Annotated in this window: 46 protein-coding genes, 2 tRNA genes and 2 pseudogenes; 15 read left to right on the top strand and 35 right to left on the bottom strand. The window is 67.8% G+C overall.

What is annotated here, in order from left to right:
* Both AWC14_RS28105 and AWC14_RS08890 read left to right on the top strand, forming a co-directional pair.
* A pseudogene (locus AWC14_RS28105) lies at positions 1 to 111 on the top strand (IS982 family transposase); the annotation flags it as partial.
* Between the two features lie 90 nt (positions 112 to 201).
* Complete coding sequence (locus AWC14_RS08890) at positions 202 to 702, top strand: pyridoxamine 5'-phosphate oxidase family protein (protein WP_045384451.1); 501 nt, start codon at positions 202 to 204, stop codon at positions 700 to 702.
* 15 nt (positions 703 to 717) lie between these two features.
* Here AWC14_RS08890 and AWC14_RS08885 read toward each other — a convergent pair.
* From AWC14_RS08885 to AWC14_RS08865, 5 genes are all read right to left on the bottom strand, one after another.
* Positions 718 to 790: transfer RNA gene (locus tag AWC14_RS08885), tRNA-Glu, on the bottom strand.
* Positions 791 to 862: 72 nt separating this feature from the next.
* Positions 863 to 934: transfer RNA gene (locus AWC14_RS08880), tRNA-Gln, on the bottom strand.
* A gap of 90 nt (positions 935 to 1024) precedes the next feature.
* Positions 1025 to 2473 (bottom strand): glutamate--tRNA ligase, encoded by a 1449-nt coding sequence (gene gltX / locus AWC14_RS08875; RefSeq protein ID WP_045384453.1) that lies wholly within the window; start codon positions 2471 to 2473, stop codon positions 1025 to 1027.
* Complete coding sequence (locus AWC14_RS08870; protein ID WP_045384456.1) at positions 2470 to 3264, bottom strand: fumarylacetoacetate hydrolase family protein; 795 nt, start codon at positions 3262 to 3264, stop codon at positions 2470 to 2472. The genes gltX and AWC14_RS08870 overlap by 4 nt, the downstream gene beginning before the upstream one ends.
* A gap of 65 nt (positions 3265 to 3329) precedes the next feature.
* Positions 3330 to 3953 (bottom strand): TetR/AcrR family transcriptional regulator, encoded by a 624-nt coding sequence (locus AWC14_RS08865; protein ID WP_057003398.1) that lies wholly within the window; start codon positions 3951 to 3953, stop codon positions 3330 to 3332.
* 88 nt (positions 3954 to 4041) lie between these two features.
* Here AWC14_RS08865 and AWC14_RS08860 point away from each other — a divergent pair, with 88 nt between their 5' ends.
* Positions 4042 to 4581, top strand: coding sequence for a flavin reductase family protein (locus AWC14_RS08860; RefSeq protein ID WP_428838958.1), 540 nt, complete (start codon positions 4042 to 4044; stop codon positions 4579 to 4581).
* 1 nt (position 4582) lies between these two features.
* Here AWC14_RS08860 and AWC14_RS08855 read toward each other — a convergent pair whose 3' ends face one another.
* Positions 4583 to 5704, bottom strand: coding sequence for a PQQ-dependent sugar dehydrogenase (locus AWC14_RS08855; RefSeq protein WP_045384459.1), 1122 nt, complete (start codon positions 5702 to 5704; stop codon positions 4583 to 4585).
* A gap of 127 nt (positions 5705 to 5831) precedes the next feature.
* Here AWC14_RS08855 and AWC14_RS29505 point away from each other — a divergent pair, with 127 nt between their 5' ends.
* The gene (locus AWC14_RS29505; protein ID WP_052425687.1) at positions 5832 to 6683 is read left to right on the top strand and encodes a DoxX family protein; all 852 of its coding nucleotides are present in this window, start codon (positions 5832 to 5834) and stop codon (positions 6681 to 6683) included.
* A gap of 80 nt (positions 6684 to 6763) precedes the next feature.
* The gene (locus AWC14_RS08845; protein WP_045384462.1) at positions 6764 to 7606 is read left to right on the top strand and encodes a DoxX family protein; all 843 of its coding nucleotides are present in this window, start codon (positions 6764 to 6766) and stop codon (positions 7604 to 7606) included.
* Here AWC14_RS08845 and AWC14_RS08840 read toward each other — a convergent pair.
* Complete coding sequence (locus AWC14_RS08840; protein ID WP_045384482.1) at positions 7603 to 7941, bottom strand: PH domain-containing protein; 339 nt, start codon at positions 7939 to 7941, stop codon at positions 7603 to 7605. The two genes, AWC14_RS08845 and AWC14_RS08840, sit on opposite strands and share 4 nt — an antisense overlap.
* A gap of 370 nt (positions 7942 to 8311) precedes the next feature.
* Here AWC14_RS08840 and AWC14_RS08835 point away from each other — a divergent pair, with 370 nt between their 5' ends.
* Genes AWC14_RS08835 through ilvC form a run of 3 tightly spaced genes read left to right on the top strand, consistent with a single transcriptional unit; the run spans position 8312 to position 11662 of the window.
* On the top strand, positions 8312 to 10114 hold the full coding sequence (locus AWC14_RS08835) for an acetolactate synthase large subunit (protein ID WP_235216035.1): 1803 nt from the start codon (positions 8312 to 8314) through the stop codon (positions 10112 to 10114).
* The gene (gene ilvN / locus AWC14_RS08830) at positions 10114 to 10620 is read left to right on the top strand and encodes an acetolactate synthase small subunit (protein WP_045384464.1); all 507 of its coding nucleotides are present in this window, start codon (positions 10114 to 10116) and stop codon (positions 10618 to 10620) included. Before AWC14_RS08835 ends, ilvN begins: the two co-directional genes overlap by 1 nt.
* A 28-nt stretch (positions 10621 to 10648) precedes the next feature.
* Positions 10649 to 11662 carry a ketol-acid reductoisomerase gene (ilvC, locus tag AWC14_RS08825; RefSeq protein WP_045384466.1) on the top strand — a complete coding sequence of 338 codons (1014 nt, stop codon included), beginning with the start codon at positions 10649 to 10651 and terminating at the stop codon, positions 11660 to 11662.
* A gap of 45 nt (positions 11663 to 11707) precedes the next feature.
* On the opposite strand, the gene AWC14_RS08820 is transcribed toward ilvC, so the two are convergent.
* On the bottom strand, positions 11708 to 13147 hold the full coding sequence (locus AWC14_RS08820) for a phytoene desaturase family protein (RefSeq protein WP_045384468.1): 1440 nt from the start codon (positions 13145 to 13147) through the stop codon (positions 11708 to 11710).
* A gap of 169 nt (positions 13148 to 13316) precedes the next feature.
* Here AWC14_RS08820 and serA point away from each other — a divergent pair, with 169 nt between their 5' ends.
* Both serA and AWC14_RS08810 read left to right on the top strand, forming a co-directional pair.
* Positions 13317 to 14903, top strand: a complete 1587-nt coding sequence (gene serA / locus AWC14_RS08815) for a phosphoglycerate dehydrogenase (protein ID WP_045384469.1) — start codon at positions 13317 to 13319, stop codon at positions 14901 to 14903.
* Positions 14900 to 15910 (top strand): 3-isopropylmalate dehydrogenase, encoded by a 1011-nt coding sequence (locus AWC14_RS08810; RefSeq protein WP_045384471.1) that lies wholly within the window; start codon positions 14900 to 14902, stop codon positions 15908 to 15910. The genes serA and AWC14_RS08810 overlap by 4 nt, the downstream gene beginning before the upstream one ends.
* Before the next feature lie 133 nt (positions 15911 to 16043).
* On the opposite strand, the pseudogene AWC14_RS08805 reads toward AWC14_RS08810, so the two are convergent.
* The 6 genes and pseudogenes from AWC14_RS08805 to AWC14_RS08780 form a co-directional block, all read right to left on the bottom strand.
* Positions 16044 to 17063, bottom strand: a pseudogene (locus AWC14_RS08805) (MFS transporter); the annotation flags it as partial.
* An 83-nt stretch (positions 17064 to 17146) separates the two neighbouring features.
* Positions 17147 to 18334, bottom strand: coding sequence for an MFS transporter (locus tag AWC14_RS08800; RefSeq protein WP_193393854.1), 1188 nt, complete (start codon positions 18332 to 18334; stop codon positions 17147 to 17149).
* 18 nt (positions 18335 to 18352) lie between these two features.
* Positions 18353 to 19513: an oxygenase MpaB family protein gene (locus AWC14_RS08795; RefSeq protein ID WP_045383738.1), complete on the bottom strand. Its 1161-nt coding sequence runs from the start codon at positions 19511 to 19513 to the stop codon at positions 18353 to 18355.
* 14 nt (positions 19514 to 19527) lie between these two features.
* The gene (locus AWC14_RS08790) at positions 19528 to 20454 is read right to left on the bottom strand and encodes a S1C family serine protease (protein WP_045383736.1); all 927 of its coding nucleotides are present in this window, start codon (positions 20452 to 20454) and stop codon (positions 19528 to 19530) included.
* A 94-nt stretch (positions 20455 to 20548) separates the two neighbouring features.
* The gene (locus AWC14_RS08785; protein ID WP_045383733.1) at positions 20549 to 21253 is read right to left on the bottom strand and encodes a TetR/AcrR family transcriptional regulator; all 705 of its coding nucleotides are present in this window, start codon (positions 21251 to 21253) and stop codon (positions 20549 to 20551) included.
* A 12-nt stretch (positions 21254 to 21265) separates the two neighbouring features.
* Positions 21266 to 21703 carry a hypothetical protein gene (locus AWC14_RS08780; protein WP_045383730.1) on the bottom strand — a complete coding sequence of 146 codons (438 nt, stop codon included), beginning with the start codon at positions 21701 to 21703 and terminating at the stop codon, positions 21266 to 21268.
* A gap of 181 nt (positions 21704 to 21884) precedes the next feature.
* Between AWC14_RS08780 and AWC14_RS08775 the strand changes: the two genes are divergently transcribed.
* The gene (locus AWC14_RS08775; RefSeq protein ID WP_045383726.1) at positions 21885 to 23045 is read left to right on the top strand and encodes an NAD(P)/FAD-dependent oxidoreductase; all 1161 of its coding nucleotides are present in this window, start codon (positions 21885 to 21887) and stop codon (positions 23043 to 23045) included.
* Positions 23042 to 23935, top strand: coding sequence for an RNA polymerase sigma-70 factor (locus AWC14_RS08770; RefSeq protein WP_045383755.1), 894 nt, complete (start codon positions 23042 to 23044; stop codon positions 23933 to 23935). Before AWC14_RS08775 ends, AWC14_RS08770 begins: the two co-directional genes overlap by 4 nt.
* 4 nt (positions 23936 to 23939) lie before the next feature.
* Here the strand turns inward: AWC14_RS08770 and gatB are convergent, their stop codons facing one another.
* The 6 genes from gatB to gatC form a co-directional block, all read right to left on the bottom strand.
* Entirely contained in the window at positions 23940 to 25451 is a 1512-nt protein-coding gene (gene gatB, locus AWC14_RS08765; RefSeq protein ID WP_045383724.1) for an Asp-tRNA(Asn)/Glu-tRNA(Gln) amidotransferase subunit GatB, read from the bottom strand.
* 10 nt (positions 25452 to 25461) lie between these two features.
* A complete protein-coding gene (locus AWC14_RS08760; RefSeq protein WP_045383722.1) occupies positions 25462 to 26166 on the bottom strand; it encodes a PAS and ANTAR domain-containing protein in 705 nt (234 codons plus the stop codon).
* A gap of 151 nt (positions 26167 to 26317) precedes the next feature.
* Entirely contained in the window at positions 26318 to 27322 is a 1005-nt protein-coding gene (locus tag AWC14_RS08755; RefSeq protein ID WP_081968300.1) for a MinD/ParA family ATP-binding protein, read from the bottom strand.
* Between the two features lie 153 nt (positions 27323 to 27475).
* The gene (locus AWC14_RS08750; RefSeq protein ID WP_045383720.1) at positions 27476 to 28507 is read right to left on the bottom strand and encodes an ATP-dependent 6-phosphofructokinase; all 1032 of its coding nucleotides are present in this window, start codon (positions 28505 to 28507) and stop codon (positions 27476 to 27478) included.
* A gap of 93 nt (positions 28508 to 28600) precedes the next feature.
* Positions 28601 to 30073, bottom strand: a complete 1473-nt coding sequence (gene gatA / locus AWC14_RS08745; protein WP_045383717.1) for an Asp-tRNA(Asn)/Glu-tRNA(Gln) amidotransferase subunit GatA — start codon at positions 30071 to 30073, stop codon at positions 28601 to 28603.
* Positions 30070 to 30369 carry an Asp-tRNA(Asn)/Glu-tRNA(Gln) amidotransferase subunit GatC gene (gene gatC, locus AWC14_RS08740; RefSeq protein WP_045383715.1) on the bottom strand — a complete coding sequence of 100 codons (300 nt, stop codon included), beginning with the start codon at positions 30367 to 30369 and terminating at the stop codon, positions 30070 to 30072. Before gatC ends, gatA begins: the two co-directional genes overlap by 4 nt.
* Positions 30370 to 30442: 73 nt before the next feature.
* On the opposite strand from gatC, the gene AWC14_RS08735 reads away from it, so the two are divergent.
* Positions 30443 to 31102, top strand: a complete 660-nt coding sequence (locus AWC14_RS08735) for an ACT domain-containing protein (RefSeq protein ID WP_142281627.1) — start codon at positions 30443 to 30445, stop codon at positions 31100 to 31102.
* Position 31103: 1 nt separating this feature from the next.
* Here the strand turns inward: AWC14_RS08735 and AWC14_RS08730 are convergent, their stop codons facing one another.
* The 11 genes from AWC14_RS08730 to AWC14_RS08680 all read right to left on the bottom strand — a co-directional run bounded on the left by AWC14_RS08730 (position 31104) and on the right by AWC14_RS08680 (position 41952).
* Positions 31104 to 32153 carry a hypothetical protein gene (locus AWC14_RS08730; RefSeq protein WP_052425676.1) on the bottom strand — a complete coding sequence of 350 codons (1050 nt, stop codon included), beginning with the start codon at positions 32151 to 32153 and terminating at the stop codon, positions 31104 to 31106.
* The gene (locus tag AWC14_RS08725; protein WP_045383711.1) at positions 32150 to 33214 is read right to left on the bottom strand and encodes a vWA domain-containing protein; all 1065 of its coding nucleotides are present in this window, start codon (positions 33212 to 33214) and stop codon (positions 32150 to 32152) included. Before AWC14_RS08725 ends, AWC14_RS08730 begins: the two co-directional genes overlap by 4 nt.
* A complete protein-coding gene (locus AWC14_RS08720) occupies positions 33211 to 34302 on the bottom strand; it encodes a vWA domain-containing protein (protein ID WP_045383708.1) in 1092 nt (363 codons plus the stop codon). Before AWC14_RS08720 ends, AWC14_RS08725 begins: the two co-directional genes overlap by 4 nt.
* Positions 34293 to 34652, bottom strand: coding sequence for a hypothetical protein (locus tag AWC14_RS08715; RefSeq protein ID WP_337590227.1), 360 nt, complete (start codon positions 34650 to 34652; stop codon positions 34293 to 34295). Before AWC14_RS08715 ends, AWC14_RS08720 begins: the two co-directional genes overlap by 10 nt.
* 106 nt (positions 34653 to 34758) lie before the next feature.
* On the bottom strand, positions 34759 to 35631 hold the full coding sequence (locus tag AWC14_RS08710; RefSeq protein WP_045383703.1) for a DUF58 domain-containing protein: 873 nt from the start codon (positions 35629 to 35631) through the stop codon (positions 34759 to 34761).
* A 5-nt stretch (positions 35632 to 35636) separates the two neighbouring features.
* A complete protein-coding gene (locus AWC14_RS08705) occupies positions 35637 to 36644 on the bottom strand; it encodes an AAA family ATPase (RefSeq protein ID WP_045383702.1) in 1008 nt (335 codons plus the stop codon).
* A gap of 2 nt (positions 36645 to 36646) precedes the next feature.
* Positions 36647 to 37561 (bottom strand): DUF4878 domain-containing protein, encoded by a 915-nt coding sequence (locus tag AWC14_RS08700; RefSeq protein ID WP_158089877.1) that lies wholly within the window; start codon positions 37559 to 37561, stop codon positions 36647 to 36649.
* Positions 37562 to 37966: 405 nt separating this feature from the next.
* Positions 37967 to 40054, bottom strand: a complete 2088-nt coding sequence (gene ligA, locus AWC14_RS08695; RefSeq protein ID WP_045383700.1) for an NAD-dependent DNA ligase LigA — start codon at positions 40052 to 40054, stop codon at positions 37967 to 37969.
* Between the two features lie 26 nt (positions 40055 to 40080).
* Positions 40081 to 40386 carry an ArsR/SmtB family transcription factor gene (locus AWC14_RS08690; RefSeq protein ID WP_142281626.1) on the bottom strand — a complete coding sequence of 102 codons (306 nt, stop codon included), beginning with the start codon at positions 40384 to 40386 and terminating at the stop codon, positions 40081 to 40083.
* Positions 40383 to 40871 carry an SRPBCC family protein gene (locus tag AWC14_RS08685; protein WP_045383699.1) on the bottom strand — a complete coding sequence of 163 codons (489 nt, stop codon included), beginning with the start codon at positions 40869 to 40871 and terminating at the stop codon, positions 40383 to 40385. Before AWC14_RS08685 ends, AWC14_RS08690 begins: the two co-directional genes overlap by 4 nt.
* A 67-nt stretch (positions 40872 to 40938) precedes the next feature.
* Complete coding sequence (locus AWC14_RS08680; protein ID WP_045383697.1) at positions 40939 to 41952, bottom strand: uroporphyrinogen decarboxylase/cobalamine-independent methonine synthase family protein; 1014 nt, start codon at positions 41950 to 41952, stop codon at positions 40939 to 40941.
* A gap of 35 nt (positions 41953 to 41987) precedes the next feature.
* On the opposite strand from AWC14_RS08680, the gene AWC14_RS08675 reads away from it, so the two are divergent.
* On the top strand, positions 41988 to 42620 hold the full coding sequence (locus AWC14_RS08675) for a sensor domain-containing protein (RefSeq protein ID WP_045383694.1): 633 nt from the start codon (positions 41988 to 41990) through the stop codon (positions 42618 to 42620).
* A gap of 3 nt (positions 42621 to 42623) precedes the next feature.
* Here the strand turns inward: AWC14_RS08675 and mnmA are convergent, their stop codons facing one another.
* The 3 genes from mnmA to AWC14_RS08660 are packed head-to-tail and all read right to left on the bottom strand — an operon-like array spanning position 42624 to position 45532.
* Positions 42624 to 43697, bottom strand: coding sequence for a tRNA 2-thiouridine(34) synthase MnmA (gene mnmA / locus AWC14_RS08670; RefSeq protein ID WP_045383691.1), 1074 nt, complete (start codon positions 43695 to 43697; stop codon positions 42624 to 42626).
* A complete protein-coding gene (locus tag AWC14_RS08665) occupies positions 43694 to 44872 on the bottom strand; it encodes a cysteine desulfurase family protein (RefSeq protein ID WP_045383688.1) in 1179 nt (392 codons plus the stop codon). The genes mnmA and AWC14_RS08665 overlap by 4 nt, the downstream gene beginning before the upstream one ends.
* A gap of 21 nt (positions 44873 to 44893) precedes the next feature.
* Entirely contained in the window at positions 44894 to 45532 is a 639-nt protein-coding gene (locus AWC14_RS08660; protein WP_193393853.1) for a TetR/AcrR family transcriptional regulator, read from the bottom strand.
* Between the two features lie 69 nt (positions 45533 to 45601).
* Here AWC14_RS08660 and AWC14_RS08655 point away from each other — a divergent pair, with 69 nt between their 5' ends.
* A complete protein-coding gene (locus tag AWC14_RS08655; RefSeq protein ID WP_045383685.1) occupies positions 45602 to 46441 on the top strand; it encodes a metal-dependent hydrolase in 840 nt (279 codons plus the stop codon).
* Here the strand turns inward: AWC14_RS08655 and AWC14_RS08650 are convergent.
* Positions 46391 to 47261 (bottom strand): lysophospholipid acyltransferase family protein (locus tag AWC14_RS08650; protein WP_142281625.1); only part of this gene is annotated, 871 nt, incomplete at its 5' end. The genes AWC14_RS08655 and AWC14_RS08650 overlap by 51 nt on opposite strands.

Below are 47261 nucleotides of genomic sequence, written 5' to 3'. Positions count from 1 at the left end.
GGTGTCTTCGCCCGCATCGCTCAACGCTTACTCGCACTGGCCGCCGTGATCTGGCACAACTGGAAAATCAACACCCCCACCAAACGATCACTGATCGCCTACGACCACTGACCGGGATAGGAATCACTCATCTAGTTCTTGTGCCGAGACTGCGCCAGCGCGTCGCAGAGCCGAATTGGCGACCTGACACACTTTCAAGCCATGGGAACCAACCAGCGCGCACAGATTGTCATGACCGAGGCGGAGATCGCGGAATTTGTCGCCACCAGCCGCACCGGAACTTTGGCCACCATCGGGCCCGACGGCCAGCCGCACTTGACCGCGATGTGGTACGGCGTTGTCGACGGCGAAATCTGGCTCGAGACCAAAGCCAAATCACAGAAGGCGGTCAACCTCCGGCGCGACCCGCGGGTGAGTTTTCTGCTGGAGGGCGGCGACACCTATGACACGCTGCGCGGGGTGTCCTTCGAAGGTGTGGCAGAGATCGTCGAGGATCCCGACGCGATTTTCCGCGTCGGAGTCAGCGTGTGGGAGCGCTACACCGGCCCCTACACCGACGACGTGAAGCCCATGGTGGACCAGATGATGAACAAACGGGTCGCGGTGCGCATCGTGGCCCGCCGCACTCGGTCGTGGGACCACCGCAAGCTCGGCCTGCCCACGATGCCGGTGGGCGGTTCGACCGCGCCCGCCGCGGTCTAGCCGCCAGCGAAAAAGTAGCCCCGATGGGATTCGAACCCACGCTACCGCCGTGAGAGGGCGGCGTCCTAGGCCGCTAGACGACGGGGCCAGAACTGATCCGAGCTGTCAGCATAGCTCACAGCCGTATGCCCACCTAATTGCTTGCGGTGGACAAACTTTGCTGGGGTACCAGGACTCGAACCTAGAATGGCTGAACCAGAATCAGCTGTGTTGCCAATTACACCATACCCCATCGGCGCCCTGAAACCGCTGGTCAGAGTTCTGCACTGCCGCTTCTGCCAACCGCCAAGGGCCGACGTGCAGACTACCAAAGAATCCGGTCTCAATGCTCACGCGCTGCCCGCAGCCGCTGCAGGCTTCGGTCGCGCCCAAGCAGCTCCAGCGATTCGAACAGCGGCGGGCTGATGGACGCCCCGGTGGCCGCCACCCGGATCGGGCCGAAGGCCTTGCGCGGTTTGAGGCCGAGACCCTCCAGCAGCGCGCTCTTGAGCGCGGCCTCGATACCCGCCGTCGTCCAGTCCGTCACCGCGTCCAGGGCCGTTGCGGCGGCGTCGAGCACCGGGGCGGCATCGGGGCCGAGCTCCTTGGCTGCGGCCTTCGGGTCGATCGCGTACTCGTCGTCGTTGAGGAATTTCAGCAGCGCCCACGCGTCTCCGAGCACCACAATGCGGGTCTGCACCAGGCCCGCGGCCACCGCGAACCCCGCCTCGTCGAGCCCGGTGTCGTGGCCGTGCACGTCGAAGTAAGCCCGCAGTCTGGCGGTGAAGTCGTCGGGGTCGAGCAGCCGGATGTGCTCGGCGTTGATCGCGTCGGCCTTCTTCTGGTCGAACCTGGCCGGGTTGGCGTTGACGTCGGCCACGTCGAAGGCGGCCACCATCTCCTCGATGCTGAACACGTCGCGGTCGCCGGCGATCGACCAGCCAAGCAGCGCCAGGTAATTCAGCAGCCCTTCGGGAATGAACCCGCGGTCGCGGTGAGCGAACAAGTTCGACTGCGGGTCACGCTTGGACAGCTTGCGGGTCCCTTCGCCCAATACCGTTGGCAGATGGGCGAATTCAGGAATACGCTCGGCCACACCGATGCGGATCAGCGCCTGATACAACGCGATTTGGCGTGGGGTCGACGGCAGCAGGTCTTCACCGCGCAGCACGTGGGTGATCTTCATCAGCGCGTCGTCGACCGGGTTGACCAAGGTGTACAACGGATCCCCGGTCGCGCGGGTCAACGCGAAATCCGGCACCACACCCGCGGCGAAGTTGGTGGGCCCGCGCACCAGGTCGTCCCAGCTGAGGTCCTGGTCGGGCATCCGTAGCCGCACCACGGGTTTGCGCCCCTCGGCCAGATAGGCCGCCCGCTGTTCATCGGTCAGATCGCGGTCGAAGTTGTCGTAACCCAACTTGGGGCTGCGTCCGGCCACGAGATGGCGCGCCTCCACCTCCTCGGCCGTCGAAAAGGCCTGGTATGCCTCGCCCGCGGCGAGCAGGCGATCCACCACATCGCGGTAGATGTCGCCGCGTTGCGACTGCCGGTACGGGCCGTACGGTCCGCCCACCTCGGGGCCCTCGTCCCAATTGAGTCCGAGCCAGCGCAGCGCGTCCAGCAATGCCAGATAGCTTTCTTCGGTATCGCGTTGCGGATCGGTGTCTTCGACCCGGAACACGAACGTGCCGCCGGTGTGCCGCGCGTAGGCCCAGTTGAACAACGCGGTGCGGATCAGCCCGACATGGGGAACGCCGGTGGGCGACGGGCAGAACCGGACCCGAACGTTCACGATTTTCCTTTGCGGACAACGGGATTGGTCAATGTGCCGATTCCGCTGACGGTGACGCTGACGGTGTCCCCGTCCTCGATCGGCCCGACGCCTTCGGGGGTGCCGGTGAGAATGAGGTCACCTGGCAGCAGGGTCATCACGGCCGAGACCCATTCCACTATCGCGCCGATGTCGTGAATCATCAGCGAGGTGCGGCTGCGTTGTTTGACTTCTCCGTTGACCTCGGTGCACAACTCGAGATCGGACGGGTCGACGTCGGTGTCGATCCACGGCCCGACCGGACAGAACGTGTCGTGGCCCTTCGCCCGTGTCCACTGACCATCGGATCGTTGTTGATCTCGGGCGGTCACGTCATTGGCGATGGTGTAGCCCAGGATGCTGTCGGTCGCCCGGTCGGCGCTCACGTCCTTGCAGGGCCTGCTGATGACGGCGGCGAGCTCGCCTTCGAAATGCACCGGTGATGCATTGGCGGGCAACCGAATCGGCACGTTGGGACCGATGATCGCGGTGTTGGGCTTCAGAAAGATCACCGGGTCGGCCGCGTCCTTTCCCGACCCGCCCATTTCGGCGACGTGCGCGGCGTAGTTCTTGCCGACGCAGATCACCTTGCTGGCCAGCATCGGTGCCAGCAGCCGTACGTCGGCCAACGGCCAGGAGCGGCCGGTGAACGTCGGTGTGCCGAACGGATGTTCGGCGATTTCGCGGACAGTCATCCCGCTGGGGTCATTCGGGTCGCCGTCGATGCTGACGAAGGCGACGCCGTCGGGACTGGCGATTCGGCCAAGGCGCATTCGTTGGATGCTAGTGGCGGTCGCCAGCGCGGCGAAGCCGGGCGCCGCGGGCCGACACCATAGAGCTAGTGCCGGTCGCGACGGCGCCCGCCGGTGACCATCGCTACCAAGAAGTCCTCCAGGTGCTCGCGGCTGACGTCGAGTTCGTCGCGCAACCACAGCGTCACCAGATCGAACCCGCCGGCGACAAGCGTGAACGCCGCCAGGTCGATGTCAGGATCCAGCGACTCCTGCCCGTCGAGCAGTGCCCGGCCCTGGTCGGCCATCACTTTGGCCAGCATCTTCACCAGCTCCAGGCGGCGCCCCCGCAATCCGTCGGTGGTCTGCGACTCGATCAGCAGCCGCCCGCGGCGCGGATCGTCGGCCAGGAAATCCAGACCGCTGCCGATGGCCGCGCGGGCACGAAGCACCGGATCGGGCGCGGTGGCCTCGATCGCGGGCAGCAGTGCGCTGAATGCCCGGCTGATCTGGTCGTCGAGCATCGCCAGCACCAGCTCGTCGACATTGCGGTAGCTCTCGTAGAAGTAGCGGTCGTTGAGCCGAGCCCGGGCGCAGACGCCGCGCACCGTGAGGCTGCCGACACCGTGGGCAGCGACCAGGTCCAGTGCGGTGTCGATCAGCACGGCCTGCCGCCGCGAGCGCCGCTCGCTGTGGGTGGCACCACCGTAGGTGCGCGCCGTGCCCGCCATGGGCTCGATTGTCGCATCCTTGACCCACCCAGCTATCTGGTGAAGACTGTCACCAGATAGCCGATATACCGCTCCGGAAAGGCTCGCGATGACGTCTCGCGACGAAAGATTGCCGAATCCGCCGTTCCTGTCCGGGTTTCCGATGAACGACTCGTTCGACCGGCTGGTTGGCATGCTGGACTACACAATGTTCGTGGTGACCACCCAGGCCGATGGCCACCGGTCGGGCTGTCTCGTCGGGTTCGCCACCCAAACCAGTTTGAACCCACCACGGTTTCTGGTCGGCATGTCCAGGCGCAACCACACCTTCGGCGTCGCAAGCAAATCCGGGCATTTGGCCGTACATGTCTTGGGCCGCAACAACATTGAGCTGGCACGGCTGTTCGGCGGCCAAACCGGCGACCAGATCGACAAATTCGCGCAATGCGCGTGGCACAGCGGTCCGGAGGGCATGCCGATTCTCGACGATGCGGCGGGATGGTTTGTGGGCATGACACTGGACCGAATCGACCTCGGCGACCACGTGGGTTACCTGCTGGAACCGGTTGCCGGCTCCGCGCCCGAGCGTGACGACGATCTCGTCAGCTTCTCCGACGTCACCGACCTCGAGCCGGGCCACCAGGCCTGAGTTACGTCTTGTCCTCGTTGGCCCGCGGGAATCCGCCGCCCTGCGGGAACAGCGGGAACACCACGTCGTCGAGCTTCTCCGCGTCGCCGGCGGTCTTGTTCACCGTTGCGCCCCAGACGTTTCCGTCCGGCGACATCCGCAACGCCCACGCATGGGCGTGCGTGTCCTGACGCACCACGTCGGGCTCGCCCGTAACCGCGCCCGTGGCCGGCGCGAGATGGACGGCCACGGTCTGTTTGGTGTTGATCAGGTTCACCAGCACCGTGCCGTCCAGGGCCGCGCAACCGGCGACACCGGGCCGGTCCGGCCAGGTCCACACGGTAGACACCTTGGAGTCCTTGGTGATGCGCTGCAGTCGGTCGGCAGTGGGCGCGCGGTCCACCACGTACAAAGACCCGTCGACCGGGTCGGTGCACAACCCGCCGCCCGAGCCGATGCCGGAAAGCGCGGTGGTCGGCGGGGCCTGGTTGAGCGTGGTCGGCTGCTCGATGCGCAGCACCTTGCCCGCCGGCGAACCCGGGTCGGCGGCCATCGCCGCGTTGCCCGCGTCGCCGGTGAGCACCACCAGCGTGGTCGGACTGGTGAACAGCAGCGCGCCGGTGTTGCCGGTGGCGCCCTTGGGAATTCCGGTCAGGATGTCTTTGGGGATATCGCCGTCGGCGATCCGGATCACCCGGTTGTCGCTGGGCGTGCTGACGTAGGCGTACATCAGCCGGTCCTGCTTGTAGGTCGGGGACAGCACGATGTCCATCAGCCCGCCGTCACCGGAGGGGTCGACCGGGATCACCGTCTTCACCTTGGGCTCGGCGCTGACCGAGACCTCTTTGACCGCACCGGTGGTGCGCTCGGCGACCAACGCCGACTTGCTGTCGGGCAGCATGATCAACCCGCTGGTGCTCTCGAGGCAGCCCTGCATGACGCCGGGGGCCGGACACTGCTTGGGGAACGGCTTGGCGGGCAACGGTGGCGGCGGGGGAGGAGTGGACGTCGGCGGCGGGCGCCGATTCGGTTCGGTGGTGAACGGCTCGGACTGGGCGTCGTTGAACCGGGCGCAACCGCTCACAACCAGCAGCGACGCACACAGCGCGGCGAACCCGCACCGAACCGACCGCCGTAACCGCATGTCCGCAAGGGTACGGACACCGCGGCGGTCCCCGCCACGCCGACCCGCCCACGCGCCAGGTCACGGGGAGATCAAGGCGCCCGGCAAAGTGTCCCGGGCGTCAGTTGCTTGGCTTTAGGCTGGCACGGTGACCGGTTCCTTTGACTTCACCCGCTGGCACCGACTCGAGGAGGCCGGCTCGTCGCCCAAGCGGGAAACCCCTCCGCCACAGCAGGAGCCGCGTCCACCGCAGCAGCGGGAGTCAGCGCCGCACAAGCTGCTCGAGCCGGAGGAAACCGCCGAAAAAGAGGTCGAGGCGCCCAGCGACGAGGCCAAGTCGGAGCCCACGGCCATCGAAGCCGACGAGGCCGCCGACGACGTCTCCGACGACACCGCGCAGCCGGCGGTCGCCGAGCGTGATCCGCTGCCGTCGGTGCAGCCGCGGCTGGTCGACGATCCCCGGCTGAAAATCGCCAAACAACGCGGCACCCAGCATCTGGGCTTGATGGTGCTGCGAGCCGGCGTCGGCGCGGTGCTGGGCGCCCACGGCCTGCAAAACGCATTCGGCTGGTGGGACGGCCAGGGCCACGACGGCTTCACACGTTCACTGACGGGCCTGGGCTTCCAGCACGCCGACATCCTGGCTTGGGTGGCCGCCGGCGGCCAGATCGTGGCAGGCGCGCTGTTGATTCTCGGCTTGTTCACCCCGGTGGTCGCCGCCGGCGCATTGGCCTACCTGGTCAACGGCCTGCTGGCCAACATCGCGGCCCAGCATCAGCACGGCCACCCCAGATTCCTGCTCGACGGCAGCGAATACCACGTCGTAGCCATCGTCGCGGTGGTTGCGATCCTGCTGGCCGGCCCGGGACTGTACGGACTTGACGCGGGTCAGGGCTGGGCCCGCCGGCCGTTCATCGGCTCGTCGGTGGCGCTGCTGGTGGGTATCGGCGCCGGCATCGGCATCTGGGTATTGCTCAACGGCGCCAATCCGCTGGCGTGAAACACCGACGAGTGCATCAGTCTGGTAAAAGCGCCGCTCAAATCCCCAATCTCGGCCGAACTGCCCTTACCCTGACACGCGTGACCAGTCAATCGCATGACGCACCTTGGCGGCGGCCGGAGGACTCCGAGGCGCCAACCCCGGGCCGACCGGCAACCGCAAGCCTGGTCGACCCGGAAGACGACCTGCCGTCAGCCACCTATGCAGGCGATTTCGAGACCACCACAATCCCGCACTACGACTCCACCAGCGCGCGTGTGTCCAGCAGCGGATACGGCCTGGTCGGTGCGTCGCAGCCGTTGCCCTACGTCCAGCCGCCGGACACCGGCCGCCACTCGGTGTTCGGTCCGCCGGACACCGACACCGCCGAGCAGGACGAGCGGGTCCGCGCGGCCGGCCGCCGCGGCACCCAGGACTTTGGCCTGCTGATCCTGCGGGTCGGGCTCGGTTCGGTGCTGATCGCGCACGGGCTGCAGAAGCTCTTCGGCTGGTGGGGCGGGCACGGGCTGACCGCATTCAAGAACTCGTTATCCGATGTCGGCTACCAGCACGCCGACATCCTCACTTATGTCGCCGCGGGCGGTGAGATCGTCGCCGGGGTGCTGCTGGTGCTGGGACTGTTCACCCCGCTAGCCGCCGGGGGCGCGCTGGCTTACCTGATCAACGGCCTGATCGCTTCGGTATCCGGGCAGTCCGACTCGCGGTCGTTTCCCTACTTCTTGCCCGACGGTCACGAGTACGAGATCACGCTGATCCTGGTGGCGGCCGCCGTCATCCTGATCGGCCCCGGCCGCTACGGGTTCGACGCCGGTCGCGGGTGGGCGCGGCGGCCGTTCATCGGTTCGTTCGCGGCGCTGCTGCTGGGCATCGGCGGCGGCATCGCCGTGTGGGTTTTGCTCAACGGCGCCAATCCCCTGAGCTAGGCATACGGATTGGGCACTCGGCCCGCGCTGGCCTCGGCCAGCAAGGGCAGCGTGGCAAAGGTGACCGCGGGTAGCCGCAACTCGCCGCCCGCCTTGAGCCGGGCACGAGCCCAGGAGCTCTTGCTGAACCGCAGCCCGTCGATCTCCTCCCAGCGCAGCGACCGGCTACCCAGCAGCGTCCGGACCGTCACGCCGTCTTCGTCGGCCACGGTGCGCAGCCGAACGATCAACGCCGACAACACAATTGGGATCACCAGCAATGGTGCGGTCGGTGGCCAGGTCAACACCGGCACCAGCAGGCCGAGCGTCAGGAAGCCCACCGCGAAATGCGCCATCGGCGAAATCCTGATCACCGCCGGCGGTGAGTGAAAAGCCACGCTGGCATCATGTCATTGCCCGTTGAAATCGCGCCCAGGGCTGCGCCGCGACGCAAATCACGACCCTGAGTGCAATCTCAACACGGGAGGTGCCAGTGCACCCGGATTTGACGGCTGACCTGTGCGGAGGCTACCGTCGAACGTTATGGACAGCCGCGAAATGCTCGTAGTACTCGGTCGGCGCGTTGGTGGCTGACTAGTTTCGAGCTCCAACGCGCAACCCTCGTGCAGCAGCTGAGCTGGCGGGGGTTTTTTGTTGTCATCGAGAGACCACGAAGAGGACCCAGTGAGCGCACCCACCACGCGACCAACCGAGCGATCGGCCGCAATGCCGGTCGCAAACGGCGCGTCTGCTGCACCTAAACCGAAACACGTTGCGCCGCAACAGATGACCGGCGCGCAGTCGGTCATCCGGTCGTTGGAGGAACTCGACGTCGAAGTCATCTTCGGCATACCGGGCGGTGCGGTGCTGCCGGTGTATGACCCGCTGTTCGACTCCAAGAAGCTGCGCCACGTGCTGGTTCGCCACGAGCAGGGCGCCGGGCACGCCGCCAGCGGCTACGCGCACGCGACGGGCAAAGTCGGCGTCTGCATGGCCACCTCGGGCCCCGGCGCCACCAACCTGGTCACTCCGATCGCCGACGCGCAAATGGATTCGGTGCCGGTGGTGGCGATCACCGGGCAGGTCGGGCGGTCGCTGATCGGCACCGACGCGTTCCAGGAGGCCGACATCTCCGGCATCACGATGCCGATCACCAAGCACAACTTTCTGGTTCGCAGCGGCGACGAGATTCCCCGCGTGATCGCAGAGGCGTTCCACATCGCGGCCACCGGGCGGCCGGGTGCGGTGCTGGTCGACATCCCTAAAGACGTCCTGCAGGCCCAGTGCACGTTCGCCTGGCCGCCGCGGATGGACCTGCCCGGCTACAAGCCGAACACCAAGCCGCACAACCGCCAGGTCCGCGAGGCCGCCAAGCTGATTGCGGCCGCTCGCAAGCCGGTGCTCTACGTCGGCGGCGGCGTCATCCGTGGTGACGCGACCGAGCAGCTGCGCGAGCTGGCCGAGCTGACCGGAATCCCGGTGGTCACCACGCTGATGGCGCGGGGCGCCTTCCCCGACAGTCACCCGCAGCACCTGGGCATGCCGGGCATGCACGGCACGGTCGCGGCGGTGGCCGGCCTGCAGCGCAGCGACCTGCTGATCGCACTGGGCACTCGCTTCGACGACCGGGTGACCGGAAAGCTCGACTCGTTCGCGCCGGAGGCCAAGGTCATCCACGCCGACATCGACCCGGCCGAGATCGGCAAGAACCGCCACGCCGATGTGCCGATCGTTGGCGACGTCAAGGCCGTCATCACCGACCTGATCGCCGCGCTGCGCCACGACGGGGCCAGCATCGAGATCGACGACTGGTGGGAGTACCTGCGCGGCGTCAAGGCCACGTACCCGCTGAGCTACGGGCCGCAGAGCGACGGCAGCCTGAGCCCCGAGTACGTGATCGAAACCTTGGGCAAGATCGCCGGGCCCGACGCGGTGTACGTCGCCGGGGTCGGCCAGCATCAGATGTGGGCCGCGCAGTTCATTTCGTACGAAAAGCCGCGCACCTGGCTCAATTCCGGCGGCCTGGGCACCATGGGCTTCGCCATTCCGGCGGCGATGGGCGCCAAGATCGCCCGCCCGGACGCCGAGGTGTGGGCGATCGACGGCGACGGCTGTTTTCAGATGACCAACCAGGAGCTGGCCACGTGCGCCATCGAAGGCGCACCGATCAAGGTCGCGCTGATCAACAACGGCAACCTGGGCATGGTGCGGCAATGGCAGTCGCTGTTCTATGCCGAGCGCTACTCGCAGACCGACCTGGCCACCCACTCGCATCGCATCCCCGACTTCGTCAAGCTGGCCGAGGCGCTGGGTTGCGTCGGATTGCGTTGCGAGCGTGAGGAAGATGTAGCAGACGTCATTTCCCAGGCGCGCGCGATCAACGACCGGCCGGTGGTCATCGACTTCATCGTGGGCGCCGATGCGCAGGTGTGGCCGATGGTGGCTGCGGGCACCAGCAACGACGAGATCCAGGCCGCGCGTGGCATTCGCCCGCTCTTCGACGACGAGGGCAACGAGGGGCACGCCTGATGAGCGCTACCAGCCATACACTTTCGGTTCTGGTCGAGGACAAACCCGGTGTGCTCGCGCGGGTCGCGGCGCTGTTCTCCCGGCGCGGCTTCAACATCGAGTCGCTGGCCGTCGGCGCCACCGAGCAGAAAGACATGTCCCGGATGACGATCGTCGTCTCGGCCGAGGACACGCCGCTCGAACAGGTCACCAAGCAGCTCAACAAGCTGATCAACGTCATCAAGATCGTCGAGCAGGACGACGACAATTCGGTGTCGCGCGAGTTGGCGCTGATCAAGGTGCGGGCCGACGCGAGTACTCGCGGCCAGATCATCGAAGCGGCGAACCTGTTTAGGGCCAGGGTAATTGACGTGTCCCCGGAGTCGCTGATCATCGAGGCCACCGGTACCCCGGCGAAGTTCGAGGCGCTGCTGCGCGTGCTGGAACCGTACGGTGTGCGCGAAATCGTCCAATCCGGATTGGTGTCGCTGTCGCGCGGTCCGCGCGGCATCGGCAATGCGAAATAACTCATCGAAGGAAGTAAGGAAACATACAGTGGCAGTGGAGATGTTCTACGACGACGACGCGGACCTGTCGATCATCCAGGGCCGCAAGGTCGGCGTCATCGGATACGGCAGCCAAGGACATGCGCACTCGCTGAGCCTGCGCGACTCCGGCGTCCAGGTGAAGGTGGGCCTGAAGGAAGGCTCGAAGTCGCGTGCGAAGGTCGCCGAGCAGGGGCTCGAGGTCGACACTCCCGCCGAGGTGGCGAAATGGGCCGACGTGATCATGCTGCTGGCGCCCGACACCGCGCAGGCCGACATCTTCAAAAACGAGATCGAGCCGAATCTTCAGCCCGGCAACGCGCTGTTCTTCGGTCACGGGCTCAACATCCACTTCGAGTTGATCAAGCCGGCGCCTGAGATCACGGTGGGAATGGTCGCGCCAAAAGGCCCGGGGCACTTGGTGCGTCGCCAGTTCGTCGACGGCAAGGGTGTGCCGTGTCTGATTGCGGTGGCGCAGGACCCCAACGGCGAAGGGGAGGCGCTGGCGCTGTCCTACGCCAAAGGCATCGGCGGCACCCGGGCCGGCGTCATCAAGACCACGTTCAAAGAGGAGACCGAGACCGATCTGTTCGGTGAGCAGGCCGTGTTGTGCGGCGGCACCGAGGAATTGGTCAAGGCCGGATTCGACGTGATGGTCGAGGCCGGCTACGCGCCGGAGATGGCCTACTTCGAGGTGCTGCACGAACTCAAGCTGATCGTCGACCTGATGTACGAGGGCGGCATCGCGCGGATGAACTACTCGGTGTCCGACACCGCGGAGTTCGGCGGCTACCTGTCGGGCCCGCGGGTCATCGACGCCGACACCAAGGAGCGGATGCGCGAGATCCTGCGCGACATCCAGGACGGCACCTTCGTCAAGAAGCTGGTCGCCGACGTCGAGGGCGGCGGCAAAGAACTCGCGCGGCTGCGCAAGGAGAACGCCGAGCACCCCATCGAGGTGACCGGCAAGAAGCTGCGCGACTTGATGAGCTGGGTCGACCGCCCGATCACAGAGACGGCATAGCCGTCGCCGTGCGATTTCGGCGCGATAACTATCGCTGCGCGACGATTATCGCGCCGAAATCGACAATTTCGGCAACTCGCGAACGCCGAACTCGCGCTTGAGTACCGTCCGCGCGGCGTAATACCCGCACATGCCGTGCACGCCGCCGCCTGGTGGCGTCGCGGCTGAGCACAGGTACGCCTTGGGAATTGGTGTCGCCCAGGGATTAAGTCGGGGCGTTGGGCCGAGAAGGGCACGCACCACGGAGTTTCCGCCCACGCCGATGTCGCCGCCGACGTAGTTCGCGTTGTGGTCGGCCAGCCGCGCGGCGGGCACGCTGCGAGCCGCCACCACGACGTCGCGAAAGCCCGGCGCGAATCGCTCGAAAATCGTTGTGACAGCCTCGGTTTGGTCCACCGTCGAGCCCGACGGCACGTGGGCGTAGGTCCACAACGGTCGACGACCGTCGGCATCGACACGGCCCGGGTCGCAGACATGGGGTGTGGCGGCCAGCACCATCGGCCATTCCGCGTGCCGTCCGGCGGCCACCTCTGCTTCGGCGTGGGCCATCTGGGCACGGGTGCCGCCGAGGTGGAACGTCGGGACTTGCGCCAGACGGGCGTCGGACCATGGAATGTCGTCGCTGATCACAAAGTCGACCTTCGCCACGCCTGGTCCAAACCGATAGCTGCGCAACGCTTTCGCATATCGGGCTGGTAATGCGTCACCGTAAATGCGCAGCAACGCGGTGGGGGCGGTGTCATACAGCACGACACCACTCGGCGGTTCGGTGACTTCCACGTCGGAGGTCAGCTCGCCACCGTGTGCCCGCAAATCGGCGATCAGCGCATCGGCGATCGCCTGACTCCCGCCCACCGGGATGGGCCAGCCGGCCGAATGGGCCAGGGTCGCGAGCATCAGCCCGGCGGCTGCCGAGACCAGGGACGGCATGCGTGAAATAGTGTGGGCGGCAACGCCGCTGAACAGCGCACGGGCATCTTCGCCCGCCAGTGACCGCCACGCCGGAGTGGCCTGCGCGAGCATCCGTGGCCCCAAGCGCAGCGCCGGCAACACAGCGGTGGGCACCGAGCGTTTGTCGCCGAGTAGTAATCCGACCACCGCGTCAGCGTTTTCGACCAACGGGCCCAGCAGCCGTCGCCATGATGCGCCGTGCTCTAGGCCATCGCAGGTCCGCTCGAGATCGTGGTAGGCGATCGCGGCCGGACGGTCCGGCAGCGGATTGGCGTAGGCGAGCTCCGGCACCATCAGCTTCACGCCGCGGGCGGCCAAGTCGAATTGCGCCATGAAGGGCGATGCCAGCGCCAGTGGGTGCACCGCCGAACAGATGTCGTGCGACACCCCCGGAAACTCCGGATCGGCAAGCGTGCGCGAGCCGCCGCCGAACGTCGGCTGGGCCTCGACCACCTGCACCGACAGCCCCGCACGGGCACAGATGACAGCGGCGGTCAGTCCGTTCGGTCCACTACCGACGACGGTGACGTCCATCCCGTGATGGTAAGGACCACCGCGGTCGCACAGCGACACAGTCGTTGACTCTGCGGCTACCAGGCAAAACTGCGAGTAGCTCGCCTGGTCAGCGCAGAGTCATCGGTGCTGCCGGCAACCCGCTGCGCCCGGCTCCGCCGCGCTTGCGATCGCCGCTTAGGCTGGCCGGGTGAGCCTTCCCGTTGTCTTGATCGCTGACAAACTTGCCGAATCGACCGTCGAAGCTCTGGGCGACCAGGTAGAGGTGCGCTGGGTGGACGGCCCGGACCGGCAGAAGCTGCTGGCCGCGGTACCGGATGCCGACGCGCTGCTGGTGCGCTCGGCCACCACCGTCGACGCCGAGGTGCTATCCGCCGCACCCAAGCTCAAGATCGTCGCGCGCGCCGGCGTCGGGCTGGACAACGTCGACGTCGACGCCGCCACCGCCCGCGGCGTGCTCGTGGTCAACGCGCCGACATCGAACATCCACAGCGCAGCCGAACACGCGATCGCGCTGCTGCTGGCCGCCGCCCGCCAGATCACCGCGGCCGACGCGTCGCTGCGCGCCCACGAGTGGAAGCGCTCGTCGTTCTCCGGCACCGAGATCTTCGGCAAGACCGTCGGCGTCGTCGGCCTGGGCCGCATCGGCCAGCTGGTGGCCCAGCGGTTGGCCGCCTTCGGCGCCTACCTGGTGGCCTACGACCCGTATGTGTCGCCGGCCCGCGCCGCGCAGCTGGGCATCGAGCTGCTCACCCTCGACGAGCTGCTGGCCCGCGCCGACTTCATCTCCGTGCATCTGCCCAAGACACCGGAGACCGCCGGGTTGATCGACAAGGAGGCTCTGGCCAAAACCAAGCCGGGGGTCATCATCGTCAACGCCGCACGCGGCGGGCTGGTCGACGAGTCCGCGCTGGCCGAAGCAGTGTCCAGCGGCCACGTGCGGGCCGCCGGCATCGACGTGTTCGCCAGCGAGCCCTGCACGGACAGCCCGCTATTCGAATTGCCGCAAGTAGTCGTCACCCCGCATCTCGGGGCTTCCACCGCCGAAGCCCAGGACCGCGCCGGCACCGATGTGGCGGCCAGCGTAAAGCTGGCGCTGGCCGGCGAATTCGTGCCCGACGCAGTCAACGTCGGCGCCGGCGTGGTCAGCGAGGAGGTGGCGCCCTGGCTGGATCTGGTGCGCAAGCTCGGCGTGTTGGCCGGTGCGCTGTCCGACGAGCTGCCCGCCTCGCTGTCGGTGCAGGTGCGCGGTGAGCTGGCGTCGGAAGACGTTGAGGTGCTGCGACTTTCGGCCCTTCGCGGCTTGTTCTCCGCAGTCATCGAGGACCCGGTCACGTTCGTCAACGCTCCGGCGATCGCCGAAGAACGCGGGGTCGTCGCCGACATCAGCACCGCCACCGAAAGCCCCAACCACCGCAGCGTCGTCGACGTGCGGGCGGTGGCCTCCGACGGCTCGGTCGTCAACGTCGCCGGCACGTTGACCGGGCCGCAGCTGGTGGAGAAGATCGTCCAAATCAACGGGCGCAACTTCGATTTGCGCGCCCAGGGCACCAACCTGGTGATCAACTACATCGACCAGCCCGGCGCGCTGGGCAAGATCGGCACCCTGCTCGGCGCGGCCGGTGTGAACATCCACGCCGCGCAGCTGTCCGAGGACACCGAGGGCCCCGGCGCGACAATCCTGCTGCGGCTGGACCGCGATGTCCCCGACGACGTGCGGTCGGCCATCGCGGTGGCCGTCGATGCCAACAAGCTTGAGGTGGTTGATCTTTCGTGAAGCTAGCGGTGATTCCCGGCGACGGGATCGGCCCCGAGGTGGTAGCCGAAGCCGTCAAGGTTCTCGACACCGTGCTGCCCGGGGTGGAGAAGACGAGCTACGACCTGGGTGCCCGGCGCTTCCACGCCACAGGGGAGGTGCTGCCCGATTCGGCGATCGCCGAGCTGCGCGCACACGACGCGATCCTGCTCGGCGCCATCGGCGACCCGTCGGTGCCCAGCGGCGTGCTCGAACGTGGCCTGCTGCTGCGACTGCGCTTCGAGCTGGACCACCACATCAACTTGCGACCCGCGCGGCTCTACCCGGGCGTGGACAGCCCGTTACGCGGCAACCCGGAAATCGACTTCGTCGTGGTCCGCGAGGGCACCGAAGGCCCCTACACCGGCACCGGCGGCGCGATCCGCGTCGGCACCGCCCACGAGGTAGCCACCGAAGTCAGCATCAACACCGCCTTCGGTGTGCGCCGCGTCGTGCAGGACGCCTTCGAGCGCGCCCAGCAGCGCCGCAAAAAGCTCACACTGGTGCACAAGACCAACGTGCTCACGTTTGCCGGCTCGCTGTGGTCGCGGACCGTGCAGGAGGTCGGCGAGAAGTACCCGGAGGTCGACGTTTCCTACCAGCACGTCGACGCCGCGACCATCCATCTGGTCACCGACCCCGGCCGCTTCGACGTGATCGTCACCGACAACCTGTTCGGCGACATCATCACCGACCTGGCCGCCGCGGTGTGCGGCGGAATCGGCTTGGCCGCCAGTGGCAACATCGACGCCACCCGGACCAACCCGTCGATGTTCGAGCCGGTCCACGGCAGCGCGCCCGACATCGCCGGTCAGGGGATCGCCGACCCGACGGCGGCGATCATGTCGGTGGCGCTGCTGCTGTCCCACCTCGGCGAAGACGCTGCCGCCGCGCGAGTGGACCGGGCCGTGGCGACCCATCTGGCCAGTCGCCCGACCGAAAAGTTATCCACCGCCGAAGTCGGCGAACGGATCGCGTCCGCGCTCTAGTCTCCAGGCCCGGCGGCAACACGCGGGTCGGGACGAACGGAATCGCAGCGAGCGGGAACAGTCCGCATACCAGCCACGCCGTGGGATAACCGGCCGCCGTGATCAGCGCCCCGAACACCGGCGGTCCGGCCGCGGCGGTGAGTCGCTGAGTGGTGTTTTGGATGCCGAGCGCCCGTCCGCTCCAGTACGGCCCGGCGTACTCGGTGATCGCGGTGGACTCCAACCCGTTGTCGAGCACGGCGATCACCGCTGCGGCGACCATGACCACCACCTCGAGTCGCCAGCCCACCCGGTCGATCAGGCCCAACAGGAACATGCTCAGCGCGGCCGCGATGGCGACCGTCCGTAGCGGCCGCATTCGCGAGCCCACCCGGTCCGACCATCGGCCGGCCAGGATCCGCCCGACGGCGCCGAGCAACTGCGAGATGGTGACCAGCGCGCCGGCCGACGCGATCGACCAATTGTGGTCGTTGATCAACCAGACGAGCATGAACGTGACCGTCACCGTCTGCGGCATCATCAGCAGCGACGACGTGATGTGGATGCGCCGCAAGACCTTCGGGCGGCCGCGATACGGGTTGGCCAACTCCTGCTCGGTCGCAGCAGCCCGCGGCTTGCGCGGCGGGTCGATCACCCCGATCGCGCTGGCCACCGCCGACACCGTGCACATAAACGCCGGAAACATCAGCCCGGCCACTGGGCCGCGTTCGGCCAGCTCCGGAATCACCAAGGCGCCCAAGGCAATTCCCACTGGCTGCGCTGTTTGGCGGATTCCCATCGCCAGCCCGCGGTGATGCGGCGGGAACCAGCCGGACACCAGCCGACCGCCGGCCGTGTTGCAACTGGCTGCGGCCATGCCACCGACGAACAGAAACGCCCCGATGGCAATCAGCGAGTGGACTGTCGTCGCGGCGTAGGCGGCGGCCGCCGTCAGTGCCGACCCCGTCGTGAGCACGATTCGCTCGCCCACCCGATCGAGCAGGGCGCCCCAGGCGATCAGCGTGACCACCATTCCGAAGCTCGGCATGGCTGCCAACAGACCGGCCTCAGCCAGCGCGGTACCGCGTTCGGCTTCCAGCGCGGGGATCAGGAAGGCGACGCCGTTGATGAAGATGAACGCACTCGCCGTCACAGCCAGCGAGATCGCCACCATCGACCAGCGAGTTCCGGCACCGATCGACTCCGTCGCCATTCAAGACATCGTTCCACACGCATGTGGCGGCGATGTCGGCAAACTCACGTGCCGCGCGGCCGGGCGCCTACCGGCACTATCGGCAGCGCCAGGATCGGGAACAGCGCGCACACCGCGAATGCCAGCGGATAACCGCCCGCATCGATCAATTCACCGAAGACCGGCGGGCCGGCGCCGGCGGTCAACCGCTGGGTGGTGTTCTGGGCGCCCATCGCGCGTCCGCTCCAAAACGGCCCGGCGAATTCGGGGATCGCGGTGAACGCCAACCCGTTGTCGAGCACGGTGATCACCGACGCGACGACCATGATCGGCACGGCAAGCGGCGAACCCAAGCGATCGGTCAGCGCCAGCACCGCCATGACGACGGTGGCACCCACGGCGATCGTGCGGATCGGCCGCATCCGCGAGCCGACCCGATCCGACCACCTGCCGGCGGCGATCCGGCCCAGCGCCCCGAGCAGTTGCGAGACGCTGACCAGCGCGCCGGCCGCCGCGGTCGACCAGCCGTGTGCGCGGATCAGCCACACCAGCATGAACGTCAACACGACGGTCTGCGGCACCATCAGCAGCGCCGACGCCAGGTGCAGGCGCCAGAGCACCGCGGCGCCGCGGTAGGGGTTGGCAAGTTCGTCGGCGCTGGCCGCTGCCCGTGTCTTTCGCGCTGGGTCGAGCACGCCGATGGCGCTGGCGACCGCCGCAGCTGCGCAAACCGATCCCGGAAACAGCAGCGCCACCGAGAAATCGCGTTGGCCGAGCTCGGGAAGAACCAAGGCCGCCAACGCAATTCCCAGCGGCTGAGCGGTCTGGCGGATGCCCATCGCCAGCCCGCGCTGGTCCTTGGGAAACCAGCCGGTCACCAGTCGGCCGCTGGCCGTGTTGGCGCTGGCCGCGGCCATACCACCCGCGAACAGGCACGCTCCGATGGTCAGCATGGAGTGCACCGACGCCGCGCCGAAGGCGGCCGCCGCGGTCAGCGCCAGGCCCACGGTGAGCACGACCCGCTCGCCGACCAGGTCCAGTAGGTAGCCCCAGGCGATCAGCGTCAGCACCATGCCGAGGCTGGGCATCGACGACAGCAGACCGGCTTCGGCGAGGCTGATGCCGCGTTCAGCATCCAGCGCCGGGATCAGGAACGCGATGCCGTTGATGAAGACGGTGGCGCACAGTGTCGCCGCCAGTGAAATGCCCAGCAGGGACCAGCGCCGCGTCGCGCTGATCGTTGCTGCCGGCACCCTTCCATGGTGCAGACGTCAGCCGGTGGCGGCCAGGACGTCGTGACGCCGGTAGCTGCGGTCGCCGCCCGTCTCACGGAGGCCACGGCCGACGAAGCGCCGCCGCGACCATTGCCCGAATTCTTCGCTGAGCCGCGTCGCGCCCGGCAGCAGCCGGCGGAACTCGAAAACCCGGTTGATCGCCGAGGTGGCCAGCACCGCCGCCTGCAGCGGCTTGTTGTCCGGCAGACCGAGCTGGTCGGCGTTCGACCGGCCCAGCATCAGCCGGCTGTAGGAGGACAAAAAGCCCCGGGCCAGCGCGGTCAGCGGATCCTCATCCGGCGGACCGGTGTGCAGCGCCTGCGCCAGCCGATAGGAGTCCTCGTCGGGCCGGAACTCGGTGTCGGCCTCGAGCCAGAAGAGCCGCCACGTGTCGTCTTCGGTCGCCGGGACCAGTTCCGGGTACACGCCCATCAGCAGACCCACGTAGCGCCACAGGTGAAAGACCGCGTCGCGCTCGCGCGCCGAGAACTTCACGCCCATCGCCTGGCACCCGGCCAGGTTCGCCAGCGAGAACAGCATCAGCGTGCCGGCCAGCTGCACCTGGTTGAGCGGGTGATCCCAGGCGGCGAAGTCCCAGTCGTCGCGGCGGCTCATGGCCGCGCGCACCATCGCATGCATCAGCCGGACCCGCAGCGTGCCGGTGAAACCCGGCGCGAAACGCTGCAGGCCGCCAGGGGAGGTGACGTCGATGAACCAGGTCGCGGTCTCGTTGAGCCGCCGCGGCGCCATCCGGCGCAGATCGCCGGTCCCCACCAGCGGCTTGTCGGCCTTGGACGCCAGGTAGCCGCCGGTGAGCGCCAGGCCCGGCAGGGCCAGCCCGATGCCGACCAGGCCCGTCCGCATCGTCACTCGCGCTGCCAGGTCGAGCTTGGCGTGGTCCAGCCAGTACGGCCGGTCGTCGACCTGGGCGAAAAACGCCACCAGCTCCTCGGGCGGGTCGGTGACTGCGTCGATGCCCTGCTCGACGGCGACATCGAACATGCGCCGGCCTTCTCCGGTCGGCAATCGCTGCATCATCGCCACGATGTCGTCGGCCAGCGGGTCACCGATGGTGGCGAAGCGACGAAACGATTCCCGCTGCGCGACGGTGGCCCGCACGTCGCCGGGCGCCAACAGGCGCATGAAGACGTCGCTCACCTAGCCATGATGGCTCAGCGTTCGGCGAGCTCGCGCGGTACCACGAACACGTCGACGAGCGCGCCGTTACGCCACACCGTCATCTCGATGCGGCGCGCGATCGCATCTTCGACCATGAGCTGCTGAATCGCGGTGGCGGTCACCACGTTCTTGCCGTCGACACTGACGACGATGTCGCCACGGCGCAGGCCGGCTTCGGCGGCCGGGCTGCCCGCGACCACACTGGCGATCTGCAGCCCGTGCGTGGTGCCTAGTTTGGCGGCGACGACGGGCGGCACCGGAATATGTGCGCCGGCGATGCCGAGCCATGCGCGGCGCACCCGGCCGGCATGCATCAAGGCGGCGATGATCTTGTGGGTCGACGCGTTGATCGGTACAGCCAGGCCCAGGCCGACTCCCGCGACTGCGGTGTTCACCCCGACCATCTGTCCGCGGCCATCGGACAACACGCCGCCGCTGTTTCCCGGATTCAGCGCGGCATCGGTTTGGATCACCTCGTCGACGACCCGGCCGGCACGGGTGGGCAGTGAGCGCCCGAGACCGGAGACAATGCCAGCCGTGACGCTGCCGGCCAGCCCGAGCGGATTGCCCACCGCCACAACCAATTGGCCGACGCGGAGATCCTCCGCGCGTCCCATCGTGACCGGGGCGGGAACGGCACCACGGGCTTTGAGCACGGCGAGGTCGGAGAGTTCGTCGCGCCCGGCGATATCGACGCCCACCGTCGTGCCGTCGGTGAATGTCGCCTGCGCAGTACGTGCTCCGGCGACGACGTGCGCACTGGTCAGAAGGTAGCCGTCGGGCGTGATGACGCTTGCGCTGCCCGCGCCGTTGCCGCGGCGGCTGCGTACCGCGAGGCTGGCGACGCTGGGCAGCACCGCCTGGGCGACGGCGGTAACCACCGCCGAGTACGCGTCCAGCGCGTCGGCGTCGTCAGGCATACCCGCGTCAGCGTTGCAGCGGTGCGAGGTATGCCCCTGTTCGCCGTGGGCTTACGCCGCGCCCGTCAGGCGCAGCGGCACGCGAGTGGGAGCTCTAACCGGCGGGCTTGAGGAGCGCCACCATCGCCTCGACCTGCTCGCGGTCGAGCACTGCCGTCGACCCGTCGGGCAGACCGAGGATCCGGTCGGTCGTAATGCCGTGCAGCTTGATGCGCTTCACGCAGTCATCGATGGCCTTGCGTCGGGATTTCGCGTCGCGTGCATTGAGTACCTGAACCAGGTTGGTCTGCAGGCTGGCCGCGAACCCCTGAATGATGTCACCGACGCCCTCGGGATCGAAGGTGTCGAACACGCCCTCGCGTACTCCCTGGGTGATGACTTCGGTGAGTACCGGCCGGAAGAGGTCCTCCCAGATCGTCACGATCTTGGCGAACAGCGCGTGGTTGTTCGGCTCGAACAGTGGCGTCATAGCCGCGATCTGTTCGGGGGCCCCCATGGCGATCTTGACCTGATAACTCGCCGCAAGTCCCGCGTTGAGGCGTTCCAGCGCGTTCTTGCCGGGCTGCTCGAAGACCGGGCGCAAAGCTTCGAAGGCCTCCGCGGCGCTGCGTTGCGCCAGCGCGGTGATTAGTGCCTCCTTGGATGGGAAGTAGTGGTAGAAAGCGCCTTTCGACGTGCCTGTCGCAGCGAGAAGGTCGTTGAGACTGACATTTTCATAACCACGTTCGAGGAAGAGCGCGAGTGCCTGGTCGAGCACTTCGCCCCTCCGGACGTCCTTGGGTTTCACGACACGCGGCATGGCGGTATCGAATCAGTCGGACTTCTTCAGCCACCCCACATATGTCAGGTACAGGCCGCACAGCGCGAGCAACCCGAAACCGGCCCGCACGGCGCCGATGGCAGGGCTCGATGCTTCGGTGGCGTTTTCGGCCCCTTGGACGATCAGCTGTGGCGTGGCAAGCAATGCGAAGCCTCGCAGCAGCAAAAACCAGCCGAACAGCGAAATGATCACCGCCGCAATGCTGCCCCAATACTGGTGGAACGCAACGACGAACAGGCCGGCAAAGAAGAGCAGCGCGCCCAGCACCCACGGCCACATCGGGTCGTCGGCGAAACCCGACAGCTGGCTCCCGACGCTTTTCGCTCTGATCGCGACGATCGCGGGCACGACGGCGATGAACGGACCGAGCACGCGTGCGAATGAGCGCGTGCGCTGCGAGCGATCGGCCGGGGCGGTAGGGGTGCGCATGGTTACCGAACCTTCTCGACGTGGCGGCGGACGTCGTCTTCGTTTTAGACCACCGGTCTATAGATTAGACCACCGGTCTAACAGGTCCGCAAGATTCCGCGGTTGCCGAACATGTGTCACAAATCCGTCCGCACGATCCGTCTGGTGTGCGTCAGCAGTTCACACACGAAAGGGCAAGACCATGAACGAGATCGTGATCATCGGCGGCGGATACACCGGCATGGCCGCGGCCATCAGCCTGGCAGCGCGGGTGCGCCGCCGCGAGGACACCCACATCACGCTGGTCAACCCGGAGCGCCGGTTCACTGAGAGGCTGCGCCTGCACCAGGTCGCGTCCGGCCAACAGCTGGCCGACTTGCAGATCCCCGATCTGCTCGAGGGCACCGCCGTCACGTTCGTCGAGGGCTGGGTTACGGCCATCGACGCCGACGCGCAGACCGTCCGCGTCGACGACGTGCGCACCCTGCGCTACGACACGTTGGTCTATGCGCTCGGCAGCGTCGCGGACACCGCCGCGGTGCCGGGCGTCGACGAGTTCGCGTACACGCTGAACAGCGCACACGACGCGGCATTGTTCGCCGAACAGCTGGATCGGCTCGGCGACGGCACCGTCGTGGTGGCGGGCGGCGGCCTGACCGGTGTCGAATCCGCTGCCGAGATCGCCGAGCAGCATCCCGAACTGGACGTCGTCCTGCTGAGCCGGACGACACCGGGCTCGATGATGGGCCCCAAGGCACAGGCACGCCTGCACGCGGGATTGACCCGATTGGGCGTGCAGGTCCGCTCCGGTACCGAGATCGTCAAGGTGATGGCCGACGGCGTGGCGCTGGCCGACGGCGACGTGGTTGGCGCGCAGGCAGTGCTGTGGACCACCGGGGTGCGGGTGTCACCGCTGGCGGCCGCCGCGGGATTGCGGGTCGACGAGCGCGGCCGGATCGTCACCGACGAGTCGCTGCGCTCGGTGTCACACCCCAACGTCTACGCCGTCGGCGACGCCGCCGCCATCCGGCAGCGGTACGGGGTCATGCACGGCACCTGCCAAAGCGGAATCCCGACGGCGCTGCACGCCGCCGCGTCGATCAGCCGGCAACTGAAAGGCAAGCAGCCCAAGAAGTTTCGATTCGGCTACGTGCACCAGCCGGTGAGCTTGGGGCGTCGCGACGCGGTCATCCAGTTCACCCGCCCCGACGACAGCCCCTCGCGGTTCTACTTGGCCGGCCGGTGGGCCGTCGCGTACAAAGAGACGGTGAGTTCCAGCCCGTGGCCGACCTACCGGCTGCTCAAGGCAGTGCCGTCGGTGGGCACCACGACGTGGCGCCGCGGCGGCCGGTTCACGCGATGAGCAGCGACCAGCAGACCTTCGAGGACCACCGCAAGCTGTTGTTCGCTATCGCGTACCGGATCCTGGGCACAGCCGCAGACGCCGAGGACGTCGTCCAAGACGCATGGTTCAAATGGTCGGCGGCCGACCGGGGGCAGGTCGCCGATCCGAAGGCCTATCTGGGACGGATCGTCTCCAACCTGTCGATGGATCGGCTCCGGTCCAGCCAGCGGCAACGGGAAACCTATGTGGGCCCGTGGCTTCCGGAGCCGATCCTCACCAGCGCGGACACCGCCGACGACGTCGCTGCCGCCGAGTCGGTGTCAATGGCGATGCTGGTGGTGCTGGAGACGCTGAGTCCGTTGGAGCGCGCCGTTTTCGTCCTCAAAGAAGTGTTCGCCTTCAGCTACGCCGAAATCGCCGAAGCCCTGGACCGTTCCGAGTCCGCCGTGCGCCAGGCCGGTCATCGAGCGCGCGAACATGTGCAGGCCCGGCGACCCCGGTTCGAGACGGACCACGCCAAGAAGCGCGAGATCACCGAGCGGTTCTTCGCCGCAGCCGCCGGCGGTGACATCAACGAGCTCATGGAACTTCTCGCCCCCGACGTCACGCTCTGGACCGACGGCGGCGGAAAGGTCCGCCAGGCACTGCGTCCCATCCTGGGCAACGAAAAGGTGGCTGCCTGGATCGCCGGCACGATCAAGCGACCCTACGAGGGCGTCGACATCGCGGAGATGGCAGTCGAAGTCGTCGACATCAACGGCGGACCGGGCATCGTCTTCAGCGGTGCGGGACGCGTGATCGCCACCCTGACAGTCGATCTCGACGCCGACGGGCGCATCGTCACCATCCACAACGTGGCCAATCCCGACAAGCTCGGGGCCGTCGCCGACGGTGTGGCCAGGATGTAGCGTGCTAGGCCTGTTGGCCGCAGGCCTTGAGCACCAGTTCGCGCACCCGCGCCGCGTCGGCCTGGCCCTTGGTCGCCTTCATCACGGCGCCGACGATCGCGCCAGCCGCCTGCACCTTGCCGCCGCGAATCTTCTCCGCGATGTCGGCGTTGGCGGCCAGCGCCTCGTTCACCGCGGCCTGGATCAGCGAATCGTCGCGCACCACGGCCAGCCCCCGGGCCGTCATCACCTGTGCGGGCTCGCCCTCGCCGGCCAGCACACCTTCGACCACTTGGCGGGCCAGTTTGTTGGACAACTTGCCGTCGTCGACCAGCGCGATGACCTCGGCGACCTGCTTGGGCGTGATCGGCAACGCGTCGAGGTCGACACCGGCCTCGTTGGCCTTCTGCATCAGGAAGCTGCCCCACCAAGCGCGCGCCTTGTCGCTGGAGGCGCCGTGTTCGACGGTGGCGATCACCAGGTCGATGGCGCCGGCGTTGACCAGATCGCGCATCACCTCGTCGGAGACGCCCCACTCCTGCTGGATTTGCTTGCGGCGCAACCACGGTAGCTCGGGAATGGTCTGGCGCAGGCGGTCGACGAACTCGGCGCTGGGCGCCACCGGCTCCAGGTCGGGTTCGGGGAAATAGCGGTAGTCCTCGGCGGTTTCCTTGGTGCGGCCCGGGCTGGTGTAGCCGGACTCGTGGAAGTGCCGGGTCTCCTGGGTGACCCGCCCGCCAGACGCCAAAACAGCGCCCTGCCGTTGCATTTCGTAGCGGACCGCGACCTCGACGCTTTTCAGCGAGTTGACGTTCTTGGTCTCGGTGCGGGTGCCGAACTGTTCGGCACCGACCGGCATCAGCGATACGTTCGCATCGCAGCGCATCGAACCCTGGTCCATCCGCACATCGGAAACCCCCAACGCGCGCAACAGGTCTCGCAGTGCAGTCACGTAGGCCCGGGCGATCTGCGGGGCCCGCTCACCGGTTCCGACGATCGGCTTGGTGACGATCTCGATCAGCGGCACGCCGGCGCGGTTGTAGTCGATCAGCGACGTGGTCGCGCCGTGGATGCGGCCGGTCTCGCTGCCGATGTGGGTCAGCTTGCCGGTGTCCTCCTCCATGTGCGCGCGTTCGATGTCGACGCGCCAGGTGGTGCCGTCCTCGAGTGGCACATCGAGGTGGCCATTGACGGCGATTGGCTCGTCGTACTGCGAGATCTGGTAGTTCTTGGGCATGTCCGGATAGAAGTAGTTCTTCCGGGCAAAGCGACACCACGGCACGATCTCGCAATTCAGCGCCAGCCCGATCCGGATCGCCGACTCGACGGCAGCCTGGTTGAGCACCGGCAGCGACCCCGGCAGGCCCAGGCACACCGGGCACACCTGGGTGTTGGGCTCGGCGCCGAAGGCGGTGGCGCAGCTGCAGAACATCTTGGTGGCGGTGGACAGCTCGACGTGCACTTCCAGGCCGAGCACCGGCTCGTAGCGTGCGACGACGTCGTCGTAGTCGAGCAGCTCAACCGCAGCAACAGTCATGGACTAGATCCTAGGAGCTCATCGTTCCCGCGGGTTCTTCAGGCGACCCGCCCACCCGTTCGTGCGCCGTAAGCAACAGATGGTCGAAAACCGAGCGCGACGGGATGCCATCTCGACTGGCAGCGCAGAAGTCCGCAGCGACCTGCTGGGCAAGCAGCCGCAACTTGACGTTGCTTTCCTGCGATCGCCACTTGAGCAGGCCGAAGGCGGCGTCGGCGTCGATGCCGTAGACGAGCATCAGCATGCCCTTGGCCTGTTCGATGCTCGACCGCTGGCCGGTGATCTCGGCCACCTTCTCCGTGATCGCATCTTCGCCGGGCTGGTCCGAGGCGGGGGTGATGTCGACGTAGTAGCCGTGGGTGCCGACAACCACACCGCCGCCGTCGGTCAGCTGATCGCCCACCACCACGACGTGGTGCACGGCGCCGCCGGTGTCCAGGATGCGATGCCGGGTGCTGAACGGCTGGCGGGTGTGCAGGACGTTGTCGATGGTGGCGGCCACCTGCCGCCGATCGTCGGGGTGCTTGTGGGAGAGCACCAATTCGGTCGTGGGCGTCACCGTGCCCGGCTCGTAGCCGTGCATGCGCTGCACTTGCTCGGACCATTCCCAGCGCTGGTCGTCGAAAAAGAAGCGGAACCATCCCACCCGCTGCGGCGCACCAGCGGCCAGCGCCTGCTCGGCCTCGGTTGTCTGACCGTCTAGTTCGCCGGCCACGAACCACTTTCTACGTCGTCTAGAGGAGGCGGTGACGAGCGGACCGTCCCGGGGTAGCGCGCGGCGGACCGGGCCTGGAAACTGGCGCCGCACACGCTGCAGGTCAACGTCGTCGCAACCACGAACGTTACGTTACAGCTATTCGTTACGTTCAGCGCCGTTGCTGTCCGCCGAACATGTCGGCGAGCGCGGCAGCCAGTTCGAGGTAGCGGCGCCGGCTCTCCTGGCTCAACCGCGACGGGAGGATCTGGTTGTCGTCATGCACGTGCCGGTCGAAAGGCAACACCACCACGCGCTCGGGTGAAAATCGTTCCGACAACTCCCGTAGTTCCTTGCTGACCCAAGCCCGCGGTTTTCGTTGCTCGGTGCGGTTGATCGCCAGTACGGCCGACTCGACCAGGTTCTGATACCCGTTGCTGCCCAACCAGTCCAGCATCGACCAAGTCTTCCTGATGGCGTCGATGGACGTGTTGGTCACCAGCACCAGAGCCTCGGACTCCGACAAAACCGCTTCGGTCACATTGGATTTGAGTGTCTTGCCGCAATCCACCAGCAGCACTGAGTATCGTTTGCGCAGCATCGAGAACGCCTTGACGACGTCGTCGCGCTTGATCTGCCAGTCACTGTGCGCATAGTCCGGATGCCCGAAAACATCCAAACCCGAGCTGTTTCGGCTACCGAGGCGACCGGCGAGGTCTCCGGTGTCGACGTCGACCGCGATCACCCGGTCGTCGCGCGCCTCGGCGAAAATGGAGCCGAGCGTCTCGACGACGGCCGTTTTTCCGACCCCGCTCTTGGCGCTCACCACCGCGATCGGGAAGGCGCCGACCACCGGCACGCGGATCCGCTCGCGCAGGTCGCGTTCGTGGGCCCTCGGTTTGCCTTGCCCGGGTTCGCCTCGGGTCAGTTGGGCGAACAAATTGCGCAAGCCCGGTTTGGCGGGGACCTCGACGTCCTCGACGCTGTCAAGCACGGCCTGCTCGGGCTCAGCCTGGACCGGCGCATCCATGTTGGCCAGCGGAACCGTCGCACGGATGTCCGCCGGCGACGGGGGCGAGTACGCGCGTGCATCATTGCGCCGGCGCGCCGCCTGCCGTCCTCCCGCCAGCGGTTCCGTCTGTTGAAACATGCCGCGATCAGGGCCGCGGTTATTCATGTTCCCGACCGTAGCACCGGCCGGGACGGTCGGAAAACCTTGCCAATGGCCGGGATTCGGTGAAAGGTTAGTGGCCCGCGGGTGAACGCGGGGTGGACGTCGCTCGTTGGCGGCGACCCGCAGCGCCCGGCTACGCCGCGCTTGCGATCGCCGTCAGCCGAAAAAGGCGGCCGCGTCGTCATAGCGGCTCTGCGGTACCAGCTTGAGCTGGCGGACCGCGTCGGCCAGCGGCACCCGGCCGATGTCCTGGCCGCGCAGCGACACCATCTGGCCGTACTCGCCGGCGTGCGCCGCGTCGGCCGCGTTCACCCCGAACCGGGTGGCCAGTACCCGGTCGAAGGCCGTCGGGGTACCGCCGCGCTGCACGTGGCCCAGCACCGTCACGCGCACGTCCTTGTTGATCCGCTTTTCCACCTCGGCCGCGAGTTGGGTCGCCACGCCGGTGAAGCGCTCATGCCCGAATTCGTCGATGCCGCCCTCACGCAGCATCATCGAGCCCGGAATCGGTTTGGCGCCCTCGGCCACCACGCAGACGAAGTGGGAGTCGCCGCGCTGAAAGCGCCTCTTGACCAGCCGGCACACCTCTTCGACGTCGAAGGGCTGTTCGGGGATCAGTGTCATATGTGCGCCGGAGGCCAGCCCGGCGTTCAGCGCGATCCAGCCGGCATGCCGGCCCATCACCTCCACCAGCATCACCCGCTGGTGTGATTCGGCGGTGCTGTGCAGCCGGTCGATCGCGTCGGTGGCGACCGTCAGCGCGGTGTCGTGGCCGAAAGTCACGTCGGTGCAGTCGATGTCGTTGTCGATGGTCTTCGGCACGCCGACGACGGGAACGTTCTCCTCGGAAAGCCAGTGTGCGGCGGTCAGCGTGCCCTCGCCACCGATCGGGATCAGCACGTCGATGCCGTTGTCGTCGAGGGTCTGCATGATCTGCGGCAGCCCGGCACGCAACTTGTCCGGATGCACACGGGCGGTGCCGAGCATCGTGCCGCCCTTGGACAGCAGCCGGTCGTTGCGGTCGTCGTTGTGCAGCTGGATGCGCCGGTTCTCCAGCAAGCCGCGCCAGCCGTCCTGGAAACCGACCACCGACGAGCCGTACCGGGCGTCGCAGGTGCGCACCACCGCCCGGATGACCGCGTTGAGCCCTGGACAGTCGCCGCCTCCGGTGAGAACCCCGATCCGCATAGCCCCATCTTGCCGGGTGCCGTCCCGTGGCGCGAGCAGACGCAAAATCGCACGCGCCGGGCGATTTTTATGCGATTCTGCGTCTGCTCGCCGTCAGATAGCCGACGGCAGCGGGCCGCGGGCGGCCTCGTAGGCGGCGCCCACCCGGTACAGCCGGTCGTCGGCCAGCGCCGGCGCCATGATCTGCAGGCCGACCGGCAACCCGTCGTCCGGCGACAGCCCCGACGGCACCGACATGCCGCAATGGCCCGCCAGGTTCAGCGGCAGCGTGCACAGGTCGAACAGATACATGGCCAGCGGGTCGTCGACCTTCTCCCCCAACCGGAATGCGGTCGTCGGGGTTGCGGGCGACACCAGCACGTCGACCGACTTGTAGGCCTCGTCGAGATCGCGGGCGATCAGCGTGCGCACCTTCTGGGCCTGGTTGTAGTAGGCGTCGTAGTAGCCCGCCGACAACGCGTAGGTGCCGATCATGATGCGCCGCTTGACTTCCGGGCCGAACCCGGCGGCGCGGGTCAGCGCCATCACCTCTTCGGCGCTGTGCGTGCCGTCGTCGCCGACCCGCAGGCCGTAGCGCATCGCGTCGAAGCGGGCCAGGTTGCTCGACACCTCCGACGGCAGGATCAGGTAGTAGGCGGCCAGCGCGTAATCGAAATGAGGGCAGTCGACTTCGCTCACTTCGGCGCCAAGCTTGGTCAGCTGCTCGACCGCGTCGTTGAACGACGCCAGCACGCCGGGCTGGTAGCCCTCGCCGCTGTGCAGTTGGCGGACCACCCCGATGCGCACGCCTTGGAGATCCCCTGCCGCACCGGCTTTCGCGGCGCCGACGACGTCGGGGATTGGGGCGTCGACCGACGTCGAATCACGCGTGTCGTGCCCGGCGATCACCCGGTGCAGCAGCGCGGCGTCCAGCACCGTGCGCGCGCACGGCCCGCCCTGGTCCAGCGACGACGCACACGCCACCAGGCCGTACCGCGACACCGTGCCGTAGGTGGGCTTGACGCCGACGGTCGCGGTCAGCGCGGCCGGCTGGCGGATCGAGCCGCCGGTGTCGGTGCCGATCGCCAGCGGCGCCTGAAACGCCGCCAGCGCCGCCGCGCTGCCCCCGCCCGAACCGCCGGGCACCCGCTCGGTGTCCCACGGGTTGCGGGTAGGGCCGTAGGCGGAGTTCTCCGTCGACGAGCCCATCGCGAACTCGTCCATGTTGGTCTTGCCGAGGATCGGAATGCCCGCCGCCCGCAACCGTGCCGTGACGGTGGCGTCGTACGGAGAGCGCCAGCCCTCCAGGATCTTGGAGCCGCAGGTGGTGGGCATGTCGACGGTGGTGAACACGTCCTTGAGCGCCAGCGGTACCCCCGCCAGTGCGGACGGCAGCTGTTGCGCGTTGTCGACGGCGGCCGCGGCGGCCAGCGCATTCTCGGCCGCGACGTGCAAGAAAGCGCCGTAGCGCTCGTCGGTGGCCTCGATCTGGTCGAGGCAGGCCTGGGTGATTTCGACCGACGACACCTCTTTGGCCGCGATTTTGGCGGCCAGCGTGGCAGCGTCCAGCCGGACGAGGTCGCTCACTGCTCTTCCCCGAGGATTTGCGGGACGGCGAAGCGGCCGTCGACCGCGGCGGGCGCCTGGTCGAGCGCCTGCTGCTGCGTCAGGCAGGGGCCGATCTCGTCGGGTCGGGTGACGTTGACGTCCTTGAGCGGGTTGTCGGTCGCTTCGACACCGGTGACATCGACGGCCTGGATTTGGCTGACGTGCGTCAGGATGGCGTCGAGCTGGCCGGCAAAGCTGTCCAGTTCGGCGTCGGTCAACGCCAGCCGGGCCAGCCGGGCCAGGTGGGCCACGTCGTCACGGGAGATCTGGGACACGAGGCAAAAGCGTACCCAGCGCAGCGATGCCCGCCGAAATGCCGCAGCCGCCGGGCTGTGAAACAGTGTGCGCGTGCCTTCCTATCTGCTGCGGGTTCAGCTGGCCGACCGACCGGGCAGTCTCGGTTCGCTGGCGGTCGCGCTCGGCTCGGTGGGCGCCGACATCCTCTCGCTTGACGTGGTCGAGCGCGGGTCCGGCTATGCGATCGACGATCTGGTGGTCGAGCTGCCGCCCGCGGCGATGCCCGACACGCTGATCACTGCGGCCGAAGCGCTGAACGGCGTCCGGGTGGACAGCCTGCGACCGCACACCGGACTGCTGGAAGCCCACCGCGAACTCGAACTCATCGACCACGTCGCGGCGGCCGGCGCCACGCCGGCCAAGCTGCGGGTACTGGTCGACGAGGCACCGCGCGTCGTGCGCGTGGGCTGGTGTGCGGTGCTATGCGCTGCGCCGGGCGGCCTGCAGCTGGTCGTCGGCAGCTCGGGCACCCCGGAAACCCAGCCGGATACCGCGCCGTGGATGCCGATCGAGCGAGCCTCCGCGCTGGATGGCGACGCCGACTGGGTGCCACAGGTCTGGCGGCAGATGGACACCACGCTGGTGGCGGCGCCGCTGGGAGAGCCGAACACCGCGCTGCTGCTGGGCCGGCCCGGGGGCCCGGAGTTTCGGCCGTCCGAGGTGGCGCGGCTGGGTTATCTGGCCGGCATCGTGGCGACGCTGCTGCACTGAGTTATTCGCTGCTGTCGCCGTAGGCGTTCGAGTTGTCGAGCAAAGTGCGCAGCCGGTCCAGCGGGTCGCCGCTGCCGGTGCCCAACCGCGGGGCGGCACTGGGACTGCCGACGCTGGGCAGCCGGTCGGGGCTGACCGGGTTAAGGGCATCGCCTTCGCCGGCTGGCGCCTCGCCATCCGAGGGCACTTGCCCGCCGGATCCGGCGGGCGGCGAACCCGAACCGCCTTGCGGCGGTGGCGATCCCGGGCCCTGGCCCGACGGCGGAGGTGGCGACCCCTGGCCCTGGTCCGGTGGCGGCGGGTTGCCCTCGCCCGGCGGCGGTGGCGAGCCCGAGCCACCACCCGAGCCTCCCGACCCGCCACCGTCACCGCCCGAGCCGCCCGAGCCGCCCGAGCCACCCGAGCCGCCCGACGGTGGCGACTCCTGGTTGCTCGACGGCGGCGGCTTGTGCAGGCTATCGATCTTCTGCTGCAGCCGGGGCAACGCCTCATGGCGAATGCGGCGACGATCCGCATCCGAATCGCCGTTTCCGGCGAAACAGCCCTGCGGGGCCTCCTTGACCACGGTGATCGCGCTGTTGTACCGCTGCTCGGCCACCTGCACGTTGCCGGCGCGGGCGGCGAGATCGCCCAACGTCTCGATGACCAGTTCCAGATTGACCCGCGCGGGACAGGACTGCGCAAAACTGGTGTGCGCCAACGATTCCCGGAAGCCTGCACTGGCGTCATCCAACCGGCCCTCCAGGACGGCCAGATCCGCATCGGCGAACGACGTCTTCGCCGGCTCGAAAATGTCGAAGGACTTCAGCGCGGAGACGTCGTCGCGCAGCGCCGCGATGTCGTGTGCGGCAAAATCGCCGACCGCCGAATTGCTGACCACCGCAACGCTGATCATCTTGGCGCCCACCAGCAGCAACACGACCACCACCGGCAGGGAAAAGGCGAACAGTCGCCACCGCAACCGGATCCGCGACGGCCCGGAGCGCAACCTCGCCAGCGCACGCTCTATCCGCGGGCGGATCGCGAAACCGGGCGTCTTGCGCAGCATCATCGCGACACGTCCTGGCGCGCCATCCGGTTGAGTCGGAACTCGCGGATGGTCAGCACGATCTCGGCGAGCAGCAGCACCGTCGACAACAGGGTGAACACCCAGTACAGCTCTCGACGCTCGATCAACTTGGATGCCCGCAGCGAGCCCGCGTCGTCGGATGACAGCCCGGGCGGGTCCACCGCGGGCAGCACCGCGGCGATGCTCTGCCCGCTATCCCGGTGGAAATACGGCACTTTCAGCTCGCCCGCGACGTTCTTCAGTGTCTGCTCGTCCAGCACCGACGCCAGCTCGGCGCCGCTCGCCGGATCGGTTTGGTAATTCTTCGTGCCGTTCACCCAGCCCTGCGGGATCGGCCCACCGGCCGCGGTGCCGTAGCCCAACACCGCGCCGCCGGCGATCGCGTCGCGTGGCGGATCGAACGAGGCGCGTGAGACGCGCGAACCGCCGTCGCCCGCACCGAAATAGAACACCAGGCTCTTCGAACCGGGAAATAGGTCCGCTGCGGATTTGAGTTGCTCGCCAAGGATGCTCCTGGCCGTGGTCGGGTCGGCCTGATACATCGCGTCGGGTGCGGCGACGGTGTACGACGACAGGCCATGCACCATCGATCTCAGGCTCCAGGCGTCGTCGGAAAGCGGCCAATCCAGCGTCGCTTTCGATGCGAACGAGATGACCGCGAACCGCGCCCGGTGGTACTCGCCGATCAGCGCGTCGAGGTCGGAACGGATCCCGCTCATTCGCGATTGGTGGTCGCCGTAATCCTCCACTCGCGAATTCACCGAACGATCCACCACGAAGAACACGTTCAGATTCGGCTCGGCCGCCGCGGCGCGGTTGGGTTGATCGGCCGAGCCGCCGGCCAGGTCGATGCCCGGCCGCGCCGCCGCGAACACCAACAGCAGAACGGCGAGGGTCAGGCCGCACCAGCGCAACACCACCCGCCGATAGCGGCCGCTGCCGGTGCGGACCAGCACCCGATACAGCGCCACCATCCGCACTACGATCAGCGCGACCGCGATCACGACGAGAACCGCGGGCGCGAAGACCGGATTGAACGTCATCGCCGCAGGACCGCCAGTGACAGTCCCAGCAGGGCGGCGAACGCCAGCGCGGCCACGAGCGCCAAACGCGGCGAGTCAAACGACTCGATCGACACCACTTTGCCGTTGGGAAGCGTTGCCTGCGGCGGGTTGTCGCGGACCTGGTCGAGGATGCGGGTCAGAGTGGCGTCGGCCCCGGAATCGCTCGATGCGACCCCGGAGGGGTTGTACAGGAAGAACTTTCCGCCGGTCGATTCTGTGATCGCGCGCAGGGTGTCGTTGGCTTGCGGTGAGCTCTGCGCAACATCGGAACGGGAGATGGCGTTGATCTGCACGCCGGCGTCCGCGGCCATCTTCGTCACCGCCTGCGCGGTGTACAGGGCGGGCCGCTTCTCGTTCGGCGGCCTCGGCGCGCTGTAGCCGACGTAGACCAGCGATCGCCGATGCGTGCTTTTGGTCTCGAACGACGGAAATCCGGTGAGGCACAACGCGAGATTGTCCTCGAGGCTGGTCGCATAGTCGACGTAGCTGACCCGCTGGCTGAATTCCTCGATGCCCGACTGCAGTGCACGGCGGTCACCTTCGGGCACCGCTTTGTTGGCGGCCAGGTCTTGCTGGGTGCGCGCGAGCTTGGCGAAGTGCTCGAGCCGCCCGGCCGCATATCCGTGGTCGCGAGTCAACGGGACTACCCGCAGACTGGTCGACGTCAGCCCGATGCGTTGGGTGCCATGGGACTTGGCTTGCTGGGCGTAGTAACCGAGAAAGTTGGCGGTGGTGGAATCGGTGACGGGCTCGCCGACGCACAGCATGATGTCGTCGGGATGCTGCACTTCGAATTCCTTTGTCACCGACGACATTCCCATGGGCCGGGCGCTGGCGACCAGGGCCGTGGCGAAGGTCGCCAGCAGCAGCGCGCCGGTGACGACCATGGACAGGAAATAGATCCGGTAGACCCGGGCATACTCGGGCAGCCGGGTCAGGCGGTCGACATGTGCCAGCGGGCGCAGCTGACGATGGACCTTGGGCATCGGTAATAAAGCCGCGGCGGCGATACAGCCCGCCAGGCACACAATGCCCACGGCGATCAGCGGCCACCACCTCAGCTCCATGACCGGATGAGCTCCTCGGTGGATCGGCCCACCGCGCCGATGTCGACGCGGCTGTCGGCGTTAAACTGAATGTCGCCCAGCGCCTCCAACAACGGCCCGGCCGGCGCCAGGTCGCCGGACGCGATGTCGCCGACATGCAGGTACTGCGCCCGGGTTCCGGTCGCCAGGAACAGGAAGCTGCGCAACGTGCGGCTGATCGCGGCGCTGGCTTGCGGCGCGGAAATGCCGCCGGTGCGGTACTGCCCGCAGATCGCAGCGACCGAGCGTGCGAAACGGCGTCGCAGCAGCCGCGCGTGCAAGCCGCCGATCACCGGCATGGCGCGCAGCCGGGCCGGCGGCATGGTCCACACGAAAACACCTGCAAGCCAAGCTATTACAAGCGCAATGAGGCAAAGCCCGGCCCACAACCACCATACCGAGAACGGCAGCGGGCCGCTCACATATCGCAGTAGGTCGTCAGCTGGCATTGCGGTAGGCCTCAGCCATCTCGACGATGCGTGGACGGATCTCGGCACTGTCGCCGATCTTGGCGAAGCGGACATGGTGCGAGGTGAGGAACTGGTCGAGCTGCACGGCACGCTGCTGCTCGGCGGCTTGGTAGGCGGCCACGACACGGGGTCCCAGCGTGGCGCCGTTGAGCACGAATTTGCCGGTGGATACGTCGAATCCGTCCTGCTCGCCCTCGTCCGAGCCGACGGCGGGCAGGTCGGTGATCATCAGCCAGATCAGCTCGTGGCGCCCGACGAGCTGGTTGAGCACCTCCTCGAGGCGGGCGCTGACATCGGGTTCGTCGGAGACCACGATCAGCAGCAGCCGTCGGCGGTGGGCGCGGGTCACATACTCCAGCTGGCTGACGATATCGCTGGGCCCCGGATCTGTTGTGGCGCTGCTGTAGTAGAGCTCGAGCATGCTTTCGATGTGCGTCTCGCCGCGCCGGTTGCGGATGTTGGCGCAGCCGCGCGCGTCGCCGTACACCATCCCGATCTCGTCGCTGCGGCCCATCGCGATCAGGCCGATCGCGCCCATCACGTTGGCGGCGATGTCGCGTTTGATCTCGCCGTTCGGCGCGAGCGCCGACATGTTCCGTCCAGCGTCGGCGACCAGCAGGATCTTGTGGTGCCGTTCGGAGACATAGCGTTTGATCAACACTGTCCCGGCCCGCGCGGACGCTTTCCAGTCGATGTCGCGCACGTCGTCGCCGGCGACGTACGGCCGAAGGTCGTCGAGTTCGAGGCTGCGGGTGTGCAGCAGCGCGTAGCGTCCGCCCTCCAGCATGCGGCGGGTGTCGGTGCCGAAATACAGGCGCGCCCGGTTGAGGTGCTTGCCCATCGGCGTCAGGGAACTCGAACAGAAGCCAGCACAGCGTCGATCACGATCTCCGGCGTGACCTTGGCCCGGACCGCTTCGAATCCCAGAATCAGCCGGTGGCGCAGCACGCGGTGGGCGAGCTTGTGGATGTCGTCGGGAATCACGTGGTTGCGCCCGCTCAGCACCGCCAGTGCCCGCGACGCGCGGCAAAACGCAATCGTGGCACGGGGACTGGCGCCGTACTCCACGAGTTTGGCCAGATGCGGCGGCAGGAACTGCTCGGCGTTGCGAGTCGCGTGCACGAGTTGGCTCGCGTAGTGCACCAGGACCTGGTCCATGTGCACGTTGCGCACCACTTGCTGCAGGCGCCGGATGTCGTCGAGACCGACCACCGGGCGAGGCTTTCGATCGCGGTCGTAGACCCCGGCGTCGATGCGGAAGATGACCTCGGCTTCCTCTTGTGGCATCGGGTAGCGCAGCACCTCTTTGAGCATGAACCGGTCGGTCTGCGCCTCCGACAGTGGATAGGTGCCTTCCTGGTCGACCGGGTTCTGCGTCGCGATCACCACGAACGGGTCCGGAATCGGGTAGAGCTGACCGGCGATCGTGGTCTGGCGCTCCTCCATGGCTTCCAGCATGGCGCTTTGGGTCTTGGCGCTGGAGCGGTTGATCTCGTCGAGCAACACGATGTTGGTGTGCACCGGCCCCAGTTGCGTGGTGAACGAATTGGTCGACGAGTCATAGATTTGCGTGCCGATGATGTCGCTAGGCAACAGGTCCGGAGTGCACTGGATGCGCTGAAAGCCACCGGATATCGAATCGGCGACCACCCGGGCCGCCGTCGTCTTCGCCAGTCCCGGAACGCTTTCCAGCAGGATGTGCCCTCCGGTGAGCAGGCCGATCAGCAGCGACTCGCGCAGATTCTCTTGTCCGACAACCTTGCTGGCGAACACCTGGGTGATCGCGTTGACAACGCGGTAGGCGTTGTCCATGTCCTGTCGGTTGGGCTGAAGTCGAATATGTTCGGTTGTCATGGTCAGTGCCAATTGATGGTCGGTGGACTTTGCGAAAGATCGGCCTCGCCAATGAGGATGGCGGGCGCGCTACCCGTCACGCTCGAGCCGTCCCTGGTTTGAGCCGTGTACCCGAAAGTGGTCTGCATGGTGACGAGCGCCGACATTTTCAACGGGATGAACCGGATTTCGGCATTGTTGGCGTCGGGTGCTTGCCATGTCACCGTCCCGTCGACGACGCCGGGGACAAACATTTTCTGCGGACATTGTTCGGGCATCGGCGATTTCGATTGCGCACAGGTATCCAGCCGCTGCTTGACAGCGGCCACGATATCCGCCCGGCCCGCATCACTGATCGACAGCGTGGGAAGGACCGCCGCCCCGGCGGGGGACGCCAGCGACTCGAGCAGCACCGGTTTACCTGTCGCGGCGATGTTCTTGTTGCTCGAGCCCCAGTCGATCCAACCGGGAAATACATAGGCCACCGATTTTCCGACCGGCTTGCCGAACGCGGTGAGGGTCTCCATCGCCTGATTGGTGGCGGTGAAGCGGGTGAAGTCCAGCCGTACCGTGCTGGCGCTGAGTTTCCAACGGCCGTCGGCCTTTTTGACTGGCAGCGTGCTGTCGGAGCTCTGGTCGCCGAAACTCACTGTCACGTGAACCTGGCCCGTGCCGGATGCGTCGCCCGCATTGTCGCCGAGGATCCGGACATTGGAGATCGGCATCTTCTCGGTCTGCTTCTTGAGGATGTCGTCGGTCAGCAGCTCCTTGGACGCGGGCTGATCGGCACCGTAGGACAACGCCGCTTCCGCGTCGCCGCGCGCCAGCGCTTCCAGGTAACCCTTGACCGCGGCACTCGGACTACCTGCGCCGCTGCCACCGCCCCCACCGAACAAGGTGAAGGCCCCCACGATGGAGATCACCACGATCACCGCCACACCGGCCCCGACCGTCACCAGCAGCGCCTTGCGGTGACGACGCCCCGCGCGCGGTTGCACAGGAAACTGCGGACCCCATTCCGGCGCGCCGACAGGGCCCCAACCGGGCGGTGGCTGTGGCGGCGGTTGTGGTGGCGGCGGCGCCTGCCACTGCCCCGGTGCCTGCGGGACCTGCGGCGGCCCCCAACCGGTGGGCGGGGCTTGGCTGGGGCCTCCGATCGGGTTGGGACCGCCGTAGTTGCGCCCCGTGCCCGACGAATCCGTCACTGCACTCCTCCCGCTGAAATAGGCGGCGAACACCGCTTGGCGGGCGGCGCCGGCACCGCAGAGCCGGTGAACCACGAAAGTCTAACCAGACGCGGGCGGTCTCGATGACGCGAATTCGGCCACCACTGAGACCGACGGCTACTCGGCCGTGCCCGAAATCCCGGCCGGCCCTTCGGCCAGCAGCCTGCGGAAACCGTCCTCGTCGAGGATCGGGACGCCCAGTTCGACGGCCTTGTCGTACTTGGATCCGGGCGAATCCCCGGCGACCACGTAGGCGGTCTTCTTCGACACCGAGCCGGCGGCTTTGCCGCCCCGCGCGACGATGGCCTCCTTGGCGTCGTCGCGGGAGAAGCCGGCCAGCGATCCGGTCACCACGATCGAGAGTCCCTCGAGCGTGCGGGGCACGCTGGTGTCACGCTCGTCGGCCATCCGCACTCCGGCGGCGCGCCACTTGTCGACGATCGCCCGATGCCAGTCAACGCTGAACCATTCTTTGACCGCGTCGGCGATGGTCGGCCCGACGCCCTCGACGGCGGCCAGCTGTTCGGTGGACGCAGACGTGATCGCGTCGATGCTGCCGAATTCGGTGGCCAGCGCGCGGGCGGCGGTCGGCCCGACGTGCCGGATGGACAGGGCCACCAGCACCCGCCACAGCGGCTGCTGCTTGGCCTTGTCCAGGTTGGCCAGTAGCCGCTTGCCGTTGGCCGACAGCGTGCCGGCTTTGGTGCGGAACAAGTCGGTGCGCAGCAGGTCGTCTTCGCTGAGGCTGAACAGATCGCCTTCGTCGGCAATGACTTTCGCCTTCAGCAGCGCAATGCCGGCCTCGTAGCCCAGCCCCTCGATGTCCAGGGCGCCGCGGCTGGCGACGTGGAACACCCGCTCCCGCAGTTGCGCCGGACACGACCGCGAGTTCGGACAGCGGATGTCGGCGTCGCCTTCCTTGGCGGGCGCGAGCTTGGTGCCGCATTCGGGACACGTTGCGGGCATCACGAATTCGCGTTCCGATCCGTCGCGCAGGTCCACCACAGGGCCCAGCACCTCGGGAATCACGTCGCCGGCCTTGCGGATCACCACGGTGTCGCCGATCAGCACGCCCTTGCGTTTGACCTCCGACGCGTTGTGCAAGGTGGCCAGCCCGACCGTCGACCCGGCGACCTTCACCGGTGTCATGTAGGCGAAGGGGGTGACTCGCCCGGTGCGCCCGACGTTGACCCGGATGTCGAGCAGCTTGGTCTGCGCCTCCTCCGGTGGGTACTTGTACGCGATGGCCCATCGGGGCGCCCGCGAGGTGGACCCGAGCCGGCGTTGCAGCGCGACTTCGTCGACTTTGACCACCACACCGTCGATTTCGTGGTCGACGTCGTGGCGGTGCTCGCCCCAGTAGGCGATGCGCTCGTGCACGCCGGCCACTGCGTCCACCCGGGTGGTGTGCTCGGAAACCGTTAGGCCCCAAGCCTTTAGCGCAAGGTAGGCGTTGTGCAGGCTGGTCGGCCGGAAACCTTCGGTGTGCCCGAGGCCGTGACAGATCATCCGCAGCTTGCGGCGGGCGGTCACGGCGGGATCCTTCTGCCGCAACGATCCCGCCGCGCTGTTGCGTGGGTTCGCGAACGGTGTCTTGCCGTCCTCGACCAGCGCGGCGTTGAGCGCCTCGAAATCGGCCACCCGGAAGAACACCTCGCCGCGGACTTCGAGGACATCGGGGATCGGGTAGTCGTCGTCGGCCGTGAGCCGCTCGGGGACGTCGTCGATGGTGCGGGCGTTGAGCGTGACGTCCTCGCCGGTGCGGCCGTCGCCGCGGGTGGCCGCGCGGACAAGCCGGCCACCGCGGTAGACCAGCGACAGCGCGACGCCGTCGATCTTCAGCTCGCACAGGTAGTGGGCGTCGTCGCCGACTTCGGCGCGCACGCGGGCCGCCCACGCGTCGAACTCCTCGGCGCTGAACACGTTGTCCAGCGAAAGCATCCGCTCCAGGTGCTCGGCCGCCATGAAGTCGGTGGCGAAGCCGGCCCCGCCGACCAGCTGCGTGGGTGAATCCGGGGTCCGCAGCTCGGGGTACTGCTCCTCGAGAGCCTGCAGGCGCCGCAACAGCTCGTCGAACTCGGCGTCGGAGATGATCGGCGCATCGCGCACGTAGTAGCGGAACTGGTGTTCGCGCACCTCGTCGGCCAGTTCCCGCCATTGCCGGCGGACGTCGGGCGCAACCGGGTCGGCTTCTGGCGAGCTCACCTTGGCAGGCTATCGAAGGACGCCGACTAATCCTCGACGTAGGCGCGCAGCCGGTCGATCGCGGCGTCCCAACGGCGCGACAGCTGGACCAGGTAGTCGCTGGCCTCGGCCAGCGGCTTGGTCTTCAGCGCCCAGATGCGCTCGCGCCCGCGGCGGCTGCTGTCGACCAATCCGGCTGCCTGCAGCTGCTCCAGGTGTTTGGTTGCGGCCTGACGGGTGACCGGAACCGCTTGCGTCACTTGGGAAGTCGAGCTTGGCCCGCTGTCGGACAGCTTGACTACGATGCGTAGCCGGTTCGGGTCGCCCAGGGCGCTGAACAGCGGCGCCGTCACACCGTGTGCTCCAGCGCCAGGTATTTGCGCACCAGTTCGACCTGGTGGGCCCAGCCTGCGGCGTTGGACTCGAAAGCGTCCGAGCGCCGTGCGGCGGGCAGGGCGTCGAAACCAGATTCGACGATGGTCAACAGCACGCCGTCGGGCGTCTCGTCCAGGGTGAACTCGACCAACGTGGTCGGCTCGTGGTCGGTGTCCGGTTCGCCGGCGCACGGATGCCAGCGGTAGGCGAAGCGCCGCTGTGGTTCGACCGCGACGATCTGCCAGGTGGTTGTGTTGCCGGCATGCGGCTGTTGAAGTTTGGCGACCTCGTCGTCGACGGTCGTCGGGGTGATGGTCGCGCTGACCGACGTTCCGGCGACGAACGGCCCGTCGAAGCGCACGCCGAACCATTGCCCGAACTCGTCCGCGTTGCTGATCGCCCGCCACACCCGGTCCAGTGGCGCGCGAAGTAGTACCTGCTTCTCGATTCGATCCCTAGTCATATGCAACCTCCTGGTTGCGTTTTAGTAGACCATGGTCCGGCCTGATGCGCAACCCTGTGGTTGCGTTTCAGATTGCGTCGGGATCGTCCGCCAACGCCTCGGCGGCCTTGCGGGCCAGGTCGATCGCGGTGCGGGCCCACTCGGGTGTCGCGCCGGCCAGGCCACACGCGGGGGCGATTCCGATCCTGTCCCGCAGCGCAGCACGGGTAAACCCGAGCCGGTCGACCACCGCGACGGCCGCCTTGGCGACCTCCTCGGCCGACGGCCGGCGCGGCGGGGCGGTGGCGGCCACGGCGCCCAGCACGACGGTGCGGCCGGAGTCGACGAACTCCGCGACCCCGTCCAAATCGACGGCCTGCAGTGTCGTCACGTCCACCGATACCGCGTGAATCTCGCTGCGCTGCAATACCTTCCACGGCATGTCGGGCGCGCAACTGTGCACCAGGACGTCGGCGCCGGCCGCGGCCACACAGCCGTCGAGCAGCGTGGTTGCCAGCGTCTCGTCGATCGGGTGCACCGGGGTCAGTGCCGTCACTCCGGTCAGCCGTCCGGCCAGCGCCGCCGGCAGCGACGGTTCGTCGAATTGCACGACGACGGGTGTGTCGAGTCGCCGCGCCACCGTCGCCCGATGGTTGGCTACCCCTTCGGCCAGCGACGCGGCCAGGTACCGGATCGCGCCGGCGTCGGTGATGGCGCGGTGGCCGTTGCTCAGCTCCAGCTCGGCGGCCAGCGTGACGGGTCCGGGCGCTTGCACCTTGACGGGCCGACCGCTGCCCCGCAGGCCCGCCGTCTCCCAGGCCTCTTCCAGCGCGTCGACGTCCTCGTCGAGCAGGCTGATCGCGCGGCGTGTCACGGTGCCGGGACGTGCGGCGACGCGGTAGCCCCGGGGCACCGTGTCGATCGCGACGTCGATCAGCAGCGCACCGGCGCGCCCGATCGTGTCGGCGCCCACTCCCCTGCCGGGCAGCTCGACGATGTGGGCCAGTGCGCCGGCCAGCTCGCCCACGACGACCTCCGCCGCCTGCCGCGCCGTGGTGCCGGGCCACGAGCCGACCCCGCTGGCCGTCGCGAAAGCAGTCACCGGCCAACCGTACGGTCCCGGGCTAGCCTCAAGGGATGCGGATACCGGCACGCATGCTGCTGGTGTGTTGCGCGGGGCTACTGGCAGTGGCGTGCACCCGGGTGATCGGCGGCGTGGCGGTGCCGGCATTTCCCGGGACGCTCAGCGCCTCGCCGGTCGACGTCGATCAGATCCTTCTCGACCAGACCCGGATGCAGGCGATCACCGGCGGCGGCGAGCACCTGACGATCATCCCGTCGATGGACGGCAAGGCGCCGGTGGACCTCGACGCGCTGGCCGCGACTGCGCCGCCGCCGTGTCGGTTCATCTATGCCGAGACGGCTACTTTCGGACCCGACGTCGAGGAATTCCACAAGACCACGTTCCAGTACCCGCCGCAGGGCGGGCTGATTTCCGAGGGCGCGGCCGCCTATCGCGATACCGGCGCCGCCAAGCACGCCTTCGACGTCCTGGTGTCGACGGTCGAAAGCTGCGCGACCACCTCGGACGGATTCGTCTACATCGGCGACTGGCATGCCGACGCCCAGTCGCTGCACACCCGCCCCGGAAACTGCGGGCGCGATTACCGGCTCAAGTCGGTGGTGCTGCTCGAGGTGACGTTCTGCGGCTTCCCGGAGTCGGTGTCCGACATGGTGATCACGAACATCGCGGCCAACGTTCCCGGCTGACGGTCAGGACGCATTGGCGATCGTCGCGCTGCCGATCACCTCGTCGCCGTCGGCGTCCGGGCGATAGAGCACCAGGGTCTGGCCGGGCGCCACTCCCCGCAGCGCTGCCCGCAACCGCACCGCAAGCTCGTCGTCCACCAATTCGGCTACCGCGTCGACGGTTTCGCCGTGGGCGCGCACCTGCACCGCGCACTCGACGGCCCCTGAGGGCGCCGCGCCCGCGGTGAAGACGGGCTTCTGCCCGGTCAGCGCCCACACGTCCAGATCCGCGGCGGTGCCCACCCGTACGGTGCCGCTGTCGGCGTCGATCGCTGTCACATAGCGCGGCCGGCCGTCGGGGCCGGGACCGGCGATGCCCAGCCCCTTGCGCTGGCCGATCGTGAAACCGTGGACGCCGTCGTGCTCGGCCAGCACCGCTCCCCCGGCATCAACCACGGTGCCGCGACGCACGCCGATGCGGCTACCCAGAAAAGCCCGGGTGTCACCGGACGGGATGAAGCAAATGTCATGGCTGTCCGGCTTTTCCGCGACCGCCAGGCCGCGACGGGCGGCCTCGGCGCGGATCTGCGGCTTGGGGGTATCGCCGACCGGGAACGCGGCATGGCGCAGCTGCTCGGCGGTCAGCACCGCCAGCACGTAGGACTGGTCCTTGTCGCGGTCGACCGCGCGGCGCAGCCGACCGTCGGCCAGCCGGGCGTAGTGCCCGGTGGCCACAGCGTCGAAACCCAGAGCGAGCGCACGGGTCGCCAACGCCGAGAACTTGATCCGCTCGTTGCAGCGCACGCACGGGTTGGGAGTCTCGCCGCGGGCGTAGGACGACACGAAGTCGTCGATCACGTCTTCCTTGAACTTGTCGGCGAAATCCCAGACATAGAAAGGGATTCCGAGCACATCGGCGACCCGGCGAGCATCGGCGGCGTCCTCCTTGGAGCAGCAGCCCCGCGATCCGGTGCGCAGCGTGCCCGGCGCGCTCGACAGCGCCAGGTGCACGCCGACCACATCGTGTCCGGCGTCGACCATCCGGGCGGCCGCCACCGACGAGTCGACGCCGCCGCTCATCGCGGCCAGCACCTTCATCGCGACACCCCCGCGGCGGCCAGCGCGGCCTGCCGGGCCCGGGCGACCGCGCCCGGCAGTACCCGCAGCGCCGCGTCGACGTCAGCCTCGACGCTGGTGTGCCCCAACGACAATCGCAACGATCCGCGTGCACTGGCGGTGTCGGCGCCCATCGCGAGAAGAACATGCGACGGCTGCGCCACCCCGGCCGTGCAGGCCGAGCCGGTCGAGCATTCGATTCCATTGGCGTCCAACAACATCAGCAACGCATCGCCCTCGCACCCGGCAAAGGTGAAGTGCGCGTTGCCCGGCAGCCTGGCATCCCGGGGCCCGTTGAGCCGCACGTCGTCGATCCCGGTCAGCACTCCGTCGATCAGCCGGTCGCGCAGCACCCGCAGGCGCGCGCTGTTGGCCTCCAGCCCGTCGACCGCGATCTGTGCGGCCGTCGCCATGCCAACGGCTCCGGCGACATCCGGTGTGCCGGAACGGATATCGCGCTCCTGCCCGCCGCCGTGCGACAGCGGCACGCAGCTGACGTCGCGGCGCAGCAGCAATGCCCCGACTGCGGGCGGGCCACCGAACTTGTGGGCGGCCACGCTCATCGCGGACAGCCCGCTGACCCCGAATCCGACCGGCAGCTGACCCACTGCCTGAACAGCGTCGCTGTGCATCGGAACATCGAATTCGGCTGCGATAGCCGCTAGTTCGCTGATCGGCATGATGGTGCCGACCTCGTTGTTGGCCCACATCACCGACACCAGCGCGACGTCGTCGCGGCTCTCCAAAACGTCGCGCAGGGCGGCCGGCGCCACCGAGCCATCGTCGCCGGCCGGCAGCCAGGTCACCTCGGCGCCTTCGTGTTCGGCGAGCCAGGTGACGGCGTCCAGCACGGCGTGGTGTTCGACGGCCGTGCTCACGATGCGACGGTGGCGGGACTCGGCGTCGCGACGCGCCCAGTAGATGCCCTTGATCGCCAGGTTGTCGCTCTCGGTGCCGCCCGCGGTGAAGATCACTTCGGAGGGGCGCGCGCCGAGTTTGTCGGCGATCAGTTCGCGGGACTCCTCCATCCGGCGCCGCGCGGCGCGGCCGGCGGTGTGCAGCGACGAGGCGTTACCCACGGTGGCCAGCACGGCCGTCATCGCCTCGATGGCGGCGGGATGCATCGGGGTGGTGGCGGCGTGGTCGAGGTACACCATGACCCGCCCAGGATACCGGCGCTATTGGTCGCCGCCGCCTGCCAGGACATAGCCGGCGAGGCTGCCCAGCAACCCGGCGCAGTGCTCGACGAGTTGATCCGGGGTGTGGTCGAGTTCGCCGTCGGCCCAGCGGCGCAACACTTCGAACACGCCGCCGACGCCCACGATCGCGGCGAGTTCACCGACCTCGGCCGCGGAGTCGGGAATGTCCAGGTGCAGCCGCGCCTGCTGCCACACGAGATCGGCGAAGCTGGCCATCAGCTCGCTGCGGAGTTCGCGCAGTGTCGGCTCGGTGCCGGATTCCACGAAAAGAATCCGGCCCAGCCGTGGATCGTCGGCCATCATGGTCAGCAGCGCACGAATCGGGGCTTGCGCCAACGCATCTGGCGTGGAGCTGCCCTCGGGGATGGCCTTGACGATGGCCTCTTGGATGGTGGTGCGGAGTTGCTCGGCGACGGCGCGCAGCAGCGCGTCGCGGTCAGCGAAGTGCTGGTAGAAGTAGCGCGAGGTCACCCCTGAGGTGGTGCACACGGCGGTCACGGTGGTGTCGGCGGCGCCGCGCGTGCCCATCAGCTCGATCGCCGTGTCGATCAGCCGCGCTCGACGGCCGGCCTCGCGCTGCTCGGCCGTCATACCGCCGTAGATCCGCGCCGGACTCACGGGCTACAGTCTGTCATTCCCATGTGACTAGGCGTAAAGTCACATGTGAGCTTGCCGACAGGAGGACCGATGCCCCAGCGCCCAGTATTGAAAGCCCGCCGCGTCCAGTTCACGCTGCCCACGGGCACCCGGAAGCATTACGCCGGCGACGACCTGGTGATGAGCCACTTCGTCTCAGTACTGTCTGCGGCGTTTCCGGAGGGCGAAGACTTTTTCATCCGGTCGGTGCGCAACTATCGCGACCAGATCACCGACCCGGAACTGCAGCAGGCGGTCAAGGGGTTCATCGCCCAAGAAGCTACCCACCGCCAGCAGCACCGGATGCTCAACGACCGGCTCCAGGACATGGGTTATCCCACCGCGCGGTTTGACCGCCACGTCAAGTGGTTGCTCGCCAAGCTCGAAAAGGTCTTTTCCACGGAGATGGCCCTGGCCGGCACCGCCGCCCTGGAGCACTACACGGCGACGTTGGCGGAGCTGATGCTCAGCGACGAGCAGATGCTGGACTTGCTCGGCCGCTCGGACGTGCGCCAGATACTGCTGTGGCACGCATTCGAGGAGTGTGAGCACAAGGCGGTGGCCTTCGATGTCTTCCAAGCGGTCGGCGGAACCGAGCGGACCCGGGTGCGGGCCATGCGGATAGCCACCGTGATCTTTGTGGCCGAGGTGGTCATCCAGACGCTCCGGTCCATGGCCCGCGACCGCGCGTCCTACAACCCGCGACGGCTGCTGCGCAGCCTCAACGATTTCCGCAAGTCGCCGTTGGTGAGCGCCGAGACCCGTCGTCGCATCGCCTCCTACACCCGGCCGGGCTTTCACCCGGACGACTGGGACACCACCGAGCTCCTCGACCGCTGGTCAAAGGAACTCTTCGACGCCGACGGAAACCAGCTGGTGCAGGCGCGGTAGCTCCTGCCGAGCCGACGCAGCGAACTCGTCGCGCACCGCAGCCTGGCAGCGTCGGGCAAGCTCCCGTCGGTCGGTGCCCGGCAGCTGCAGCGATTCGACGCATACCCGCGCCACCGTGCACCGGGCGAACAGCAGCCGGCGCATCGAGGTCAGCAACGTGTCGTCGCCGATGAAAGCCGGAGCGGTCGAGACCCTGCCGTCGCTGTGGTGGTATCTCAGCCGCAGCGGCTGGACCGGCCGGCCCGCGTCGATCGCGGCTTGAAACATGGCCGGACGGAACCGCCCCGAAGCGAGGCCGCACCAAGTGGTGCCTTCCGGGAACGCCACTACCGTGTCACCGGTGTGCAGCCGATCGGCGACGACGCCCACCACGCGGGGCAACTGACGCAGGCTGTCGCGGTCGATCGGAATGACTTTGATGATCGGGGCCATCATGCGCACCGCAAGGCTGCGCGCAACGTCGGCACGGGCGACGAACGACAGCGGCTGTGAACGATTGACCGGGAACACCGCACCGATCGTGATGACGTCCAGCCAGGACATGTGGTCGCTGACCACCAGGACGCCGGGCAAGTTGCGAAGCGGCCCACCCGTCACCGTGATCCGCACACCAAAAGAGCGCAAAACCAGCCGGCAGTAAGCACGCTGCGCCCACGACCGGCCGGGTAGCGGAACGGCGAGCAGCGGCAGCGCCGGCACCAACAACAGCACCAGCAACACCCGCAGCGCCACCGTCGCCCGTCGCGCTGCGTGCCCGGCGCCCGCTTGCACGCAGGCGTCATCGCAGGATGCTCGCGGCCACCAGGCATGGGTGGGCGGG

The sequence above is a fragment of the Mycobacterium kyorinense genome, from assembly GCF_002101735.1.
Classification (GTDB): Bacteria; Actinomycetota; Actinomycetes; order Mycobacteriales; family Mycobacteriaceae; genus Mycobacterium; species Mycobacterium kyorinense.
The sequence above is the reverse complement of the archived record's forward strand: the minus strand, read 5'-3'. Positions and strand labels throughout refer to the sequence as shown.

Bases quoted from the DNA above. Each gene is read 5' to 3' on its own strand.
- AWC14_RS08890 (WP_045384451.1), top strand. From the start codon at position 202: ATGGGAACCAACCAGCGCGCACAGATTGTCATGACCGAGGCGGAGATC.
- AWC14_RS08870 (WP_045384456.1), bottom strand. From the start codon at position 3,264: ATGCGCCTTGGCCGAATCGCCAGTCCCGACGGCGTCGCCTTCGTCAGC.
- AWC14_RS08865 (WP_057003398.1), bottom strand. From the start codon at position 3,953: ATGGCGGGCACGGCGCGCACCTACGGTGGTGCCACCCACAGCGAGCGG.
- AWC14_RS08860 (WP_428838958.1), top strand. From the start codon at position 4,042: ATGACGTCTCGCGACGAAAGATTGCCGAATCCGCCGTTCCTGTCCGGG.
- AWC14_RS08855 (WP_045384459.1), bottom strand. From the start codon at position 5,704: ATGCGGTTACGGCGGTCGGTTCGGTGCGGGTTCGCCGCGCTGTGTGCG.
- AWC14_RS08840 (WP_045384482.1), bottom strand. From the start codon at position 7,941: ATGGCGCATTTCGCGGTGGGCTTCCTGACGCTCGGCCTGCTGGTGCCG.
- AWC14_RS08835 (WP_235216035.1), top strand. From the start codon at position 8,312: ATGCCGGTCGCAAACGGCGCGTCTGCTGCACCTAAACCGAAACACGTT.
- ilvN (WP_045384464.1), top strand. From the start codon at position 10,114: ATGAGCGCTACCAGCCATACACTTTCGGTTCTGGTCGAGGACAAACCC.
- AWC14_RS08820 (WP_045384468.1), bottom strand. From the start codon at position 13,147: ATGGACGTCACCGTCGTCGGTAGTGGACCGAACGGACTGACCGCCGCT.
- AWC14_RS08790 (WP_045383736.1), bottom strand. From the start codon at position 20,454: ATGCCTGACGACGCCGACGCGCTGGACGCGTACTCGGCGGTGGTTACC.
- AWC14_RS08785 (WP_045383733.1), bottom strand. From the start codon at position 21,253: ATGCCGCGTGTCGTGAAACCCAAGGACGTCCGGAGGGGCGAAGTGCTC.
- AWC14_RS08780 (WP_045383730.1), bottom strand. From the start codon at position 21,703: ATGCGCACCCCTACCGCCCCGGCCGATCGCTCGCAGCGCACGCGCTCA.
- AWC14_RS08775 (WP_045383726.1), top strand. From the start codon at position 21,885: ATGAACGAGATCGTGATCATCGGCGGCGGATACACCGGCATGGCCGCG.
- AWC14_RS08770 (WP_045383755.1), top strand. From the start codon at position 23,042: ATGAGCAGCGACCAGCAGACCTTCGAGGACCACCGCAAGCTGTTGTTC.
- gatB (WP_045383724.1), bottom strand. From the start codon at position 25,451: ATGACTGTTGCTGCGGTTGAGCTGCTCGACTACGACGACGTCGTCGCA.
- AWC14_RS08755 (WP_081968300.1), bottom strand. From the start codon at position 27,322: ATGAATAACCGCGGCCCTGATCGCGGCATGTTTCAACAGACGGAACCG.
- AWC14_RS08750 (WP_045383720.1), bottom strand. From the start codon at position 28,507: ATGCGGATCGGGGTTCTCACCGGAGGCGGCGACTGTCCAGGGCTCAAC.
- AWC14_RS08730 (WP_052425676.1), bottom strand. From the start codon at position 32,153: ATGATGCTGCGCAAGACGCCCGGTTTCGCGATCCGCCCGCGGATAGAG.
- AWC14_RS08725 (WP_045383711.1), bottom strand. From the start codon at position 33,214: ATGACGTTCAATCCGGTCTTCGCGCCCGCGGTTCTCGTCGTGATCGCG.
- AWC14_RS08720 (WP_045383708.1), bottom strand. From the start codon at position 34,302: ATGGAGCTGAGGTGGTGGCCGCTGATCGCCGTGGGCATTGTGTGCCTG.
- AWC14_RS08710 (WP_045383703.1), bottom strand. From the start codon at position 35,631: ATGGGCAAGCACCTCAACCGGGCGCGCCTGTATTTCGGCACCGACACC.
- AWC14_RS08705 (WP_045383702.1), bottom strand. From the start codon at position 36,644: ATGACAACCGAACATATTCGACTTCAGCCCAACCGACAGGACATGGAC.
- AWC14_RS08685 (WP_045383699.1), bottom strand. From the start codon at position 40,871: ATGACTAGGGATCGAATCGAGAAGCAGGTACTACTTCGCGCGCCACTG.
- AWC14_RS08675 (WP_045383694.1), top strand. From the start codon at position 41,988: ATGCGGATACCGGCACGCATGCTGCTGGTGTGTTGCGCGGGGCTACTG.
- mnmA (WP_045383691.1), bottom strand. From the start codon at position 43,697: ATGAAGGTGCTGGCCGCGATGAGCGGCGGCGTCGACTCGTCGGTGGCG.
- AWC14_RS08665 (WP_045383688.1), bottom strand. From the start codon at position 44,872: ATGGTGTACCTCGACCACGCCGCCACCACCCCGATGCATCCCGCCGCC.
- AWC14_RS08655 (WP_045383685.1), top strand. From the start codon at position 45,602: ATGCCCCAGCGCCCAGTATTGAAAGCCCGCCGCGTCCAGTTCACGCTG.